This is a genomic window from Nonomuraea sp. NPDC050404, from assembly GCF_040655495.1.
Taxonomy (GTDB): Bacteria; Actinomycetota; Actinomycetes; order Streptosporangiales; family Streptosporangiaceae; genus Nonomuraea.
In genome coordinates this window covers 56,411-112,721 of the sequence record NZ_JBFAKB010000026.1, presented here as the reverse complement: position 1 = coordinate 112,721, position 56,311 = coordinate 56,411, and the positions used below count along the sequence as shown (strand labels likewise).

Here is a 56,311-nt window from a genome sequence, read left to right as displayed (position 1 = left end):
GCACCGTGATGATCGGGTACGGCACCGCGGCGCGGGCTATCTCGTTGGCGAAGATCTGCTGCTCCAGGGGGCCGTAGCCGCCTCCGCCGTACTCCTTCGGCCAGCCGAGCCCCAGCTTGCCGTCGCGTCCGAGGCGGCGGCAGTGCTCCATGTACGCCCCGCCGAACGGATCCTCGTTGATCTTCGCGCGATCCTCGGCGGTGAGGCAGCCCCGGAAGTACTCGCGCAGTTCGTCCCTGAGTGAGCGCTGCGCCGGGGTCAGGTCGATGAACATCAGAGACGCGCTCCGATCAGGTCGAGCTGGGCGTCGGCGCCGCCGAGCAGGTGGGACAGGTGCTTGGCCTGGGCGAAGTAGCGGTGCAGCGGGTAGGTCACGTCGAGCCCCAGCCCGCCGTGCAGGTGCTGGCAGGTGTGCAGGGCCTTGAGCGCCTCACCGACGTGGTACGCGGCCAGCGCCAGGTCCTCCTCGACCGGCAACCCCTCGCCCAGCCGCCAGACCGCCGACCACATGGCCACGTCCAGCGCCCGGCCGGCGATGTAGACGTCGGCGATCTGCATGGTCACCGCCTGGAACTCGGCCAGCGCCCGCCCGAACTGTTTGCGCTGCCTGATGTAGGCGGTGGTCAGCTCCAGCGCCCCGGCCAGTACCCCGCTGGCCTGGGCCGCGACGGCCGCGGTGAAGATCCGCCGCGCGTCGCCGGCCGCCTCGGGACCCGCCACCCGTTCCGCCGGGGTGTCGTCGAGCACGATCGTGCCGGCGGGCTCCCCCGTGGAGGTGTACTCGGCCGTCGCGGCCGGCGACGCCACCAGGAACAACCCTTCGTCGGCGGTGACCAGCACGTCGGCCCCGGGATACGGCACGGACACCTTGCGCCCGCTCAACCGCCACCCACCCTCCGGCACAACGGCACCCGGGCCGCCCGCCTCCTCCCCAGCCGCACCCGCGCGGTGAGTGGGCGGGTGAGCGGTGGTCGTGGGCGGGGCGGCGAGGGCGTGGCCCGGTTCGCGCAGGGCGAGGGTGACCGGGCCGGTGCAGCGCCGCTGCTGGTCGGGGGTGCCGTGGCGGGCCAGTACCAGCGTGCCCGCCAGCGTCGGCAACGCCCCGGCCGTGGCCGCCCGCGCGCCTGTCTCCCTCAGCACCACGGCCATCTCCACCGGCCCGAGCCCGGCGCCGCCCGCCTCCTCCGGCACGCACACGCTCATCAGCCCGGCCTGCCACAGCCGCTCCTCATCGCCCTGCCTGGTTAGTACCTCGGCGGCCAGCTTCTTCAGGTCCTGCTGGGTTTCGTCCAGGTTGAAATCCACTACTTCTCCAAGAGGTGGTGCCTGCCGTGCCGTACGAATTCCTCCTCGATCCCCTCGACCTCCGCCGCCGTCAGCGGCCCGAACGTCAGGTCACCGGCGCGCCGCCAGACGGCGTCGGTGGTGCGCCACGCCTCGCGGGCGAGGTGCCGCTTGATGACCTTGTGCGAAGGCGTCAGCGGCAACTCCCGACAGATGCGGATATATCGAGGTAATGACTTCACGCCCAGATCCCGCCGCGCGGCCAGGAACGCCGCGAAGGCGGCGGGGTCGAAGTCCCCTTCCAGTACGAGCGCCGCCATGACCCGATCGCCCGCCACCGGATCGGGCACCGGGTAGACCGCCGCCTCCACCACCCCGCCGAACTCCCGCAGCGCCATCTCGATCGGGGCCACGGCCAGGTTCTCGCCGTCCACGCGCAGCCGCTCGGTGCCCCGCCCGGCGAAGAAGACATAGCCGCCGGGATCCATGTACGCCAGGTCGCCGGACCAGAACGCGCCGTCCCTGATCCGTTCGGCGTCGGCCTCCGGGTCGTTGTAGTAGCCCTCGAACAACCCAAGCCCGGCCGTGTTGACCAGCTCGCCGACGGCCTCGTCCGGATTGAGCAGGCGGCCGTCCTCGATCAGGGCCGGCCGGCAGGGCTTGCCGGTGGCGGGGTCGAGGATGTCCACGCCCGCGGGCAGGCGGCCCAGGCAGCCGGGCGGGCCTGACGGGTCGGGCGTGAGCGAGATGGCGGTCTCGGTGGAGCCGAAGGCGTCGATGACCCCGCAGCCGAACCGCTCCCCGAACCTCTTCGTGGCCAGCGCGCCGCCCTCGTTCCCGAAGGCGACCCTGAGCGGGTTGTCGGCGTCGTCGGGGCGCTCGGGGGTGGCCAGGGCGTAGGAGAGCGCCTTGCCGACGTAGTGGAGGTACGTACAGCCGTATCGCCTGATGTCGGGCAGCAGCCCCGAGGCCGAGAACCGCCGCCGCAACACCAGCGCCGCCCCCGACGCCACGGCCGGGGCGTAGGCGGCCATCAGCGCGCCGGAGTGGAACAGCGGCATCGAGCAGTACACGACGTCCTCGGGGGTGAGCAGCGCCGCCAGGCTGACCCCGGGCACGGCCAGCTTCCGCTGCGTGATCCGCACGGCGCGCGGCCGTCCTGACGTGCCGGAGGTGAAGATCAACATCACCAAGCCCGCAGAATCGACCCCTGTACGCCCTGCGACCCCGGCCTCCTCGGGCACGGCGACCCCGGCCTCCTCGGGCCCTGCGACCCCGACCTCCTCGGGCACGGCGGCTCCGGCTTCCTCGGCTGTTGTGGCCTCCGCTTCTGTTGTGGCCTCCGCTTCTGTTTCGGCCTCCGGTTCCGCTGCAGCGCCCAGAGCCTCGGCCAGCGGGAGCATCGCGACGCCCAGGGCCTCGGCCACCTCCCGCGCGACCCCCAGGTAAGGGCCGTCCGCGAGGAGGAGGGACACGTCCGTCGCGCGGGCGTCGCGGACCAACTCGTCCACTGCCCGCGTCGGGTTCAGCGCGACCACCACATGCCCGGCCAGCGCCGCGCCACCGATGAGGAAGACCAGTTCGGGAACGTTCTCACTGAGCACCCCGACGTGCGTGCCCGCCCCGCGCACGGACAGCCACCGTCCGGCGGCCCGGCAGGCGGCGACGTGCTCGCGCCACGACCACACCCTGCCGTCGAACACCAGCCCCGGCCGGTCGTCCGCGGCCCGTGCGAGCAGCAGGGAGGTGAGCGTGTCGGCGGTCATCGCCCCAGTCCTCTCCAGACAAGCGCTTGGTGAGCCGATTCGCAAACTAGAACAGATTCTAATAGCTGTCCAGTATCCAGCCCGGACGATAAAGAGGTATATATCCCTGTAACGCCCCAGACATGGGCCTTTACGGCAGGTTTGTGACCCGCGAGTAACAAGCCGCGTTATCGAGAAATCAGATAACGTGTTCTTATGCGTACCACGCAGGCGTCAGTCGCCTCGCCCCCCAGCGAACCCGAGGGGACCATGGAGAGCCACGCCACGACGGGCGGGCACAGCGTCCGTACGCGCAGCCAGCACCAACGCCGCAAGCGCATCGTCCAGGCCGCCGCCGCACTGGCCTCCCGCGGCGGGGTCGAGGCCATGCAGATGCGTACGGTGGCCGAGCGCGCGGGCGTGGCGCTTGGCACGCTCTATCGATACTTCCCCTCCAAGATGGACCTCGTCGTCGCCGTGGTCGGCGAGGAGATCGACCTGCTGGAGAGCAGCATCGAACGCCGCCCGCCGGGAGCCGCCACCCCCTCCAGCCGGGCGGTGGACGTGCTCATGCGGGCCACCCGCGGGCTCATGCGCGAGCCCGAGCTGGCCGACGCGCTCATCAGGTCGCTGATCCTGGCCGAGGTGCAGACCCCGTTCGGCGACCGCATGACGGGGCTGCTGCTGCGCGTCTCCGCCGACGGGCTGACCCTGGAGGAGGCCAGCGAGGAGCAGGCCGACCTCGCCGGGTCGCTGTCCAGCGTGTGGGTGCAGGAGTTGCTGGAGATGTTGCGCGGGCGGCGTACGTACGACCAGATCCAGCGGCGCATCGAAACCGCGGCCGCGCGCCTCCTCGCCGACATCTGAAACCGGGCTGAAGCTGGGGATTCTTTCTTTCTGTCGGTGGCGGGGGCTATACAGGGGGCATGACCGACAAGCCGACGAACGAGGACTTCCTCCGGCTGGCTGACCCGATGCGGCGTGAGCTGCTGGCGCACTGCTACCGCATGATGGGCTCGGTGCACGACGCCGAGGACCAGGTGCAGGAGACCTATCTGCGCGCGTGGCGGGCCTACGACAACTTCGAGGGGCGTTCCTCGCTGCGCACCTGGCTCTACCGCATCGCCACGACCACGTGCCTGACCGCGCTGGAGAGCCGCGGCAAGCGCCCCCTGCCGACCGGCCTCGGCGCCCCGAGCCTGGAGGCGCAGGCTCCCCTGGTGACCGACACGGAGGTGCCGTGGCTGGAGCCGATGCCCGACGCCATGACGGGCGTGGGCGCCGACGACCCGGCCGCCATCGTCACCTCGCGCGAGAGCGTCAGGCTCGCGCTGATCGCCGCGCTGCAACACCTGCCACCCAGGCAGCGCGCGGTGCTGATCCTGCGTGACGTGCTCAGATGGAAGGCCGCCGAGGTGGCCGAGGCCGTCGGCACCTCCGTCGCGGCCGTCAACAGCGCGCTCCAGCGGGCCAGGGCGCAGCTGGAGGAGGTCTCGCCGAGCCTCGACGACCCGGTCGAGCCGCTGACGCAGGAGCAGCGCGACCAGCTCGACCGCTATGTCGCGGCGTTCGAGAGCTACGACATCGACGACCTCGTGGGGATGTTCACCCAGGACGCCGTCTGGGAGATGCCGCCGTTCGTCGGCTGGTACCAGGGGCCGGAGACGATCGTGCGGCTCGTCAAGGGGCAGTGTCCCGCCGAGGGTCCCGGCGATCTCAAGCTCGTGCCGGTCGCGGCCAACGGTCAGCCGGCCTTCGCCGTCTACCACCGCCAGGACGGCGTCTACGGGCAGTTCGCCATCATGGTGCTGACCTTCTCCGGCGATCAGCTCAGCCATGTCGGCATGTTCTTCGAGGAGTCGCTGTTCGAGAAGTTCGAGCTGCCGGCCAAGTGGGAGGCTTCCGAAACAAAGTAGAACGCGTTACAGTCGCGCCAGAGCATCGTTCTGGAGGCGGCCATGGGCACACCAGTGATAGTCGAGGCCGTACGCACCCCCATCGGCAAGCGAGACGGCTGGCTGTCCGGGCTCAAAGCGCAACAGGTTCTGGCCATCGCGCTGAACGGGCTGGTGGGGCGTTCCGGGCTCGATCCAGCGTTCGTCGAGCAGGTCTTCGCGGGCTGCGTCACCCAGGCCGGCGAGCAGGGCGGTCACGTCGGCCGCTACGCGTGGCTGTACGCCGGTCTGCCCCACCGGACCGGCGTCACCACCGTGGACGCCCAGTGCGGCTCCTCGCAGCAGGCGGTGCACCTGGCGGCGGCGATGATCGGCGCGGGCGCGATCGAGGTCGGCGTCGGTTGCGGGGTCGAGATCATGAGCCGGGCGCCGCTGGGCAGCAACGTGCGGCCCGCCAAGCCCAGGCCGGACGACTGGAGCATCGACCTGCCCAACCAGTTCACCGCCGCCGAACGGATCGCGCGGCGGCGCGGGCTCACGCGCGAGCGGCTCGACTGGTTCGGGGCACGCTCGCAGCGGCTGGCGGGCAAGGCGTGGGCGGACGGGCGGTTCGAGCGGGAGATCATCCCCGTCGGCGACGTACGCAGGGACCAGGGGTTACGCGAGACCACCCCCGAGGCCCTCGCCACACTGAAGCCGGTGGCCGAGGGCGGGCTGCACACGGCCGGCACCTCCTCGCAGATCTCCGACGGCGCGGCGGCCGTGCTGCTGACCAGCGAACGGGCGGCGCGGCGGCACGGGCTGCGGCCCAGGGCCAGGATCCTGGCGCAGGCGCTGGTCGGGGCGGAGCCGTACTACCACCTGGACGGGCCCGTGGAGGCCACGGCCCGCGTGCTGGCGGCGGCCGGCATGACGATCGGGGACCTGGACAGGTTCGAGGTCAACGAGGCGTTCGCGTCGGTGGTGCTGTCGTGGGCGGGCGCGCACGAGCCCGACCTCGACCGGGTCAACGTCAACGGCGGCGCGATCGCGCTCGGCCATCCGGTCGGCGCCACGGGCGCCCGGCTGATCACCACCGCGCTGCACGAACTGGAACGCTCGGACTCGACCACCGCGCTGATCACGATGTGCGCGGGCGGAGCACTGGCCACGGCAACGATTCTTGAACGGATCGGCTGAACACGTATCCGATCACCCTCCTCGGCGCTCTGCGACGATCGGACCCACAGCCGCGCGACCCACGCACATGCACATGCACATCGAATCGGGGGCAGATGAAGACCAGGCGCCGGCCGTACGCCGAGCAACGTCCGCAGGACCTCGGCGGCGGGGTGTGGAGCGTCCCGGTGCCGATACCCGGCAACCCGCTCGGCTACACGCTCGTCTACGCCATCGACTCCCCGAACGGCCCGGTACTGGTCGACGCGGGCTGGAACCACCCCGACGCCTGGGAGGCGCTCAGCGGCGGTCTCACGGCGCTGGGGCTGGACGTGAGCGCGGTGAGCGGGGTGGTCGTCACCCATTTTCATCCCGACCACGCCGGGCTGGCCGGGCGGGTCAGGGAGGTGTCCGGCGGCTGGATCGCCATGCACCAGGACGACGCGGCGCTGGTCAGGCTCATGACCGAGTACGCCGGCCGCGCCCACGACGACTTCCAGACCGACATGCTCAGGCGGGCCGGCGCCGACCCGCGCGAGACCGGGAAGATCATGGGCGACCGTCCCGCCCCGCCCGCGCTGCCCGACCGCGAGCTGCGCGACGGTGACCTGGTGGACCTGCCGGGCCGCAGGCTGCGCGCCGTGCACACCCCCGGCCACACGCCCGGACACATCTGCCTGCACCTGGAGGACGCCGACCGGCTGTTCACCGGCGACCACGTACTGCCCGACATCACGCCACACGTCGGCATCTATCCTTACGACCGCGACGACATCGACCCGCTGGGCGACTTCATGACGTCCCTGGACCGCGTGAGCGACCTCGGCCCCCTGGACGCCCTCCCCGCCCATGAGTGGATATTTCCCGATGTGGCCGCACGCGCCGTCCAGATCCGCCACCATCACGAGGAGAAGCTCGAACGGCTGCGCGCCCTCCTGGCCCAGCGGCCGCAACCGCTGACCATCTGGGAGGTCGCAGCCATGATGACGTGGAACAGGCCATGGGAGGAGCTGGCTCCCGTGCTGAAAGGCATGGCGGCCGGGGAGGCGGCGGCCCATCTGCGTACTTTGGAGGCCAGGCGGCAAATCCGACGCCTCGCAGGTGTCGATCCAGTCCGCTTCCAAGCCATAGACTCCTAGACATCCGATGTCTAGGGAGAGAAGTGTGGCGGTCACCGACGCGGCCATTGACAAGATCAAGCAGATGATTGTCTCCGGCGAACTGGCCCCGGGAGACCGGCTGCCCAAGGAGGCCGACCTGGCCGAACGGCTCGGGTTGTCACGCAACTCGCTGCGCGAGGCCGTACGCGCGCTGTCGCTGATCAACGTGCTGGACGTGCGGCAGGGCGACGGCACGTACGTCACCAGCCTGGAGCCGCGCCTGCTGCTGGACACCATGTCGTTCGTGCTCGACCTGCACCGCGACGACACGGTGATCCAGTTCTTCGAGGTGCGCAGGATCCTGGAGCCGGCCGCCACGGCGATGGCCGCCACGCAGATGACCGAGGCCGACATCGAGGATCTGCGGCACATCCTGGAGTCGCTGCCGGCCCGGCCCACGGTGGAGGAGTTGGTGGCCAACGACCTGCAGTTCCACCTCCGGATCGCGCAGGGTTCTGGCAACAGCGTGTTGTGCTCGTTCATCGAGAGCCTGTCGGGGCCGACCACCCGCGCGAGGATCTGGCGAGGGCTCACGCAGGAGGGCGCGATGGAGAAGACCAGGGAGCAGCACACCGCGATCTACGAGGCCATCGCCGCCCGCCAGGCCGACGTCGCCCGCTCCTGGGCGACGGTGCACGTGGCGGGCGTGGAGTCGTGGCTGCGCAGAGCGCTGGAGCTGGACTGATCCCAATTGGCGTCGTGGCTGCGCGGGGCCTTGGATCTGGACCGATTCCGATTTGGCGGGCGTGGAGCCGTGGCTACTCGGGCCCTGGAGCCGGGCTGATCCCGATCATCAGTATGGGTAGGTGCCGCCCCGCTCGCTGAGGAAGGCTCCGGTCGGGGCATCGGGGAGGGTGGCCTGGCGGGCGACGTGTGCCCCGCCCTCCGCCGCGGTCAGCACGCCGCGGTGGCCGTTCAGGTCGGTGGCGCAGAAGCCGGGCGAGACGGCGTTCACGGTGATGGGCGTGTCGCGCAGTTCGGCGGCGTACATGAGGGTGATGGCGTTGAGCGCGGCCTTGGAGGAGTTGTAGCCGAGCAGGGTGACGTAGGGGCGCATCTCGGGGTCCGGGTCGGGGCCGGTGAGGAAGGCGACCGTGCCGAGGCCGGAGGAGACGTTCGCGATGCGGCCGGCCGGCGACCTGCGCAGGAGCGGGAGCATGGCGTTGGTCACGGTGACGACGCCGAGCACGTTCGTCTCGTAGACCTCACGCAGTTCGGCCACCGGCATCTCGCTCGGCGGGTGGTCGTGGCCGCGGCTGATGGCGGCGTTGTTGATCAACAGGTCCAGGTGGCCGTGCGCGCGGCCGATCAAGGTCATCGGAACCCAGGATCTCCGAACCTGAACCATACATCGGAGGACTCAGCTGCCGATGATGCGGGCGCGCGGCAGCGGGTAGTACGGCTCTTGTGTCCGACAAACTCTCGAAATACCGGAGCAAACGCGACCCGAAACGTACCCCGGAGCCCGTCCCCGACGCCCACTCCCCCGCCCCCGGCGGAAACGCGTTCGTCATCCAGGAGCACCACGCGCGCTCCCTGCACTGGGACCTGCGCCTGGAGCGCGACGGCGTCCTGGTCTCCTGGGCCGTCCCCAAGGGCCTGCCCGCCGACCCCGGCACCAACCACCTGGCCGTCCACACCGAGGACCATCCCATGGAGTACCTCACCTTCCACGGCGAGATCCCCAAGGGTGAGTACGGCGGCGGCACCATGACCGTCTGGGACACCGGCACGTACGACACGGAAAAGTGGTCGGAACGCGAGGTCAAGTTCGTCCTGCACGGCGAGCGCGCCGCCGGCCGGTTCGTGCTCTTCCGGACGCGCGGCAAGAACTGGATGATCCACCGCATGGGCTCGGCCGTCCGCGACCCGTTCCCGCCGCTTTCTCCCATGCGGCCCACCGACCGCGTCAAGCCGCCGAAGGACGCCTCCGCCTACGCCTTCGAGTTCGCCTGGGGCGGACGCCGGCTCCTGGTCCCCATCGACGGAGGCCGTACGGACGCCGCCCGCGAGCATCCCTGGCTGCGCGACCTGGCGGAGTCGTTCGGCAGCCGCACGGCGGTGCTGGACGGCGAAGTGGCCACGCTCGGCGGCGCGGAGATCCTCCTCTTCTACGACCTCCTGTACGACGACGGCCACTCCCTGGTCGGCGAGCCGTACACGACGCGACGCGCGGCCCTGGAGGCCCTGGACCTGACCGGCGCCCACTGGCAGACGGCCCCGTCCTGGCCCGGCGAGCCGGGGCCGGTGCGGAAGGCGGCACGCGAGCAGGGGCTGCCCGGGGTGGTCGCCAAGCGACTGGACTCGCCGTACGAGCCGGGCCCGTCGAAGTCCTGGCTCTTCATCCCATCCTGACCCACGTGCCGGTCAGCGCTGAGCCACCCACGACGCTGACCGGCCGTTACCCCGCTATCCCTTCGCGGACACCAGGCCCTCCGAGGCCAGGTCCTCCCACAACGCGTCCGGCACCGGCCGCGACCACAACTCGGCGTTGCGCCTGACCTCCTCCGGGGCTCGCGCCCCCAGGACGATCGTGGCGATCGCCGGATGGCGCAGCGGGAAGGCCATGGCCGCGTGGGGCAGGGTGACGTCGTGGCGTTCGCAGACCTGGGCGATTCGCCGCGCCCGCGCCATCAGCTCATCCGGCGCCGGCGCGTAGTTGTAGGTGCCCGACGGCTCGTGGGTGGCCAGGATGCCGCTGTTGAACACCCCGGCCGCCAGCACCTTGACGCCCCGCCTGGCGCATTCGTCCAGGAACGACAACCCCGACTGGTCGAGCAGCGTGTAGCGGCCCGCGAGCATGACGACGTCGATGTCGGTCTCCCGGACGAAGCGCAGCGGCGCCTGCCACTGGTTCATCCCGACGCCGATCGCCCGTATCCGGCCTTCTGCCCGCAGTTCGGCCAGTGCCGGGTACGCCTCGCCGATCGCCTGGTCCACGTGGTCGTCGGGGTCGTGGATGAGGGCGATGTCCACGGCCGGCAGGCCGAGGCGGTCCAGGGAGTCGTCCAGGGAGGCGCGTACGCCGTCGCGGGAGAAGTCCCACACCCGTTCCAGGTCGCCGGACACCTCGAAGACGTCGTCGTCGCGGCCGTTGCCGGACGCCTTGGGCCGCAGCAGGCGGCCGACCTTCGTGGACAACACGTAGCCGGAGCGGCCCGCCAGCGCCGCGCCCATGCGGCGCTCGGACAGGCCAAGGCCGTAGTGGGGCGCGGTGTCGTACAGGCGCACCCCGCTCTCCCAGGCGGCGTCCACCGTGGCGCGGGCCTGCTCGTCGGCCACCTCGTCGTACAGGTTGCCGATCGGTGCGCCGCCGAAGCCGTGCCGGGGCAGGTCGATCGGTTCTCGCTGGTCCATCAGTCCTTCGCCTTCAATAGTCGGTCCATCAATCTTGTGCCTTTCCACCGGCGATCCGGCTGATCATCAGGGCGATGAGGATGATCGAGCCGTAGATGACCGGCTGCCAGAAGCCGGAGACGCCGATGAGGGTGAGGATGTTCTGCACCAGGCCGATCACCAGCACGCCGGTGAGCGCGCCGAGGATCGTGCCCTTGCCGCCGTCCATGCTGACGCCGCCGATGACGGCCGCCGCGAACACCATGAAGATCCAGCCGACGCCCTGGTTGTTGCCGATGGCGCCGAGTCGGCCGGTCTCCAGGATGCCGGCCAGCGCCGCCAGCGTTCCGCCGAGGATGAACACGCCGTACAACACCCGGTCCACCCGGATGCCGGCGGCGCGGGCGGCGTCGATGTTTCCGCCGATCGCGTACAACGAGCGGCCCAGGCGCAGGTAGCCGAGCCCGAAGATGCCCGCCGCGAACAACACTCCGGCGATCCAGATGGCCGCGGGCAGGCCGAGCCAGATGGCGCTGCCCAGGTAGAGGATCGACTCGGGCAGCTCGAACAACGTCTTGCCCTCGGTCGGCCCCTGCAGGAAGCCGTGCACGATGATCAGCATGGCGAGCGTGACGATGAACGCGGAGAGCTGGAACCTGATGATCAGGAAGCCGTTGAACGCGCCGATCGCCGCCCCGACGAGCAGCGCCAGCGGGATCACCAGCGTTCCCGGGAGCCCGATGCCGAACCCGCCCGCCGCCGCGGGGATCACCAGCATCACGGCGATGGCCGGCGCGGTGCCGACCGTGGACTCCAGCGACAGGTCGAACTTGCCGGCGATCAGGATCATCGCCTCGGCCAGCACGAGCAGCGAGATCGCCGCCTGCTGCTGCAACACGTTCGTCAGGTTGCCCGCGGTCAGGAAGGTCGGGTCCAGGATCGCACCCACGACGAGCAGGATCACGATCACCGGTACGAGGGTCAGGTCGCGGAACCTGGCCAGCCGCGCCCGGGGGGCCGGCGCAGTCAAAGTGGTCACTCTTCAATGCCTTCCATGACGGCCACGAGCTCGTGGTCGGTCCAGCCACGCGGCAGGTCCCTGACGACCCTGCCGTGGAACATCACCAGCACCCGGTCACAGATCCGCAGGTCGTCGAGCTCGTCGGAGACCACCACGGCCCCCGCGCCGCGCTCGACCGCGTCCTCGACGGCGCCGAGCAGCGCCTGCTTGGCCTTGACGTCCACGCCGGCGGTCGGGTTGATCACCACCAGCACGTTCGGGTCGTCCACCAGCGCGCGGGCGAACACGACCTTCTGCGCGTTTCCCCCGGACAGGTCGGCGACGGGCTGGTCGGGCCCTTCCGTCTTGATGTCCAGGGTTTCGATCATCTGCTCGGCCTTGGTACGGCGGCGGGCCGGGGAGACCATGCCGTACCGGCCCAGCTTGCGGGCGATGGGGAACGTGGCGTTCTCCCCCACTGACAGCAGCGGGACGAAACCCTCGTGGTGGCGGTCCTCTGGCACGAACCCGAGCCCGGCCCTCAGCGCGGCGGGCACGTCGCCCGGCCTGACCTTGGCTCCGTTGACCGTCACGGTGCCGGAGTCCTGTTTGCGCAGGCCGACCAGGGTCTCGGCCAGGCCGACCTTGCCGCTGCTCGCGGAGCCCGCCAGGCCGACGACCTCACCCTCACGTACCGAGATATCGATTTCTGAGAAGCGCCCGGCAAGTGTGAGGCCCGCGCCGGACAGCACCACCCGCTCGCCGGGCGTGTGCTCGCGCGCCTCGTACGCCGCCGTGGCCTCGCCCGTCATCGCCGCGACCAGCTCGTCGTGCGGCAGTTCGGCGACCGGCCTGGTCGTGATGTGCCGTGCGTCGCGGAAGACGGTGACGCTCTGGCAGATCTCGTAGACCTCGTCGAGGTGGTGGGAGATGTACATCATGGTGACGCCCTGCTCGCGCAGCGACCGCATGCGCGAGAACAGACGCTCGATGGCCGGGCCGTCGAGCCGGGCGGTCGGCTCGTCGAGGATGATGAACCTGGCCCCGAACGACAACGCGCGGGCGATCTCCACGAGCTGGCGCTGCTCGACGCTCAGGTCCCCGGCCAGGGCCTGCGCGTCGACCTCCACCTCGTACGTGTCCAGCAGCTCACGCGCCCTGACCCGCAGCGCCCGCCAGTTGATCTTCTGCCCCTTGTCCGACTGGCGGTTCAGGAACAGGTTCTCGGCCACGGTGAGCGCCGGGATGATCGTGGACTTCTGGTAGACGCAGGCCACCCGCTGACGCCAGGCGTCGCGGTCGGCCAGGGCGGGCGCGGCCCGCCCGGAGAAGCGCACCTCGCCCTCGTCCGGCCGCTGGAGCCCGGTGAGTATCGACACCAGGGTGGACTTGCCCGCGCCGTTCCTGCCGACGAGCGCATGCGTCTCGCCCTCCGCGATGGCGATCTCCGCCCCGTTCAGCGCGGTGGTCGGGCCGTAACGCTTGACGACGTTGCTGGCTTCGACGTGAATGCTCATCTACTTGACCTGGTTGCCCCAGAGGGCCTTGTCATCCACGTTCTCCTTGGTCACCAGCGGCGCGGGGAGCTGGTCCTCCAGGCCGTTCGGGAGCTGGATGATCTCGCTGTCGTGGTCGGTCGGGCCCGGCTTGAACGTCTTGCCCTCGGCCGCGGCCTTGGCGTAGAAGAGGGCGTACTTGGCGTACAGGTCGGCCGGCTGCGACACGGTCGCGTCGATGTCGCCCTTCCTGATCGCCTCGAACTCCTGCGGGATCCCGTCGTTGGAGATCACGAAGATGTGCTTGGGGTCGTCCGGTGGGCTCAGCAGGCCCTTCTGCTTGAGCACCTGCAGCGTCGGCGCCAGGTGCACGCCGCCCGCGTGCATGTAGATCCCCTTGATGTCCGGGTTCTGCTCCAGCCGGGTCTGCAACATGGACGCCGCCTTGCTGCCCTCCCACTCGGTCGGCTCGCTGAACACCGTGATGCCGGGGAACTTGCTCTTCATGCACTCCAGGAACGCCTCCGACCTGTCACGGCCGTTGATCGAGCTGAGCGCGCCCTGGAGCTGCACGACCTTGCCCTTGCCGCCGAGCTTCTCGCCGAGGAACTCGCACGCCTTGGTGCCGTACGCGCGGTTGTCGGCGCGTACGACCATGTAGACCTTGCCCTTGTCCGGACGGGTGTCCACGGTCACGACCGGGATCTTCTTGTTCTCCAGTTGCGTGAGCGTGTTGGCGATGGCGCCGGTGTCCTGCGGGGCCATGACGATGACCTTGGCGCCCTGGCCGGTCAGCGCCTGTACGTTGTTGACCAGCTTGGCCACGTCGTTCTGCGAGTTCGTGGCGGGCATGAGGTCCACCTTGAGCTCGCCGGCCATCTGCGGGACGTACTTGATGTAGGAGTTCCAGAAGTCGGAGTCGGCCCGCGGATGGTCGATGCCGACCTTCCCCCCGCCGCCTCCTCCCGCTGTCGTGGTGCCTGAGCCACACGCGGTGACAACCGCCAAGAGGGCCGCCGCCGCGACCACCCGTCCGAGCTTCATTTTTGGGGGGTACCTTCCTTGAGAAGAAAGATGTCGGCCCTTTTGGGGAAGGCGGGCCAGGTCCTCACTTGGTCGCCGGGGCCGAAGCCGCAGCCCCGGCACGTTACTGATTGGTTGGCCGGAGCCGCAGCCCCGACACTTTTGCTAGTTGGCGGGCCGGAGCCGCAACTCCGGCACGTTTGCTGGTTTGGCGGGCCGGAGCCGCAGCCCCGACACCTTTGCTAGTTGGCTGGCCGGAGTCGTAGTCCCTGCATGCCGCCGTCCACCGCGAGCGCGGTGCCGGTGGTCGAGCCGGCCTCCGGGCCGGCGAGGTAGGCGATCGCCGCGGCCACTTCCTCCGCGCTGACCAGGCGGCCCATGGGCTGCCTGGCGTTGAGCGCCGCCCGCTCCGCCGCCGGATCGTCGGCCGCGTCGAGCAGCCTGCCGACCCACGGCGTGTCAGCGGTGCCCGGATTGACGCAGTTGACCCGGATGCCCTCGCGGACGTGATCCGCCGCCATGGCCAGCGTCAGCGACAACACCGCGCCCTTGGTCGCGCTGTACAGGGCCCGCTGCGGCAGCCCGGCGGTGGCCGCGATCGAGCAGGTGTTCACGATCGCGGCATGCTCGGACCTCCTCAGGTACGGCAACGCCGCCCGCGCCACCCGGACCATGCCGAGCACGTTGACGTCGAACACCTTCTGCCACTCGCTGTCCGGATTGTCCTCGATGGTGCCCTGGGCACCGATGCCCGCGTTGTTGACGAGCACGTCGATCCCGCCCAGCCGTTCGGCCGCCTCGGCCACCGCCGCCCGTACCTGCGCGTCGTCGGTGACGTCGGCCTTGACCCCGATGAACGGCTCGCCGGGCGGGTTGAGGTCGAGGCAGGCGACCCGCATACCGCGCTCGGCGAGCGCGGTGGCCGCCGCCAGCCCGATCCCGGACCCGCCACCGGTCACGACCGCTCTGAGTCCAGCGACCACTGTCATCTCCACACCTCACCGTCGGGGAAGGTATGGGCGGCGACGGACTCCGCGTGCATCTCGGCGCTGAAGCCCGGCACGGTCGGGGCCACGTACCGCCCATCACGGATGACCACCGGGTCCACGAAGTGCTCGTGGAGGTGGTCGACGTACTCGATCACGCGGCCGTCCATGGTGCCGGTGACCGCGACGTAATCGAACATCGACAGGTGCTGCACCAGCTCGCACAGCCCGACGCCGCCCGCGTGCGGGCACACCGGCACGCCGAACTTGGCCGCCAGCAGCAGGATCGCCAGGTTCTCGTTGACGCCGCCGACGCGGGCGGAGTCGATCTGCACGTACGAGATGGCCTCGGCTTGCAGGAGTTGCTTGAACACGATCCGGTTCTGCACGTGCTCTCCGGTGGCCACCGGAACGGGGGCGATGCCCCGGGCGATGGCGGCGTGCCCCAGCACGTCATCCGGGCTGGTCGGCTCCTCGACCCAATGCGGCTTGAACTCGCGCAGCGCGTTGACCCACTCGATGCCCGAGCCGACGTCCCAGCGCTGGTTGGCGTCGATCGCGATCGGGAAATCGGGCCCGCACACCTCGCGGGCCACCCTGAAGCGCCGCCTGTCGTCCTCAAGATCCGCGCCGACCTTGAGCTTGATCTGCCCGAACCCCTGGTCGAGCGCCTCCTTGCAGAGGCGCCGCAACTTCTCGTCGTCGTAGCCGAGCCAGCCCGGCGAGGTCGTGTACGCCGGGTACCCGGTCTCGACCAGCCGCCGGATCCGCTCGCCCTTGCCCTCCTCCTGGCTCTTCAGGATCTGCAGGGCCTCGTCCCTGGTCAGCGCGTCGCTGAGATACCGGAAGTCGATCAGATCGACGATCTCCTCCGGCGACATCTCCGACAACAACCGCCACAACGGCCGGCCCGCCCGCTTGGCCTTCAGGTCCCACAGGGCGTTGACCACGGCGGAGATCGCCATGTGCATGACGCCCTTCTCCGGCCCCAACCAGCGCAACTGCGAGTCGTTGACCATCTCCCGGTAGAGAGCTCCGAGGTCTTCGACGTCCTTGCCGATCACGTACGACTCAAGCGCGCCGATGGCCGTGGTCTGGACGTCGTTCCCGCGCCCGATCGTGAACGCGAACCCATGGCCCTCGTAACCGTCGTCGGTCTTGAGCACCACGTACGCGGCCGAGTAGTCGGGGTCCGGATTCATCGCATCGGAGCCGTCAAGCTCCCGCGAGGTCGGAAAACGCACATCATGCGTCTCCATCCCCACAATCCGGTACGTCCCCGCACCCGTCCCTGCCACGGTCATGCCTGGCCCACCGTCTGCCGCTGGCGCCCGAGCCCCTCGATCTCCAGCTCCATCACGTCGCCGGCCCGCAGGTACGGCTGGCCGGGAATGCCCATGGCGACGCCGGCCGGCGTACCCGTGTTGATCACATCGCCCGGCTCCAGCACCATGAACTGGCTCAGGTACCGCACGACCTCCGCCACATCGAAGATCATGTTCTTGGAGTCGCCGTCCTGCCGCAGCTCACCGTTCACCCACAGGCGCATGGGCAGATTCTGCGGGTCACCGACCTCGTCGGCCGTGACCAGCCACGGGCCGAACGGGTTGAACGTCTCGCACGACTTGCCCTTGTCCCACTGGCCGCCGCGTTCGAGCTGGAACTCGCGCTCGGAGACGTCGTTGGAGATCGCGTACCCGGCGATCACCCCGAGCGCCTCCTCCCGGCTGCCGAGGTAGCGGGCCTCCTGCCCGATGACGATGGCCAGCTCCACCTCCCAGTCCGTCTTCACGCTGTCCCTGGGCACGAGCACCTCGTCGTACGGGCCGACCATGGTGTTGCTCGCCTTCATGAACACGACGGGCTCGGCCGGCACGGCAGCGCCGGACTCGGCGGCGTGGTCGCTGAAATTCAGGCCAATACAAACAATCTTCCCCGGCCGCGCGATCGGGGCGCCGATCCGCTGCCCCTCCGCCTCGATGACGGGCAGATCGCCGCGCTCCAGCGCATCGCGGACGCGCGCCACTCCCCCAGACGCGAGGAAAGCCCCATCGATCTCGGCCTCCCCGATGTCACGCAGGTTACCGGCGTCATCCATGACCACCGGCCGCTCCTGGCCGACAGGTCCTACTCGCAGCAGCTTCACACCGCATCCTTCATCTATACATCGGATGTCTCGTTTCCTGATGCTCGTGCGGGTGGGTGGAATGTGTCAAGGGTGAGGTATCGCATACCTCCAAACCACCCCTCAACCCTCCCGGTTGACAACAAGCCCGCCACCTGTGAACCGATTTAACCCGCCCCACCAACCCCACTCACACAAGCGACATCTCGTTCCCCCAATACATCCGACGACAAACCCACCACCTGCCTGCCGCTGCAACCGCAAAACAAAGCAGCAGAACCGCCAACACTCCGAACAACCACACAACAGGCAACACGGGGACCGGGAGCAGCGCGGCCCGTTGCCCCCTTCAGGATCAGGACGGAAGGAAGGGGGCGGGAGAGGGTGATGGAGGGTTGGGAGGGGTGCGCTGAGCAGGAACGATCCAGGTTCGTTCTTGACGGGCGTACAGACACGTAATAGAACACGTTTCAGTAGTGTGGTTGAACCAAGCGCTTGACCAAGGGGTGACCCACGTGCATATCGACCTTGTCGACAGAGACCTGTACGCGACCGCCGGCCCACCCCACGACCAACTCGCCTGGCTGCGCACGAACTCCCCCGTCCACTGGCATGAGGGCGAGCCCGGGTTCTGGGCCGTGACCCGCTACGAGGACGTCGTGCACGTGTCCCGGCACTCCGACCTCTTCTCCTCCCACCGTAAGCTCGCCCTCTTCGACGACCTGGCGGAGGACCAGATCGCGCTGCAACGACTCATGATGCTCAACCAGGACCCCCCGGAGCACACGAGAAGGCGCTCCCTGGTCAACCGGGGCTTCACCCCGCGCACGATCGGAGCTCTCGAACAGCACATTCGCGACATCTGCGATGACCTCCTCGACAAACTGAGCGGCGAGATCGACTTCGTCACCGAGGTCGCCGCGCCCTTGCCCCTGTACGTGATCTGCGAGCTTCTCGGCGCCCCCGTAGCCGACCGCGACAAGCTGTTCAACTGGTCGAACCGCATGATCGGCGCCCAGGACTCCGACTACGCCGCCAGCCCCGAGGAGGGCTCGGCCGCCGCGATGGAGGTCTACACCTACGCCAACCAGCTCGCGGCCCAGCGCAGGGCCAACCCCAGGAACGACATCGTCACCAAGCTCCTCCAGCCGGACGAGCACGGCGAAACCCTCGCCGAGGACGAGTTCGACCTCTTCGTGCTGCTCCTCGTGGTGGCCGGCAACGAGACGACCCGCAACGCGGCCTCCGGCGGCATGCTCGCCCTCTTCGAGCACCCCGACCAGTGGGACCGACTGGTCGCCGACCCGACCCTGGCGAAGACGGCCTCCGACGAGATCGTCCGCTGGGTCTCCCCCGTGAACCTCTTCCGCCGCACCTCGACGACCGACCAACTGCTGGGCGGACAGGAGATCAAGGCGGACGACAAGGTCGTGGTCTTCTACGCCTCCGCCAACCGCGACACCTCCGTCTTCCCCGACGCCGCCACCTTCGACATCGGCCGCGACCCGAACCCTCACATCGGCTTCGGCGGCGGCGGAGCCCACTTCTGCCTGGGCAACCACCTTGCCAAGCTGGAACTACGCATCCTGTTCGAACAACTGGCCCGCAGACACCCACGCCTACGCCAGACAGGCGAGGCCCGACGACTACGCTCCAACTTCATCAACGGCATCAAAGAACTACCCGCGACCATCGGCTGACGACATCGGCAGCAACAACAACAGCGACAACGCCAGTGCGCCCATACATCAGCGCGCCACGTCCTGCCACGTCCCACGTCTGCTGCGTCTGCTGCGTCTGCTGCGATTGACGCCGGTCGCCCCACTGATGTGCACTCAATGACGCCGGGCGCTCCCAAGAGATGCGCTCCCATGCGCGCCGGTCACCCCCCAAGTGACGCGTGCTCATGGATGCCGGACGCCCCCAAGAGACGTGCTCTCAATGACGCCCGACCGGCCCAAGAGGCCGCTCCCATGCACGCCGGCCACCGCCCCAAGGCTCGCCCTCAGAGAGGAGTGTCAGCGAGTTTCTTCGCCATCTTCCTTGCCTCGCGCTCCCCGTACGCCGAATAGCCTCGGCGCGCCGACACCGGGGGGTATCACTCCTGAAGTGACAACCTCGCCGGAGTAGCCGACCTTGCGTTACTTGGACTGCCGAATCAGATCGCTCTGTGAGTTGAAGGTGCTGGTCGGGGGCGGGATCTGCGGCGGGCTGCGCGGATGCGGCCGAGGATGCGGTTGGTGCGGTGTGGGCCCGGTTGCCAGCCGCGTTCGATCAAGGTATTGGCCACGTGGTGGAGGAGGTCGGCGATTTGGGCGGGGATGACGTCTCGGCGGACGGCGATCACGCGCCAGCCGCGCCGCCGTAGCTCCTCTCGGCGGTCGGTGTCGTGCTGCTGAGCGGCGGCCGAGGTGTGGTACTCCTGCCCGTCGTACTCCACCGCGACCTTGAACTCCTCCCAGCCGAGGTCCAGGTAGGCGAAACAGTCCTCGTCCAGTGCCACCTTGATCTGGGTGGTCGGTCTGGGGAGGCCGCCTTCCACCAGGATTACCCTGAGCCAGCTTTCTCTGGGAGAGGCGGCTCCCCGGTCGGCGAGGCTGATGGTTTCGCGTAGGTGCCAGGTGTTGAGCGGGCGGTGCCACAGGGCTTCCAGGTCCAGCCCTCTACGCGCGAACTGGTCGAGGATGGCCACGGCCTCCATGCGCGGCAGCCAGCGGGCGCAGTCGAGGGCAGTGCGTTCGATGGTGGTGATCCGCACGGCCATGTGCTCGGTGACGTCCTCGTCGGGGATGAGGGCGGGGGACACGTTGGCGACGCAGCCGGGGATGGCGAGGTGAGCGGGGGCCAACAGCTCCACCGGCCAATCCGCCTCCTGAGTGGGGAGGGCTTCCAGGCCCCAGATGTGGGCTGCTGTCTGGCGGCAGGCGACGGTATGAGGAATTGCCCGGGTTATGCGGCGAGCGCGCTCGATCAAGGACGGCACAGCGGTCCTTGGCACCGGGATCGATGCCCATGGCAGTGCTGATGCCGGCGTTGGTCCCGGTGCTGGCGTTGATCCCGCTGCCAGCGCTGGTGGCGGTAGCGGCGGTGGCGGTGCTGGTGCCGGTCTTGGTGCAGGCACCGGTACTCGTAGCGGTCTCGTTCCAGGCGCCGGTGCTGATGTCGGCCCAGATGTCGGCCCGGGTGTCGGCCCGGGTGTCGGCCCGGGTGTCGGCCCGGGTGTCGGGCCAGGTGTCGGCCCAGGTGTCGGCCCAGGTGTCGGCCCAGGTGTCGGGCCAGGTGTTCGTGTTGGAGGCATCCGCGCCGGCGTCCGGGGCGGCGCAGTGGCCGATGCTGGCGGGGGTGGTGTCGGTGACGAGGGTTCGCCGGGGGTGGGGGGCTGGGGCGGCGGTTGGTGGGACGTGGGGGGAAGCTGGTGGGTCATGGCTGCAAGGATGCTGCGGCGGGGCCAGGCCGGGATGGGCCGAACGGGGTTCTGTGGACAAAGGCGGTTGTCCACAACCCGGGTGCCTCGAAGCGAGCAGCATCCATGCAACTCATCAGGCCGGTCGATGCCGGACATTCAAGCCATGATGACCGGCTTCCAGTCAGATACCTCCAGGTAGCGCCGCAGCTCGGCCACCCCCGACAGGAACCCGCCCCACGCCGCCACCGGCGGCTGTGCCTCGTCCCAGCCGCTCTGCACCAGCGTCAGCCGCGTCTTCCCGCCCGACCCGGCCAGCTCCCAGGTCCCGATCCCTCCATCGCCCCAGTCCACGGCGAACCTGCGGTCGGCCTCGAATTCCACCACTTTGGAAGGGTCGGGGTTGTTGTCCAGGCCGCCCATGGCCAGCCGCCCGCCCACGAACGGCTCGATCTCGACCGGGTAGCCGAACCACTTCGTCACCGCCTCCGAGTCGGTGATCGCGGCGAACACCGCAGCGGGCGAGGCGCCGATCTCGACCTCAACCCGCATCTCCGACGAGGTGAAGTCCTGCATCGGCGTCAGCGGGCGCCCCTCGAAGTGCTCGGCCAGGTTCGTCAGCACCTGGCACCAGTACGTCTGCAGCACCCCCCGGATGCTCTTGCCCGTGATCACGTCATCGAAGTCGAAGTGCGTCTGCGACAGGTTCACGATCGTGCGATCACCCGAGTCCCCGTCCTCCTCCACCGTCAGCTCGGTGGTCATCTCCTCGCCGTCGAGCAGCCAGGCGAAGCGCACCGTACGCTCGTCCGCGTGCAGCAGCCGCTGGTGCGGCGCATCGCCCTCCGGCGTCGTACGCCCCCAGAAAGCGAACCGCCCTTCGGCCAGGTCCACCTCGACATGCTCGGCCAGCCAGACACGCATGGTGTCCGGATCGGTCAGCGCGTGGCGCACATCCTTGACCGGCGCCCCGACACGGGCACGCAAGATCATGGGTTCAGTCATCGTCTACGTCTCCTCTGGGCTCGGCTTGGGGGTAGCAGGCGACGGCCAGCTTGAAGGCGTCACCCTCCGCCCCGCCATAGCGGGTGAAAAGGTCCTGCAACATGCCCTGCAGGTCGTGCAGGAACTCCTGTCGACGCTCCGGACGCACCCGGATCTCCCCGGACAAACCGATCGACGGCAGCTCGGGCGCGGCCCTGTCGAGCGCCGCGATGTCGGCCTGTACCTCCTCCATGAGATCGAGCAGGTGGCCGAGACTCAGCTCGTCACGGACCTTGCGCAGCCCGATCCGCCCGACCAGCCGGGGCGACAGCCAGTAAGAGCGAGCCCCCGCCTGGTAGATCCCCTCGTGGATCCCGCGCACCTTCCGCTCGGCCACCAGGTCCACCAGCCCCGCCTCGACCAACCGCTTGACGTGGTAGTAGACCCGCTGCGGCGTCTGACCGAGCCGCTCGGCGACCTCCGAGCACGTACGCGGCTCGGCGAGCTGCCGCAACACCTCGACCCGCTGCGGCTTGAGCAGCGCCTCGGCCTGCTCGATCTCTTCCAGGTACAGGACATCTCTCATCGCAAAAAGAATCCTTTACGTAAAACACAATTTTGTCAATGGCTCAAGCCAAGGCCACGGACAGGGGCGACGTTGCGCGCCGTAACGGCGGTGCGCCACTGAAGGGTTCAGAGGCCGTTTCCTGGAGGGCCCTCAGCCGAAGTGCGGCGGGTGGTCGGCCACGGCACCGCGTAAAAGAAAGAAAAGAATGGATCTAAGGCCAGCTGTCCTCGTCGGGATCCGGGCCGTTGGCGAGGAGGCGGAGGTCGGAGTCGACCATCATGGCCACCAGTTCGTCGAACGACACCCCCGGCTCCCACCCCAGCTGCATCCGGGCCTTCTTGGGATCCGCGCACAGCAGGTCCACCTCGGCCGGCCGGTGCAGCGTCTGGTCGGTCACCACGTACTGCTCCCAGTCCAGCCCCGCCGCGCTGAAAGCCGCCTCCACCAGTTCCCTGACCGACTTCATCCGCCCCGTGCCGATCACGTAGTCCTCGGGGTTGCCGGACTGCAGCATCAGGTGCATGGCCTTGACGTAGTCGCCCGCGAACCCCCAGTCGCGTCGCGCCTCCAGGTTGCCCAGCCGCAGCTCAGTGGCCAGTCCCAGCTTGATCCTGGCCACCCCGAGCGAGACCTTCCTGGTCACGAACTCGGCGCCGCGCCGTGGCGACTCGTGGTTGAACAGGATCCCCGAGACCGCGTACATCCCGTACGACTCGCGGTAGTTCTGCGTGAGGAAGTGCCCGTACGCCTTGGCCACCCCGTACGGCGAACGCGGATGGAAGGAGGTGCTCTCGGTCTGCGGCGTCTCGCTGACCTGCCCGAACATCTCGGAGGACGAAGCCTGATAAAAGCGGATCTGTCCGGACGAAACAGCGCCACCGCCCCGCGACACGCCCGAGCACACGCGGATCGCCTCAAGCATCCGCAACACGCCCATCCCGGTCACCTCGGCCGTGAGCTCGGCCTGCTCCCACGACATGGGCACGAACGAGATCGCCCCCAGGTTGTACACCTCATCCGGCTGAACCCGTTCCACTGCCGAGATCAGCGACCCCTGATCCAGCAGATCGCCCCGCACCACCCGCACGTCCGCGAGCAGCCTGCGCATCCGCGACACGCGCGGGTTAGCCTGCCCCCGCGCCAGCCCCCACACCTCATACCCCTGCTCCAGCAGGTGCTCCGCCAAGTAGGAACCATCCTGGCCGGTGATGCCGGTGATCAGAGCGCGCCTGGCCAAGGGGTCCTCCAACGATCGCCTACCCCATCCCTTTGAGACGGGAATGTACAGCCAAGTGCCTGAATAACACATCCAGCCCGCATAGAACACGTTCCACCGAACAACGCTCGGTTACGGCAACGTCGCAGTTCGCACGCCCTGCGGCAGCCGTTGTGAACAATTCCAGCCGACCTACCGAATGGTAGCCTTCTCGGACTAAGGTCATCTTTCACGGTACATGCCCGATATCAGGGCCTACCGGCGAAGAAAGGGGTGCCCGTGCGGGAGCGAAGGCTGCGGATCGCGCTACTGTCCTACCGCAGCAAGCCGACCTGTGGGGGCCAGGGTGTCTACCTCCGCCATCTGAGCCGGGAACTGGTTGCACTTGGGCACCACGTCGAGGTGTTCTCCGGCCAGCCCTACCCCGAGCTGGACGAGGGCGTGATCCTGCGGAAGGTGTCCAGCCTCGACCTCTACCGGGACGAGGACCCGTTCAGAACCCCCAAGCTGCGCGAGTACCGCGACTGGATCGACCTGCTCGAAGTCGGCACCATGTGGACCGCCGGATTCCCCGAGCCGCTGACGTTCACGCTGCGCGCCCACCGCGAGCTCAAGAAGCGGGTCGGCGACTTCGACGTCGTGCAGGACAACCAGACCCTCGGCTACGGCCTGCTCGGCATCCAGAAGCTCTTCCCCGTGGTCGGCACCATCCACCACCCGATCAGCGTGGACCGGCGCATCGAGCTGGAGGCCGCCAAGGGCGCCAAGAAGCTGACCATGCGCCGCTGGTACGGCTTCGTGAAGATGCAGTCCCGCGTCGCGCCCCAGCTCAGCCCGATCCTGACGGTCAGCGAGTCCTCGCTGGCCGACATCCACCGCGACTTCAACGTCCCCCAGGCCAACATGCGCCTGATCCCGCTGGGCGTGGACACCCGCTACTTCCACCCCAGACCCGACAAGCCCAGACGCAGGGGCTCGATCGTGGCCGTGGCCAGCGCGGACTCCCCCATGAAGGGCGTGGCGACGCTGCTGCGGGCGGTGGCCAAGCTGGCCACCGAGCGCGACGTGCACCTGACCGTCGTCAGCAGGCCCACCCCCGGCGGCCCGACCGAGCAGCTCGTCCAGGAGCTGTCGCTGCAGGACCGGGTGCGTTTCGTGCACGGCATCTCCGACGACGAGCTGGGCGAGCTGATCGCCACCTCGGAGATCTCCGTCGTGCCCTCCCTGTACGAGGGCTTCTCGCTGCCCGCCGTCGAGCACATGGCCTGCGGCACGCCCCTGGTCGCCAGCCGTACGGGCGCCCTGCCCGAGGTCGTCGGCGACGCGGCCGTCCAGGTGCCGCCGGGCGACTCCGAAGAGCTGGCCGCGGTGCTGCGCCGCCTGCACGACTCGCCGGAGGAACGCGAGCGGGTGGGCCAGGCGGGATACGACCGCGTCATGGAGCGCTACACCTGGCACGTCGTGGCCAAACGAACCGTCGAGGCGTACCACGAGGCCATCGAGAACCACAAAAGGAGAGGCTGACCAGTGCTGACCGTGGACTTCGCCCGGCTTCCCGTGGGCCCCGGCGTACGCGTGCTCGACCTGGGCTGCGGCGGCGGCAGGCACGCGTTCGAGGTGCTGCGCCGGGGGGCGGACGTGATCGCGTTCGACATGGACCAGTCGGAGCTGGACAGCGTCGCGGCCATGTTCACGGCGATGGACAAGGCGGGCGAGGTGCCCACCGGCGCCACCGGGGAGACCGTTCAGGGCACGGCGCTGGACATGCCGTTCGAGGACGGCGCCTTCGACCGGATCATCGCGGCGGAGGTGCTGGAGCACATCCCCGACGACATGGCGGCCATGCGCGAGATCTTCCGCGTGCTCAAGCCGGGCGGCACCGCCGCCGTGACCGTGCCGAGCTTCCTGCCCGAACGGATCTGCTGGGCGCTGGACGAGGACTACCACACGGCCCCGGGCGGCCACGTACGCATCTACACCCTCGCCGAGCTGTCGGCCAAGCTGAAGTCCATCGGCTTCGAGATCGGCCCGCACCATCACGCCCACGGCCTGCACGCGCCCTACTGGTGGATCAAGTGCGCGGTCGGCGTCAACAACGACGGGCACCCGCTCGCCAAGGCCTACCACGAGCTGCTGGTGTGGGACATCATGAAGCGCCCCGCCGCGACCAGGCTCGCCGAGGCCGTGCTCAACCCGCTCATCGGCAAGAGCGTGGTCCTCTACGTCAAGAAGCCATGATCTCCCGCGAGGAGGTCGTGCGTACGGCCGGCAGCATCGCGGCGATCCAGCAGGACGACGGCGGCGTGCCCTGGCCCGAGGGCCACGTGGACGCGTGGAACCACATCGAGTGCCTGATGGCGATGTCCGTGGCGGGTCTGGCCGATCCGGTACGCCGCGGCTACGCCTACCTGGCCCGCCACCAGCGCGCCGACGGCTCCTGGCCGATGAAGCTGGTCGACGGCGTGCCCACCGAGCTGGGCGGCGAGACCAACCACGCCGCCTACGTCGCCGTCGGCGTCTGGCACCACCACCTCGTCACCGGCGACCGGCGCTTCACCGAGCGCAACTGGCCGATGGTCAAGGCCGCGCTCGACTACGTGGCGGGGCTGCAGACCGAGCGGGGCGAGATCGTCTGGGAGCGCGACGCGCGTGGCAGGCCGTCGGCGTACGCGCTGCTCACCGGCTGCTCCTCCATCCACCAGGGGCTGCGCTGCGGCGTGCGGCTCGCCGAGCACCTGAAAGATCCGCAGCCACACTGGGAGCTGGCCGCCGACCGGCTGGCCCATGTGCTGTCGGCGCACCCCGAGGCGTTCGCGGACAAGAGCCGCTTCTCGATGGACTGGTACTACCCGGTGCTCGGCGGCGCGGTACGCGGGCAGCAGGCGTTCGAGCTGCTGGAACGCGAATGGTCCACGTTCGTGGTGCCGGGGCTCGGCATCCGCTGCGTCTCCGACCAGCCATGGGTGACCGGGGCCGAGACGTGCGAGCTGGTGCTGGCCCTCGACGCGCTGGGCGACCGGGAGCGGGCGCTGCGGCTGTTCGCCGACATGCAGCACCTGCGGCACGAGGACGGCTCGTACTGGACCGGCTGGCAGTTCGCCAACCGCAAACACTTCCCGCACGAGCGCTCCGGCTACACCGCCGCCGCGACCGTCCTGGCGGCGGACGCGCTGCTCGGCCTCTCGCCGGCGTCCGGGCTGTTCCGCGACATCGACGGGACCGCCGTGTCCGACCCCGAGGTGTGCGGGTGCGCCGCCGTCCGCGTCCGCGAGGAGTTCTGAGGGCGGGCACAAGGGCTTTTACGGGTTCTTTGCCGGAGCAATCCGGTGCGCCGCCGCCGAACGCCGCAATGCGCTTACTAGCTTTCTGACTGACTCGTACGAGGCGTCTTCGGGGGAAGCGTGGGCGACACGGGCACACCATCGTTCTTGGACCAGGTAAGGACCGAGCCGACACTCTCGCGGCCCAGACGGCTGCGGCGGTTGCTGGCGAGGGATCCCCGGGAGTCCGATCTGGGCCGGCGCAGATTCCGGCACAGAGGTGGCGCCGTCCGTGCGGCCTTCACCGGCTCGGAGAGATCGTACGTCTTCGGTTACAACGCGGTCATGTCGCGAGAAACCGAGAAGGTCGAGGATTTGCCGGACGCGCAGCGCCCCTTCGCCTACGAAGGGGCCGCCGCCGCCAGCACGGTGCTCGACCTGCTCACCCTGTCTCGGGGCCGGCGCCTTCACGAGCTACTAGCCGGCCCCGCCCAGCATCACCGCCACGCCGCCTACCTCGGCGCGGGCCGCGGTTACGCGCTGCTGCGGATGCGCCCGGTGTGGGGCGCGCGGCGGGCCCATCCGCTGCTGCGGTGGCTGGCCGTGGACGGTTTCGGCTTCCAGTGGAGCCTGTCCAGGGCCGACCGCATGGTGGGCGAGCGCACCATGCCCGACCTGCTGACCAGGGCGCACTGCGCGGTGTTCGACCAGGGGCTGGGGCGCCTGCTGTGGTACCACGACTGCGCCGCGCCCGACGACGTCGCCGCCAGGATCGGCGGTTATCCGGCTCCGCGGCGGGCCGACCTGTGGAGCGGGGTCGGGTTCGCCGCGGCGTACACGGGCGGGGCCGAGGCCGAGGAGTTGTGGTGGCTGACCGAGCACGCGGCCGCCGACGGGTTCCGCGCGTACCTGGCGCAGGGGTGCGCCTTCGCGGTGGCCGCGCGGCTGCGCTCGGGGGAACTGCCCGGCCACGTACGGCAGGCCGTGCCGATCCTGGCGAACGCCGACCCCGACGAGGCGGCCTCGTGGACCGACCGGGCGCTGATCGCGCTCGGGCACGAGGCGCACACGCACGAGGACTTCCAGTGCTGGCAGTCCCAGATCCGCCGCTCCTGGACCCGCCGCCACCGCCACTGAAAGCCGGACGGAGCTGGACGGGGCCGGACGGAGTCGGACGCAGCCGGACGGGACTCGGACGGAGCTAGATGCCGGCCCCCACGCGCTCCAGCACCCGCAGCGAGCCCGTCACCGCCACCTCGCTGAACGCGCCCGACTCCACCGCCCGCCGATAGACCCGGTACGGCGCCTGCCCCCCATGGGCGGGATCCGGGTAGATGTCGTGGAAGACCAGCGCCCCGCCCCTCATCACGTGCGGCGCCCAGCCCTCGTAGTCGCGGGTCACCGGCTCCTCGGAGTGGCCGCCGTCGATGAACAACATGCCGAGCGGCGTGTTCCAGAGCGCGGCGACCTGCTCCGACCTCCCGACGATCGCGATCACCTCCTCCTCCAGCCCGGCGGAGGCGATCGTGGAGCGGAACGTCGGCAACGAGTCCATCTTCCCGAACCGGGGATCGACCAGGGTCGGGTCGTGGTGCGCCCAGCCCGGCTGGATCTCCTCGGAGCCCCGGTGGTGGTCCACCGTGACGACCACGGACCCGCTCTGGCGGGCGGCCGCGCCGAGGTAGATGGCCGACTTGCCGCAATAGGTGCCGATCTCGCAGATGGGGCCGAGCTTGCCGTACCGGCAGGCGGTCTCGAACAGGGCCAGGCCCTCCTCCGGCGGCATGAACCCCTTGGCATGTTTCGCCGCGTAAAGCAGCTCTGACGGCATCGTCATAGGCATGCACCCTAGCCGAACCGAATAACATTCCGGCCGACCCTTGCAGGGCCGTTCTGCAACCTGTTCTACTTGCAAGCGTGAATCAGCGTGCTCGCATCGCGATGTCGGACGACGAGGTCACCGCCTTCCTGGAGGGCTCCCGCAAGCTGCAACTGGCGACCATCAACCCCGACGGCACGCCGCACCTGGTGACCATGTTCTACGGACTCGACGAGGGCCGGATCGCCTTCTGGACCTACGGCAAGGCGCAGAAGGCCCGCAACCTGGCCCGCGACCCCCGCGTGAGCTGTCTGGTCGAGGCCGGCGAGGACTACAACGAGTTGCGCGGCATCCTGCTGTACGGCAAGGCCCGGCAGGTGGACGACCGCGGCCACGTCCTGACCATCGGCCTGGAGATCGCCCGCAGGATGACTCCGGGCGTACCGGACGAACTGCTGCTCCCGTATGTGGAGAAAACAGGGCTCAAGCGGGTTGCGTACGTCGTCGAGCGCACGAAAGTGGTCTCATGGGACCACAGGAGGCTCACATGAAGGTCAAGGTGGACGAGCTCGTCTGCGAGGCCAACGCCGTGTGCATGGGGCTCGCGCCCGAGGTGTTCGAGGTGGACGACGACGACCAGCTCCACATCCTGCTGCCAGAACCACCCCCCGAGATGCGGGACCGCGTCCGCCACGCGGTCAGGTCCTGCCCGAAAGCCGCTCTGTCCCTCGAGGAATAGCCCCAGGCACGAGGAGAGGAACCCCGAAATGCGCGCCGCGATCCTGCACGCCGTAGGCAACGACAAGCTCGACATCCGCGACGACGTCACCCTGACCCCCGTCGGGCCGGCGGAGGTGCGGGTGCGCATCAAGGCCACGGGCGTCTGCCATTCGGACCTGTCGGCCATGTCCGGCGTGCTGCCGCAGCCCGTGCCGCTCATCCTCGGCCACGAGGGCGCGGGCGAGGTGGTCGAAGTGGGCGAGCACGTCACGTCGGTCAAACCCGGCGACCACGTCGTCATCAGCTGGCGCCCGGCCTGCCAGGAGTGCGACCTGTGCGTGGGCGGCCAGCCGTACCTGTGCATGAAGTACGTCATCGAGTCCTTCACCAAGGGCAACTTCCGCTTCGGCGGCGACGGGGCGACGGCGTTCGGGATGGCCGGGTGCGGCACCTGGGCCGAGGAGATCGTCGTGCCGTGGCAGGGCGCGATCAGGATCGACGACGACGTGCCGTGGGAGGCGGCGGCCCTGATCGGCTGCGGCATCACCACCGGCGTCGGCGCCGCGATCAACACCGCCAAGGTACGTCCGGGCTCCACGGTCGCGGTGATCGGCTGCGGCGGCGTCGGCCTGTCCGTCATCCAGGGCGCCCGCGTCTCCGGCGCCAGGACGATCCTCGCGGTGGACCCGCTGGAGTCCAAGCACGAGCTGGCCAGGAAGGTCGGCGCCACGCACGCGGTCACGCCCGAGCAGGTCCCCGAGACGCTGGCGGCGCTCACCGGCGGCAGCGGCTTCGACTACGGCTTCGAGGTGGTCGGCAAGGCGGCCACCATCCAGAGCGCCTGGCAGCTCACCCGGGCCGGCGGCGAGGTGATCGTGGTCGGGGCGGGCTCCACGGACGACATGGTCTCACTGTCGGCCTTCAACCTGCTGTTCGAGGGCAAGACCCTGAAGCCCAGCCTGTACGGCGAGTCGGACGTGCGGCACGACTTCCCCTACTTCGCCAAGCTGCACAAGACCGGCCTGCTGGACCTGGAGTCCATGATCAGCGCCCGAATCCGCCTGGGCGACCTGAACGACGCGGTCGAAGCGTTGCGCGGCGGCGAGGTGCTGCGCCAGATCGTCCTCATGGACTGACCGGACTCCACCCGGGACGACGATCAGTCTCGCGGGGATTCATGTCTGCGGCCGGGCGGGAACCGCTCGCCCGGGCGGCGACTCACGCGTGTCCCAGCGGGTGCTCGCAAGTCGGCGCTCAGTCAGGGTGAGCAGATCGAAGATCTCGCGAGCGAGATACCCTCTGGTGTTCCGCTCGACCTGTTTCGGATGCAGGATGCCCGCCCCCGCAAGCTCCTCCAGCGCCTGCCGGGCCGCCGGATGGGTGACCGAAAGCAGACACTGCACGGTGCGGGCAGTCACCAGCGGTGCCGCGGGTAGAAGATCCAGCAGACGAGCGACCGCCGAATCGGCTCGCGGCACCGGACGCAGTCCCTGGGATTCACGGTAGTGCCGATGCCGTTCCAACCACTCTTCGTGAAGCTGGTCGAGCTCGTCGGCGAACTTCTCGGCCTGCGACACAGCGGTGGTCGTCGCCGCGAGGAACACACGCAGCCACCTGTTCGTCCCTTGCCGCGCCGCGTCCGATCCGGGGTCTTCCCCATGCCTGAACGCCGTGAGGCCGTCAATGTACGCATCCGACCGCGTGAGCAGCACGAGACTGATCGGAAGGATCGCATGAGGGGTGAGACCGCGCCTGGTGAGGATCGTGTGCACCAGAGCCCGGCCCACTCTGCCGTTGCCATCCGTGAACGGATGGATCGTTTCGAACTGGGCGTGTGCAAGTGCCGCCTGGATGAGGGGCGCGTGTTGCGCGGCGTTGACGTAGGAGATGAGATCGTCCATCAGCGGCTGAACCAGCTCCGCCGGCGGGGGAACGAACTCGGCATCCAGCGGATGCCAGTTCCCGCCTCCCACCCAGTTCTGTACGTCGCGCAGACCGTGGTGCTTCTCCTCCGGCAGCAGGACGGCCTGCAAGGCGACGACATCCGCCGTGGAGACCGACTCGGTGGCGACGAGTTCGGTGACCGCCTGCCGGAGCGCCGTCACGTTGTTGGCCACTAGAGCCGCCGTTGCCGTGAACCCCTTGGACACACCGGTTTCGTGAGCGGCCAGTTCGGCCAGGGCAACCTGCTGGGGGGAGGTCTGAAGTCCTTCTATCCGGGACGAGGCGATCGCCTCTGATCGGAGAAGAAAGCGGGCCAGAGCGTCCACACCGTGGCTGGCGGCGTGTGCCGTGAGCCGCCGCACCAGCGCCTCCGACTTGGCGGCCTCTTCTGCGACGTCGGGCAGCACGACGACATCCGCGCCCATCAGTCGGTCGGGCACGTAGGGCCGGTAAACACCCCCTCGCTTGTCCCGCCTGCTCGGAGCGTCCCATGACGCGGACCATGACGCCTCACGATATTCCGCCACGGCGTTATCCTTTCACGCCAAGCCACAGCGTGAAAGGATAACTTGTATCCTTTCATCGCCATGCCCGGCGTGAAAGGATACACAGGAACGGCTCCTACGTGGTCGAGAAGGCGGCGTCGAAGGCCGTCGTGGGCGGGGTGATGGAGTTGAGCGTGCGGATGTAGCCCAGCGCCTCCTTGGCCCCGTCCAGCCGGTCCATCCCGGCGTCCTCCCACTCGATCGAGATCGGGCCCTCATAGCCGATCGAGTTCAGGGCGCGGAAGCAGTCCTCCCACGGCACGTCGCCGCGCCCGGTCGAGACGAAGTCCCAGCCCCTGCGCATGTCGGCCCACGGCAGGTGCGAGGACAGGCGGCCCTTGCGGCCGTCGCCGACGCGGACGCGGGTGTCCTTGCAGTCCACGTGGTAGATGCGGTCCTTGAAGTCCAGGATGAACCCCACCGGGTCGATGTCCTGCCAGACCATGTGGGAGGGGTCCCAGTTCAGGCCGAACGCCGGGCGGTGGCCGATGGCCTCGAGGGTGCGCACCGTGGTGTGGTAGTCGTAGGCGATCTCGCTCGGGTGCACCTCGTGGGCGAAGCGCACGCCGACCTCGTCGAAGACGTCCAGGATCGGGTTCCAGCGGTCGGCGAAGTCCTGGTATCCGGCCTCGACCATGGAGGCGGGCACCGGCGGGAACATGGCGACCGTGTGCCAGATCGACGAGCCCGTGAAGCCCACCACCGTGTCCACGCCCAGCGCGGCGGCGGCGCGGGCGGTGTTCTTCAGGTCCTCGGCCGCCGCCTGACGCACGGACTCGGGGTCGCCGTTGCCCCAGATGCGGGACGGCAGGATGGCCTTGTGCCGCTCGTCGATGGGGTGGTCGCACACGGCCTGGCCCACGAGGTGGTTGGAGATCGTCCAGACCTTCAGGCCGTGCTTGTCGAGCTGAGCGCGCTTCTGCTCCACGTACGAGGGGTCCGCCACGGCCTGTGCCACGTCGAAGTGGTCACCCGAGCAGGCGATCTCCAGGCCGTCGTAGCCCCACTCGGAGGCCAGCCTGCACACCTCCTCGAACGGCAGGTCGGCCCACTGGCCGGTGAAGAGCGTGACTGGTCGCATCAATCCTCCACGTTCGTGTAGCGGCTGCCGTCGGCAGCGCTGCGCTCGACCGCCTCCAGCACGCGCTGCACCCGCAGCCCGTCGGCGAACGAGGGTGTCGGGTCGGCGCCGGTGCCGACGGCCTCCAGGAAGTCCTTGATCTCGTGGGTGAAGGTGTGCTCGTAGCCAAGGCCGTGGCCGGGCGGCCACCAGGCGCCGACGTACGGGTGGTCCGGCTCGGTGACCAGGATCCGCTCGAAGCCGCCGCCGCCCGTGCTGAGCCACAACTCGTTCATGGCCTCGAAGTCGAAGGCCAGGCTGCCGGCCGAGCCGTTGATCTCGATGCGCATCGCGTTCTTGCGCCCGTTCGCGAACCGGGTCGCCTCGAACGAGGCCAGCGCCCCGCCCGACATCCGGCCGATGAACAGGGCGGCGTCGTCCACGGTGACCTCGCCCCTGGCGGCGGAGCCGGTGGCGCCGAGTCCGGCCGACTCGGTCGCCAGCGGGCGTTCCTTGACGAAGGTCTCGGTCAGCGCCGAGACGCCCGTCACGTTCTGCCCGGTGATGAAGTGGGCGGCGTCCACGATGTGCGCGCCGATGTCGCCGAGCGCGCCGGATCCCGCCTTGTCCTTCTGCAGCCGCCAGACCAGCGGGAACTCCGGATCGACGATCCAGTCCTGCAGGTACTGTGCCCGCACGTGCCTGATCTCGCCGATCCGCCCCTCTTCGACGTACCGGCGGGCGAGCGCGATCGCGGGCACCCGCCGGTAGTTGAAGGCCACCATGCTCTTACCCGGCGCGGCGGCGGCCGCCGCCACCATGGCCTCGGCCTCGGCGACGGTGTTGGCCAGCGGTTTCTCGCAGATCACGTGTTTGCCGGCCTGCAGCGCGGCGATGGCGATCTCCGCGTGGGAGTCGCCCGGCGTGCAGATGTCGACGATCTGCACGTCGTCGCGCTTGACCAGCTCTCTCCAGTCCGTCTCGATGTCGGCCCAGCCGAGCTGCGCGGCGGCCGCCTCGGTGCGTTCCTTGGACCTGCCCGCGAGCACCGCCATGCGCGGCGCCAGCGGCAGGTCGAAGAACGCTCCGACACTCCGCCAGGCTTGGGAGTGGACACGGCCCATGAACGCGTAGCCGATCATGCCCACGCCGATGGTGGTTCTGTCTGACATGCAACCCCCGATCAGGATCAGGATTCGAAGCCGAGCGCCAGGTACTTCTCGACGTTCTCCTTGGTGATGGTCTCTGATGCGAGCGTGATTGACTGGGGAACCTGGTTTTCCACCAGATCGCTCATGCCCTTCCCCTGTGCTATCAGACGCGCGAGTTTGATAGCAGAGGAGGCCATGGTCGGCGAGTAGGTGACGGTGGCCTGCAGCACGGACGAGCCCGACTGGATCTCCCGCATCGCGTTCAGCGAGCCGGCCCCGCCGACCATGATGAACTCGTTGCGGCTGGCCTCCTTGATCGCGGCCAGCACGCCGACGCCCTGGTCGTCGTCGTGGTTCCAGAGCGCGTCGATCTTCTTGTGCGCCTGCAGCAGGGAGGTGGCCACCTCGTTGCCGGTCTCGACCGTGAACTGGGCGTCCTGCTTGGCCGTGACGGTGAAGTTGTAGGTCTTCAGCGCGTCGGCGAAGCCCTTGGTGCGGTCCTGCGTCAGCGGCAGCGTGGCGATGCCCTGGATCTCGACGATCACGGGGTTGGCCACGCCCTTGTCCTTGAGCTGCTTGCCGATGAAGTGCCCGGCGGCCACGCCCATGCCGTAGTTGTCGCCGCCGATCCACGACCGATATGCCAATTTATCGGGGAAAATCCGGTCGAGGTTGATGACCGGGATGCCCGCCTCGGTGGCCTGCAACGCGACCTGGTTGAGCTGCTGGCCGTCGTTGGGCAGGATCACCAGCGCGTTCACCTTGGCCGCGATCAGCGACTCGACCGCGGAGATCTGCTGGTTGATGTCATTGGTCGGCTCGACCGGCTTGAACTCGATGTCGGTGTACTGCTTCGCGGTGGCCTCGGCGTTCTTGGCGATGGCCGCGATCCACCCGTGGTCAGCCGCGGGCGCCGAGAAGCCGATCACCACCTTGGTCCCGGGCTGGTCGTTGCCGCTGGCCGCCGGGGCGGGCGCGGGAGCCGCGCTCGTCGGCGCCGCCGCGGGCTCGTTGCTGGTGCAGCCGGTCGCTAAGAGGGCGGCCCCGCCGAGCCCACCGAGGAGGAATCCCCTGCGCCTGACGATGTCACTCATGGTGCTCTCTCCTTCAGATTCCGCCGCTGGAGAAGGACGGCGACGACGATGATCAGGCCCTTGGCGATCAGCTGGTCGCTGGTGTTGAGCCCGTTGAGAATGAAGAGGTTGGTGATGATGGTGAAGATCAGCAGGCCCAGGATCGAGCCGATGATCGTGCCCCGGCCTCCGGTGAGCAGCGTGCCGCCGATGATCACGGCGGCGATCGCGTCCAGTTCGTACAGGTCGCCATGGGTGGACGAGCCCGTCGTCGTGCGTGCCATGATCAGGATGGCCGCGATGCCGCAGCACAGGCCGGACAGCGCGTACAGCAGCATGGTGTGCCTGCGCACGTCGATGCCGGCCAGGCGGGCCGCCTCGGGGTTGCCGCCGACGGCGTAGGTGCGCCGCCCGAACGTGGTGCGGTTGAGCAGGATCCAGCCCAGCACCACGACCAGCGCGAAGATGTAGACCAGCACCGGGATGCCCAGCCAGCGGGTGGTGGACAGTCCGACGATGGCCGAGTAGTTGTCCTGCGCGACGAGTTGTGTCTTGCGGTCGGACATGCGCTGGGCCAGCCCCCGGGCGGCCACCAGCATGGCCAGCGTGGCGATGAACGGCACCAGCCGCCCGTAGGCGATCAGTAACCCGTTGACCAGCCCCGCCCCCGTGCCGACGAGGATGGCGCAGATCGCCATCACCACCGGCCCGTACGACTGCGTGGCCAGCGTCGTGGCCCACACACTGGCCAGCGCCATCACCGCGCCCACCGACAGGTCGATGCCGCCACCGATGATCACGAACGTGGCGCCGACCGTGATCACGCCGATCGTGGCCGCCAGCGACAGGATGCTGACCAGGTTGGACGCGGTGGCGAAGTTCTCCGGCCTGGTGACCAGTCCGACGACGATCAGCAGCGCCAGCGCGCCGAGCAGGCCGAGATGTCGCATCTCACCGACCCCGCGGATCGACGGCAGCACCGGCGCGGCCGTCTTGCCCTTCGTGGCAGGCTCGCCCATCAGGCCGCCCTCCCATTCATGATCATGTCCAGTACGCGGTGCTCGTCCAGCTCCGCCGCATCGCCCTCGTGGATGACGCTCCCTTCACGCAGCACCAGCACCCGGTCGGCCAGGCCCAGCACCTCCGGCACCTCGCTGGAGACCAGCAGCACGCCGATGCCCTTCTCGGCCAGGTCGTGGATCACCGCGTACAACTCGGCCCTGGCTCCCACGTCCACGCCCCGGGTGGGCTCGTCGAGCAGGAGCAGCTTGCGCCCGCCGAGCAGCCAGCGGGCCAGCACGGCCTTCTGCTGGTTGCCGCCCGAGAGGGTCCTGATCGGGCGTTCCGGGTCGGGCGGCCTGATGTCCAGCATTTCCGACAGGCGTCTGGCCTCCTCGCGCTCGCGTTTGCGGTCGATCCAGCCGAACCTGGCGAACCCCGGCAGGGTGCCCAGCGTGATGTTGGCCGTGACGCTCTGGTCCAGGAGCAGGGCCTGGGCCTTGCGTTCCTCGGGGGCCAGGCCCATGCCGTTCCTGACCGTGCCGACCACGCCGCGGCGCACCGGGCGCCCGTCGAGCAGGACGCGGCCGGAGGAGGGGCGGGCGCCGTAGACGGCTTCGAGGATCTCCGAACGGCCCGAGCCGACGAGCCCGGCCAGGCCCACGATCTCGCCCGCCCGTACCGCGAAGGAGACGTCCTCGAAGACGCCCGGCGAGCTGAGGCCCTCGACTTGGAGCACCTCCTCGCCCAGCTCGCGGCCGCCTCTGGGTGGGAAGACGTACTCGACGTTCCTGCCGGTCATGAGGGAGACGATCTGCGCGGTCGGGGTGTCGCGGGCGGGCAGGCCGACGGCGACCGTGCGGCCGTCCTTCAGCACCGTGACCCGGTCGCCGATCTCGCGGATCTCCTCCAGCCGGTGGGAGATGTAGACCACGGCCACGCCCTGCTCGGTGACCTCGCGGATGATGCGGAAGAGGTTGGCCACCTCGTCGTGGGCGAGCGCGGCCGAAGGCTCGTCCATGATGATCAGGCGGGCGTCGTGGGAGAGCGCGCGGGCCATCGAGACGACCTGCTTGGCCGCCGGCGAGAGCCGCCCGACCTCCGCCGACGGGCGGATCTCCGGATGGCCCAGGCGTTCCAGCACCTCGCGTGCGGCGCGGTTGCCCGCGGCCCTGTTCACGAAGCCCAGGCGGGCGTGCTCGTGGCCGAGGAAGATGTTCTCGGCCACGCTGAGCCCGTCCACCAGGTCGAGTTCCTGGTAGATGGTGGCGAAGCCGAGCTTGATGGCGTCGATGGGGCTGCCGGGGCGCACTTCTGCCTCGTTGAACGAGATCGTGCCCTCGTCCGGCTGGTGCACTCCGGCCAGCACCTTGATCAGGGTGGACTTGCCGGCGCCGTTCTGGCCGAGCAGGCAGTGCACTTCGCCCGCCCGTACGTCGAGATCGACCCCGTCCAGCGCGCGCACGCCGGGGAACTGCTTGACGATGCCCTTCATGACCAGCATCGGGACGTCCCTTTCAGGCGTTCTATCAGGCGTTGACGATGCGGTTGATGTTGTCCGGTGACAGATAGTGCTCGATGGCGAGGATTCCGGCGCCGAGTGCGGCGGCGTTGATGCCCGTACGGCTCGGCGTGATCGACAGGTGGTGCGTGGCCAGCGGCAGCGAGCGGCGGTAGACCGTCTCCCTGATCCCGGCCAGCAGGTGCTCGTGGACCCGCGACAACGCGCCGCCGATGACGATGACCTCGGGGTTGAAGAAGTTGACCAGGCTGGCCAGCACCTCGCCGATGAGCCGGCCCGCCTCCCTGACCAGGCGCAGCGCCTGGGTGTTGCCCGACTGTACGAGCGCCACCACGTCGGCGCCCGTCTCGGCCGCCAGGCCCAGCTCGGTCAGCCGCCGCGCGATGGCGGCCCCGCCGGCCACGGCCTCCAGGCAGGCGCTGTTGCCGCACCGGCAGCCGGCGTCGTCGTGACCGCTGACCCGGATGTGCCCGATGTCGCCCGCCGAGCCCTGGGCGCCCCTGTGCAGCTTGCCCTCGGCCATGATGCCGCAGCCGATGCCGGTGCCGACCTTGACGAACAGCAGGTGTCTGGTGTCGGCGAAGGCGCCGCGGTGCTCGCCCAGCGCCATCACGTTGACGTCGTTGTCCACCAGGACCTCGACGCCGTCGAAGTACTCGGGGACGGGGTAGTCGTTCCAGCCGGGCATGATCGGCGGGTTGTTCGGCCGGCCCGTGGCGAACTCCACGGGGCCCGGCACGCCGATCCCGAGGGCACGCAGCGCCGTACGGGGCCGTCCCACCTGGCCCAGCAGCCGGTCGAGCCGCTCGTCCACGTGGGCGAGCACCTTCTCCGGCCCGTCGCCGATCAGCAGCGAGTCCTCGCACTCGCCCAGCACGTTGCCCGAGATGTCCATGAGCGCGACGCGGCAGTGCGTGGCGCCCAGGTCCACGCCCGCGAAGGCGTGCTCCTCGGTGTGCAGGCGGAGCTGGCGCGGCGGCCGGCCGCCGGTGGACTCGCCGCTCTCGGTCTCCTCGACCAGGCCACGTTCGATCAACGCGTCCACGCGCTGGGAGATCGTGGACCTGGCCAGGCCGGTGAGCCTGGCCAGATCGGAGCGGGTCGTCGCGGAGCCCGCACTGATCAGCGTCAGCACGTCACCGGCGGAGCCCGGCTGGGGGGTCATGCCGCGACAATAAGATCACCGATGCGGCAAATCAAGAGTGAGTATCGACCAAACTCCGCCAACTTCCGCCGAAGATCGAACAAAGGCCCCACTTTCCCGACATTTCGGTACTTGGCCGTACAAACGAGAGCGCCGGCCTCCACTCATCGGAGACCGGCGCGCACGGCGGAATCCGGCTAGAGCATCGCCTTCATCGAGTCGGCGGCGGTCAGCACGTAGGGCTGCTCGGCCATCACCGACTCCCAGTTGTCCGCGATCGCCTCTGGCGTGAGGTCGTCGGTGCGCCAGCCGGGACCCTCGGCCACGAACACGCGCGCCACCCGGCCGCCCCCGACGGAGAAGACCTCCCCGGTGGTCTCGCACGACTCGTGCACGAGGTAGGCGACCAGCGCGCTGACCCGCTCGGAGGTGAACTTGGCCTCGAACTCGGCGGGCAGCAGCGCCTCGGTCATCCGCGTCCAGGCGATGGGCGCGATCGCGTTGGCCCTGATCCCGTTGCGCGCGCCCTCGATCCCGATCGTCTTGGTCAGGCCGACCAGGCCCATCTTGGCGGTGGAGTAGTTGGCCTGGCCGAAGTTGCCGAACAGGCCGGCCGGGCTGGAGGTGTTGACGACGCGCCCGTAGCCGGCCGCCTTCATCAGCGGGTACGCGGCGCGGCTGACCAGGTACGAGCCGCGTACGTGCACGGCCAGCACCTGGTCGAACTCCTCCGGCGTCATCTTCCCGAACGACTTGTCCCGCAGGATGCCCGCGTTGTTGACGACGATGTCGACCTGGCCGAACGCGTCCACGGCCGCCTGCACGATGGCCTCGGCGCCCTCGGGCGTGGCGACGTTGTCGGCGCTGGCCACGGCCTGGCCGCCGTTCTGCCGGATGAGTTCGGCCACCTCGGCGGCGGGCCCCGCCGAGGCCCCCGTGCCGTCGAGCGCGCCCCCGAGGTCGTTGACGACGACCTTGGCGCCCCGCTCGGCCAGCAGGAGCGCGTGCGACCTGCCGAGGCCGTGCCCAGCCCCTGTGATGATCGCGACCCTGTCATCGAACCGAAGCATCGAACCTCCCGCGCAGGAGAACAAGATTCTAGTGAGGCTACGATAACCGCCTCAGGGCACCCGCCACAGGTCCGGCTCGCCCGCTTCCCTGACCACCCGCCCCTTGGCGGCCAGCCAGACCAGGTGGGCCAGCGTCTCGTTGTTGGCCGAGCGCCGCATGAACGGCGGAATCGTCTCCCAGGGCCGCGACCACGTCAGCCGGGTGGCCACCTCCCAGCACGCGGCCCCGCCCAGCTCGCCCACGACCCGCTCGATCTCGGCCAGCCGGTCGTCGTGGTGCGCCAGCACGGCGTCCACCCGCTCGGTCAGCTCCAGGAACCGGAACTCGTGCGCCGGCAGCACCTCATCGACCTCCAGCTTGCGCACGGCGGCCAGCGAGTCGAGGTAGTCGGCCAGCGGGTTCGGCCCCGACTGCGGATGCACGGCCACGATGGGCGTGATCTTCGCCAGCACGTGGTCACCCGAGAAGAGCACCTTGCGCCCCGGAGAGACGAAGCACAGGTGACCCGGCGAGTGGCCGGGCGTCCAGATGGCCCGCAGGTCCCAGCCCGGCAGGTCGAGGTCGTCGCCGTCCTCGATCAGCCGGTCCGGCTTGGCCATCGAGACCATGTGCCTGATCATCATGGAGGCGCCGGCCAGCTCGTCCAGCGTCAGCGCCGGGACGCCGCAGCGGACCAGCAGCGCGCGCTCCCGTTCGGCCAGGGAGTCGATGGCCTCCTCGTCGTAACGCTCGCGCACCAGGCGGGCGTCGGCCGGGTGCAGCGCGATCCAGGCGCCCGAGTTCTCCCTGACCCGCCCGGCCAGGCCGTAGTGGTCGGGGTGGATGTGGGTGACGAGCACCCCCTTGACGTCGGTGATCGCGTAGCCGGCCACGCCCAGGCCCGCGACCAGCGCGTCGTACGCCTCGTCGGTGTTCCAACCGGCGTCGATGATCACCACGCCGTCGGACTTCAGCTCCAGGGCGTAGACCAGCACATATCTGAGCGGATTTATCGGGATCGGCACCGGGATGGACCACACTCCCGGGCGTACCCGCTCGACTTCGGGGAACGTCCCGCCGACCCACGCCTCTCGTTGTGCCACGTTCGAGGGGGTCACTGCAAATTTCGCCACATGCCCGAATATAGTTCTGTGTCCGAATCGTGTTCTACTGGGGTCATGAAGCCGCGCCGCGAGCTCACCGAAGATGGCCGCTTCGTCCGGCAGCAGAACCGCTTCACCGACCGGCTCGGCCCGCCGGAACCCGGCCGGTACCGGGTCTACGCCTCCTACGCCTGCCCGTGGGCGCAGCGCGTGCTGATCGTCCGCAAGCTCCTCGGCCTGGAGGACCTGCTGGACGTCACGATCGTCGATCCCATCCGCGACGAGAAGGGCTGGCGGATGCCCGGCGGCGACCCGGAGTACCTGTCGGAGCTCTACCACGCCACCGACCCCGACTACGTCGGCCGTTACACCGTCCCGTGCGTCTGGGACACCAGGGACGAGCGGATCGTCACCAACGACTTCCCCCAGATCACCCTCGACCTGGAGATGTCGTGGGGCACCTCACCCAACCTCTATCCGCAGCGCCTGCGCCCGGACATCGACATCATGAACGACCGCCTCTACCACGGCCTCAACAACGCGGTCTACGAGGCCGGCTTCTCCCGTGACCAGCAGGTCTACGAGGAGGCGGTGGCGCGCGTGTTCACCACCCTCGACCTCCTGGAGGTGCGCCTGGCCGAGTCGGAGTTCCTCTTCGACACGCTCACCGACAGCGACGTGCGCCTCTACACGACCCTGGCCAGGTTCGACTCGGTGTACTACGCGCACTTCAAGTGCTCGGTGCGGCGGCTGGCCGACTATCCGGCGCTGTGGGCGTACGCGCGCAGGTTGTACGCCATCCCAGCGTTCGTCGAGACCACCGATTTCGACCAGATCAAGCGTCACTACTACATCACCCAGACCCACATCAACCCGAGCCGGATCGTGCCGGTAGGGCCCGAGCTGGACTGGAGCCTGTAGGCGCCGGCATCCGGACGAACAGCAGCGCCGAGGCGAGCATCACCACGGCGGCGGCGCCCCAGGCCATGCCGAGGCCCGCCTGGGCGGCCAGGGAGCCGAGCGTGAGATTGGCCACGATGCCGCCGGACTGCAACGACAACGAACTCGTCGAGGTGACCGTGGTGCGTTCGGCGGCGGTGACCGCCTTGTGGGTCAGCTCCAGGCACAACACGCCCGTCACCGCCAGGCCGACGAAGAGCGTGACGTAGGCGAGCCCGGCGCTCAGCAGCCCCGGCGGGCCGTCCAGCCCCGCCGTCGCGGCCAGCGCCCCGACGGAGAGCGCGGTCAGCGCCGTACCCGCGATCGCTCCCCTGGCCGACCCGCCCGCCAGGCGCGCGGCGCGGGGCGCGAGCGTGCTGCCCGTCGCGCTGCCCGCGAACCCGAGCGCGGCCACCACGGCGTAGGCGAGGCTGCCCTCCTCCGCCGTCCCCGCGAGCTCGGCCAGGCGGCCCGGCGTGAGCAACTCGATGGAGATCAGCACCATGCCCGACGCGGCGGCGGCGAGCATGAGCCTGCGCAGCACGGCCCCGCCGAGAGCCAGCCGCACGCCGCCCATCACGGTGGCGGGCACCTCACGCAGCACGCCTGCGAGCGAGCGGCGTTCGTGGGCCGGCTCCGGCAGCGCGAACACCACCACGACCAGCAGGACCACCGCCGCCATCGCGCCCGCCAGGGACGGCGCGGCCAGCGGGAAGATCAGCGAAGCGGGCGCCAGCAGCGGCAGCGCGCCGCCCGCCAGCACTCCGACGCACAGGGCCACCGACTCCATCGCGCCGCCCCTGGCCAGGCCCGGCTTGAGGTCGGCGTCGGGACCCTCGATGCCGTGCAGCGTGTCGACGTACCAGGAGGTGGCGGGGCCGCTGGACAGCGCTCTGGCGACGCCCTTGAACACGCCGCTCAGCAGGAACATCCAGAACGTGGTGGACACGCTCATCAGCGCCAGCCCCGCCACCGTGAACGCGGCCGAGGCGGCCAGCACCACGCGCCGCCCCACGACGTCTGCCAGCCCGCCGGTGGGCAGTTCCAGGCTGACGGTCACGACCGAGAACACGGTCACCACCAGCCCGACCTGGGCCAGGCCGAGGCCCCGCTCGGTCATCAGCAGGACCATGGTCGCCATCATGGTCCCCGGCGGCAGCCAGGTCAGGAAGTTGACGAGCATGTAGCGCCGTAAGGCCGAACGCGCGGTCACGGCTCCTCCTTCGGTGCGCGGGGGAAGGCCCCCAGCCAGACTCGGACCTGCTCGGCGTCGGGGGCGCCCGCATGGCGCTCGACCAGCTCACGCAGCAGTTCCTCGCTACGCGCCGCGAACTCCTTCAGCCCGGCGGGCGGCAGCACGGCTATGTGGTCGCTCATGCCGGCCGCCTCCACCCACTCGGGCGACCACTCTGCCTCGTCGAACTCCTGCACGAACCGCCCGAGAACCTCCGCCTGCCACAGCCGCATGACCTTGACGGCCTCGCGCCCCTCGGGCGTCCCGGACAACTCCCGGCTGTTCCACGAGGTGTAGCGGTGCCGGGCCCGCCAGCGGCGCTCGCGGCCGTCGCGCCGGTCGGGGTCCTCCTCGATGAAGCCGTACTTGAACAGCTCCCGCAGGTGGTAGCTGGTCGAGCCGGAGCTCTCGCCCAGCCTGCGGCCCAGCTCGCTCGCGGTGGCCGGGCCGTCCGCGCGCAGCAGGCCGAGCATGCGGGCCCGGAGCGGATGGGTGACCGCCTTGAGCACCTGCGGGTCACTGATCTTGTACTGCTCCTCCATACGACCGACGATAGACCGCAAAGACAATTTTGCAAAGGGAATTTTGCGGTCTGCCGATCCCTAAACTGTGGGGATGCTTGACGACATCTGGGTGGACGACTCCGTCCTCGCGCTGCGACCCGACTTCGCGGTGCTCATCATGACCGCGCACGGCCTGACCAACGGGCCCACCGACGACCGGTCCAGGGCCTGGCTGGAGGCCGCCTCGGCGACGGAGGTGCAGACCGGCAAGATCGACGCCTGGAAGGAGGCCTACCGCGCGTTCGGGGCCAAGCCGCAGCGCACCAGGCCCTCGGTCGACGCCCTCACCCGGCGGATGCCGCTGCCGGAGATCAACCGGGTCGTGGACGCGTACAACTCGATCAGCGTCAAGCACATGCTGCCCATCGGCGGCGAGGACCTCGACCACTACTCGGGGCCGGCCCGGCTGGTACGGGCGGGCGGGGACGAGGCGTCGGAGGAGGCGCTCGGGCAGCCGGAGTCCGGCGAGGTGATCTGGCGCGACGACATCGGCGTCACCTGCAGGCGATGGAACTGGCGCCAGGTGGTGCGCACCCGCCTCACCGAGGAGACCACCAACGCGATCTTCCTCCTGGAGCGCCTGGAGCCCATGTCGCTGGAGGAGCTCAAGCAGGCGGGCGAGGAACTGGCGGACCTTCTGTCCGAGTTGTCCCCTCAGGTGCGGATCGCGAGCAGGTTGATCTCCGGAGGGAAATAAACCTCATGTCGAGGTGTTGATACCAAAGAGTAATAATTGCTGCACCACCCGGATTGACTAGGCGGGCGTGACCTCTTTGCGCGGTCCTGAGAGGATCGTTCGAGGCGGCACGGGCTCTGCGGCGCGCGCTGCCAGTCCGGGCGAGTAGCCTTGGACAGGTTCTCTAACATCAACGCCGATCTGCGGAAGAGGGCGATTTCCGCCGTGTCGTCTGAGTCGTCGCGGACAAACCCGCTGGCAAGCTTTGGTCAGAACGAGTGGCTTGTCGACGAGCTGTACCAGAAGTACCTCCAGGATCCTGAGTCTGTTGACAAGGCCTGGTGGAACTTCTTCGCTGACTACAACCCTGATTACGGACCGGGTCGAACCCCGGTCAGGGAGGCGGCGAACGGCACAGTGACTGCCCCCGCTCCTCCCCAGGCACCCAAGGCGGCGCCACCCAAGGCGCCGCCTGCCGCCGAGAAGCCGAAGCAGCCTGCCGCTCCGGTGCCCAAGGGCGCCGAAGAGATCAAGCTGCGCGGCGCGGCCGCACGTACTGCCGCCAACATGGACCTGTCGCTGACGGTCCCGACGGCGACCAGTGTGCGTGCCATCCCGGCCAAGCTGCTCATCGACAACCGCATTGTGATCAACAATCACCTCAAGCGGGGTCGCGGCGGCAAGATCTCCTTCACGCACCTGATCGGTTTCGCGATCGTCAAGGCGCTGCGGGCCATGCCGGAGATGAACTACTCCTACACCGAGGTCGACGGCAAGCCGACCCTGGTCAAGCCCGAGCACGTGGGCTTCGGCCTGGCGATCGACGTGCAGAAGAGCAACGGCGAGCGCCAGCTCCTCGTGCCCTCGATCAAGGGCGCGGAGGAGATGGACTTCCGGCAGTTCTGGATCGCCTACGAGGAGGTCGTGCGCAAGGCCCGCGCGGGCAAGCTCGGCGTCGACGACTTCTCCGGCACCACCATCTCGCTGACCAACCCCGGCACCATCGGGACCGTGCACTCCGTGCCGCGCCTGATGCCCGGCCAGGGCACGATCATCGGCGTCGGCGCGATGGAATACCCGGCCGAATACCAGGGCGCCTCCCCCGACACTCTGTCGCGGCTGGCCGTCTCCAAGGTCATGACGCTGACCAGCACCTACGACCACCGGATCATCCAGGGTGCCCAGTCGGGCGACTTCCTGCGCCAGATCCACCGGTTGCTGCTCGGTGAGGACGGCTTCTACGACGAGATCTTCGAGGCGCTGCGGATTCCGTACGAGCCGGTCCGCTGGGTCCAGGACATCTCGGCCTCCCACGACGACGACGTGGCCAAGTCGGCTCGGGTGATCGAGCTGATCCACGCCTACCGCGTGCGCGGCCACCTGATGGCCGAGACCGACCCGCTCGAGTACAAGCAGCGCAAGCACCCCGACCTCGACATCCAGTCGCACGGCCTGACGCTGTGGGACCTGGAGCGCGAGTTCGCGACCGGTGGGTTCGGCGGTCGCGCGCTGATGAAGCTGCGCGACATCCTGGGCGTGCTGCGCGACTCCTACTGCCGCACCGTCGGCATCGAGTACATGCACATCCAGAACCCCGAGGAGCGGGCCTGGATCCAAGCGCGGGTGGAGAAGCCGCACAAGTCGCCCGAGCGCGACGAGCAGCTCAACACCCTGTCGCGGCTCAACACCGCCGAGGCGTTCGAGACGTTCCTGCAGACCAAGTTCGTCGGGCAGAAGCGCTTCTCGCTGGAGGGCGGCGAGTCCCTGATCCCGCTGCTCGACTCGGTGATCAGCGACGCCGCCGACGAGGACCTCGACGAGGTCGTCATCGGCATGGCCCACCGCGGCCGGCTCAACGTGCTGGCCAACATCGTGGGCAAGTCCTACGCGCAGATCTTCGGCGAGTTCGAGGGCAACATCGACCCGCGCACGGCGCACGGCTCGGGCGACGTGAAGTACCACCTCGGCGCCAGCGGCGTGTTCACCGCGCCGAGCGGCAAGACCATCACCGCCTCCGTGGTCGCCAACCCCTCCCACCTGGAGGCGGTCGACCCGGTCCTGGAGGGCGTCGTACGCGCCAAGCAGGACCTCCTGGAGCGCGGCGAGGAGGGCTTCACGGTCCTGCCCGTCCTCATCCACGGCGACGCGGCCTTCGCCGGCCAGGGCGTCGTGGCCGAGACGCTCAACCTGTCGCAGCTGCGCGGCTACCGTACCGGTGGCACCGTGCACGTGGTGGTCAACAACCAGGTCGGCTTCACGACCTCGCCCGCCTCCTCCCGCTCCTCGGTCTACGCGACCGACGTGGCGCGGATGATCCAGGCGCCGATCTTCCACGTCAACGGCGACGACCCCGAGGCCGTGGTACGCGTGGGCGAACTGGCCTACGAGTACCGCCAGGCGTTCCGCAAGGACGTCGTCATCGACCTCATCTGCTACCGCCGCCGCGGCCACAACGAGGGCGACAACCCCGCCTTCACCCAGCCGCTGATGTACGACCTGATCGACGCCAAGCGCTCCACCCGCAAGCTCTACACCGAGGCGCTGATCGGCCGGGGCGACATCACGGTGGAGGAGGCCGAGCAGGCGCTGCGCGACTACCAGGCCAAGCTGGAGCAGGCGTTCACCGAGACCAGGGAGGCGGCCAAGAAGCCGCAGGAGGCGGCCGCCATGCGGGTGCCCCCGACCGAGGTCGTCAAGTGGTCGCACGAGGACACGCCGACCGCGATCAGCGACGAGACGCTCAAGCGCATCGTCGACACCCAGCTCAACCTGCCCGAGGGCTTCACGCCGCACCCACGCCTGGCGCCGGTGCTGCAGCGCCGCGGTCAGTCGGTCGAGCAGGACGCGATCGACTGGGCGATGGGTGAGACGCTGGCGTTCGGCTCGCTGCTCATGGACGGCCACCCGGTGCGGCTGGTCGGCCAGGACTCGCGGCGCGGCACGTTCACCCAGCGCCACGCCGTCCTGGTGGACCGGATGACCGGCGCCGACCACACGCCGCTCAAGACCTTCAACCAGGGCACCACGAAGTTCTACGTCTACGACTCGCTGCTCAGCGAGTTCGCGGCGCTCGGCTTCGAGTACGGCTACAGCGTCGTCAGGCCCGACGCCCTGGTCTGCTGGGAGGCGCAGTTCGGCGACTTCGTCAACGGCGCCCAGACGATCATCGACGAGTTCCTCTCGTCGGGCGAGCAGAAGTGGGGCCAGAAGTCCTCCGTCGTGCTGCTGCTGCCGCACGGCTACGAGGGCCAGGGCCCCGACCACTCCTCGGCCCGCATCGAGCGGTTCCTGCAGGTCTGCGCGCTGGACAACATGACGGTCGCGCAGCCCACCACTCCGGCCAACTACTTCCACCTGCTGCGCTGGCAGGTGGAGTCGGAGCGGCACAGGCCGCTGGTGGTCTTCACGCCCAAGTCGCTGCTGCGCCACAAGGCGGCCACCTCGAAGGCTTCCGACTTCACCTCGGGCGCCTTCCAGCCGGTGATCGGCGACACGGGCGCCGACGCGGCCAAGGTCACCAAGGCGGTGCTCACCTCCGGCAGGCTCTACTACGACCTGGCGGCGTACCGCGACAAGAACGGCCGCGACGACGTCGCAATCGTCCGGCTCGAGCGGCTCTACCCGTTCCCGTCCGAGGAACTGGCCACCGAGCTGGGGCGTTTCGGCGACAAGATCGAGCTGATCTGGGCGCAGGACGAGCCGGCCAACATGGGGCCGTGGCCGTACCTGACGCTCAAGCTGGCCGAGGACCCGCAGACGCTGGGGGGCCGGGCGCTGCGGCGGGTGTCGCGCACGCCGAACAGCTCGCCGGCGACCGGGTCGCACAACTCGCATGACACGGAGCTCGAGGAGATCCTTCACCAGATCTTCGGCTGAGCCGTCCGTTAGGTGAGCCCCCGGCCCTCGCTTGGCCGGGGGCTCACTGCTGTCCGAGCAGGCTAAAGTCGGGGCGGGCGAGGCGCGCCTCAGTTGATGAATGGAGAACGATGTACTTCACCGATCGGGGGATCGAAGAGCTGGTCGAACGTCGCGGCCAGGAGGAGGTCAGCCTGCTGTGGCTGGGCGAGCGACTGCGCGAGTTCGTCGACCTCAACCCCGAGTTCGAGACGCCCGTGGAACGACTGGCGACGTGGCTGGCCCGCCTGGACGACGACGAGGACGACTAACACCCCCACCACACAGGTGCCTCACCTCCGCCCCGGACCTACACACCCCGGACCAACGGGTCCCGCCCCCCGGACCTCCACACCGCGAATCAGCGGGTCCCGCCCCCGGGGCCGCCGCGCCCCGGACCAGGGGGGTTCGCCCTCGTGCCGCCGCACCGCGAACCAGGGGGTCCCTCCCCCGGGCCGCCGCCCCTCGGACACCCACACTCCTCACCCCGCGCCACCCACACCGCCGCGCCCCGGCCCAACGGGTCCCGCCTCCGGTCCTCCGCACCGCGAACCAACGGGTCCCACTCCGGGCCTCCGCACCCCGGACACCCGCGCCCCCACGCGGCCGTGCTACGGGCTGCCGCAGCCCTGCGCGCGGCTCTTCGGAAAGGCCGTATTCTCGAATAACGCGATACATCTTGAGTTCTGGCCGAACGCGACATATCGTGATTCATGGAGGCAACGTGTCGCCAGAAAGGGCGGGGCAACATGCAGCAGTGGACGATCGATGAGCCCGAGCAACTGACGTTCGGCGAAGTGGACGCGCTCGACGTACGCATCGTGGCCGGCCGCCTGGACGTGCTGGCCAGCGACGGCCCGCCCACCCTGGAGGTCGCCGAGATCGACTCGGCCTCACCACTCCTGGTGACCTACGACGAGGCGACCAGGGAACTCACCGTCGCCTACCGCGACCTCACCTGGGACGGCCTGCTCGGCTGGCTGCGCCGCGACCGGCGCAGGACCGTGCTCTCCCTCACCGTGCCCAAGACCTGCAAGGTCAAGGCAGGAGTGGTGTCCGCCCCCGCCGTGGTGGCCGGGTTCGAGCGGACGACGGACGTCAAGAGCGTCTCCGCCGACATCGTCCTGGACGGCGTCAGCGGCGACGTGTCCGCCAACACCGTCTCCGGAGCCGTCGAGAGCCGGGCGATGGACGGCGACCTGTCGTTCGTCAGCGTGTCGGGCGACCTGACCGTGGCCGACGGCACACCACGCCGCCTGAAAGCCAAAACCGTCTCGGGCCGCATCACGGCGGATCTCACCCTGCGACCCACCGGCCATGTGACGCTCAACAGCGTTTCCGGTGACATCCTGGTCAGACTGCCGGAGAACGTGGAGACGGACGTCAGCGTCAGATCCACCTCTGGCAGGCTGGTCAGCGCATTCGAGGAACTGTCCAACACAAGCAACCCCGGCGCCAAGGCGATGTCGGGGCGGCTGGGTGGCGGCATGGCGTCCCTGGCGGCCATCACGGTCTCCGGTGAGGTCACGCTGCTCAAGGGGGAGAAGCAATGAGCCCTGTCTTCGGTCACGGCCGGCTCCGGCTGTACCTGCTCAAGCTGCTGGAAGAGAGCCCGCGTCATGGCTATGAGGTCATCCGGCTGCTTCAGGATCGTTTCCTCGGCGTCTACTCGCCCTCTCCCGGCACCATCTATCCGCGCCTGGCCCGCCTGGAGGAGGAGGGTCTGGTCACGCACGAGGTGATCGACGGCAAAAAGGTGTTCTCCATCACCGACAAGGGCCGCGAGGAGCTGAACGACCGGCTCGACGAACTCGACGACCTGGAGCAGGAGATCTCCGCCTCGGTACGCGACATCGCCCGCGAGGTCAAGGAGGACGTGCGCGACACGGTCAAGTCGCTGCGCGACGAGCTGACGCGGATGGCCAAGGACGTACGCACGGGGGCGGCCGAGGACACCCGACGCATTCGGGACGATCAGAAGGAAGACCTCAAGCGGCTGCGGGACCAGCAGAAGCGGCAGTGGATGGAGCACGCCCACCACTGGCAGGACGAGGGTGAGCGGCTCGGTAACGAGTGGCGCCGGATCTGGTCGGAGATGTGGAGCACGCTCGGTGGCGCACCGCCCAAGCGAGCCGACCTCGACGCCGAACTGGGCGAACTCCTCGCCGACTTCGTCGGAAAGGCCCGCGAGGAGGCATCGGAGGCCAGGCTGACCCCCGAGAAGGTGGCCGACCTGCGTACGGCGCTCGCCGAGACCAGCACCCGCATCCGCGACATCCTCGAACGCTGACCCCGACCACCCGAAGGAACTTTACAACGGAGCCCCCTCGCCCAACTCACCCGAACGGGCGGCGGGCACCCTCGCCCCACCTACGCGACGCGAACAGCCGGACAGGCACCCCCCACCTACGCAACGAAAAAGAGCAGACAGGCGGACAGCCACCCCCACCTGGGCAACGCGAAAGGCGGACAGGCGCCACCGTCTACGCGAGTGGCCGGAAACAGCCTCATCTCGCCTTCACCCCCCAACGGGTGGAAAGCAGCCTCATCCCGCCCGTGCGGCGCGGGCGGGCTGCCGATCCATCCGGTGCGAGCCACGTGCGGCCTTACGGGCGTGATAGGCGATGGGCATGTACCGCAGGCGTTCGGGCAGGCGCGGCGTCAGCACCGCCACCGCGTGCCCAAGGTGCCGCAACCGCCGCTCCTCCCGGGCCGTCCAGCGCAGGCCCAGCTTCCTGCGTACGGCGGAGGGCAGGGTGCCGACGGTGACGAAGTAGTTGAACTCCCCCGCCCCGATACCCACCGGCGTCCACAACCGGCGCAGCGGGACGGGCAGCCGGGGCGGCGCGGGGGTGCCGCGCATGGCCGCCAGCACGTCGAGCGCGGTCGGATGCACCTCCAGCCGGTCGGCCACCATCCCGTCGAAGTACTTCCAGAAGCCGTCCAGGTCCTGGGGCATCTCCCGCTCGGGCACCCGCAGGATCGCGCCGAGCCGCCGCGACTCACCGTAGAGCCGCCGCTCCTGTTCGGGAGTGAACGGCGTGCCGAACCAACGGTTGAGCGCGATGAACCGCTCGAACAACGACAGGTGCACCCACGCCCACGCCTCCCCGCTCAGCGCGTGGTAGTGCCTGCCCTGCTCGTCCACCCCGCTGATCGGCTTGTGCAACTCCCTGAGCCGCCGCCCTTCCTCGGGGCCGTCCGCGCCGCCGTACACCCACTTCTGCACGGAGACGAGCGTGCGCTCCAGCCTCCCCCAAGGATCTTCCTTGTACGTGGAGTGCTCGGCGACCGCGGCACCGACGGCCGGGTGCATCGTCTGGAGAACCAGCGCGCTGCCCGCCACGAGCAGATTGCGGTATTCGCCGGCGGTGTCCCAGTGCATCGAACCTGGGCCGAAGGGCTCAATGTCCATCATGACGCCTCCTGGGTGATACAACCCAATTCCCCTTGTATCACCCAGGAGGCTCAGAAGTAACCCTTCACTTATCAGACCGTGAAGACGACCTTCCCGAAGATCTCCCCTGCGGCCATGGCGGCGAACCCGTCCCTCGCCTCGGTCAGCGGCAGCACCCGGTCGATCTCGGGCCGCAGCCCGGTCTGCTCAAGAAACACCGCCAGCCTGGCGAGCTGCTCCCGCGTCCCCATCGTCGAGCCGACCACGGAAAGCTGCAGGAAGAAGACCCTGTTCAGATCGGCAGGCGGAACCGCGCCGCTGGTGGCGCCCGAGACGACGACGCGCCCGCCGGGTTTGAGCGACTTGAGCGAGTGCCCCCAGGTCGCCTGGCCAACGGTCTCCATGACCGCGTCCACCCGCTCCGGCAGCCGCGCACCGGACTCGAAAACCTGGTCGGCGCCGAGCCGAAGGGCCCGCTCCCGCTTCTCCTCGGACCGGCTGGTGGCCCACATCCGGTACCCGGCCGCCCGGCCGAGCGCGATCAGCGCGGTGGCGACGCCACCGCCGGCCCCCTGCACCAGAACGGTCGAACCGGGCTGCACCCCGGCCTTGTCGAACAACATCCGGTACGCGGTCAGCCAGGCCGTCGGCAGGCAGGCGGCGTGCTGGAAGTCGAGCGCGGCGGGCTTGGGCACCAGGTTGCGGCGCGGCACGACCACGCGTTCGGCGAACGTGCCGTCGTGCACTTCGGACAGCAGTGTGCGCTTGGGATCGAGCGTCTCATCGACGCCGGTGCCGATCACGGCATGCACGATGACCTCGTTGCCATCCTCGTCCACTCCGGCGGCATCGCACCCGAGCACGATCGGCAGCCGGTCCGGCTTGAGGCCAACGCCCTTGAGCGACCACACGTCGTGGTGGTTGAGCGCGGCCGCCCGTACAGAGACAGTCGCCCACCCATCCGGCGCCTTCGGTTCGGGGTGCTCGCCGAGCGTCAGTCCGGCGAGCGGGTTGTCAGGATCGAGCTGTGTGGCGGTTACGGCGAACATGGCCGCACCCTACTTCAGGGCACCCCAGTTCCCCGAGATCACCGCCCTCCACTTCAACCCACCCCGCACACCCGAGAAGATCGCCCCCTCATCTCAAGCTGTCCCGCACACCCGAGACCACCGCCCCCTCGCCTCAGCCCGCCCGCACACCCCAGACCAGCACCCCCTCGCCTCAGCCCGCCCGCACACCCCAGACCAGCACCCCCTCGCCTCAGCCTGCCCGCACGCCCCAGACCAGAGCGCCCTCTACCTTCAACGCGACCCAACACCCAAGGCCGCCGTCCCTACTTCAACTTGACCCGGATACCCGAGACCGCCGTCTCTCGGAACTCCGGCGAGCCGGTGGCGGCCACCAGCACTCCGTCCCGGCACGCCGTCTCGACCGGCCGCCCGCGCCCCCCGATCGCCCCGGGTGGCCGCTGCTTGTTCGCGCAGTCCGGTGTGGGTACGAGCGCCACGATGTCCCTACCCCCACCCCCGAACCACAACTGCGGCCCGACCGGTTCGCCCTGCTCGGCCTCCCCCGGCTCGGCGAGACGCACCCCCGCCTCGGCCGTCAGCACCAGGTAGCCCTCCTTGGTCACCCGCCCCTTCAGGTTCTGCGCGAGAGCCACCCGCTGGTCGAAGGTCAGCCCTTCTCCCCGGTCGAACATCGCCAGCCGCCACGGCCCGAACGCGAACAGCAGCACCTGCCCGTACAACCCGCTGCCGGCCTGACGCGGCCACAGGCTCACGTTGGGCGCGTAGTTCCTGATCGGCTGGCCACCCCGGGTGACCTCGACCTCACCGCCGTAGGGCGCGACGAACTGCCGGAAATTCCCGGCGACCCAGCCCCCTCGATACGGCCGCGACCCCATCTCGTCGAGACCGAGCGCGGCCGGATAGCGCACCTCGGCCCGCACGCCATGCGGGAACACCACCTGCATGATCTCGTCGCCGCCCTTCTCCCTGACCGGCGCGTTGAGGATGTTGGGCGGGTTGTCGATCGTGGTCAGGGACCGGATGGGTGAGGGGTCCGATCCGGCGGAAGGCGGCCTGGGTTCGGGATCCCGGCTGAGGATCAGGCTGACAACAGGGACCAGCAGGAGCGCCAGGACCACCACCAGCCAGATCCACCGGCGACGGCCGCGCTCGCCTGCCTCGATGACGTCGAACTGGTCAGCCACGACGTTCCTAGCCGAGTCGTTTCGGCTTGCGCCCTTAGGCTTTCAGTTCAGTTGAGGGGCGACCGCCAGCGCAAGCCCTGGAATCTGGCGAAATCCTGATCGCAGGTCACGAATTCACAACCGTGCTCGATGGCCAGGGCGGCGAGGTAGGCGTCGGGGATGAGCTTTCTTCGCGCGTTCGTCTCCCTGCACAACCTGGTGAAGATTTCCCAGTGACGCTCGCCGGGATCGACGATGATGGCGTGCGGCTGGTTTCTGACCTGGCCGGCGAAGGTGAGGATCCGGTCCAGCGAGGGCGGATTCACGTGTAGGGCCTCGACGCTCAGCACCCTGACGAGGCCGTTGATGACGTAGTCGGAGACCGCGTAGGCGGCATCGCCGTTGACCATCTCATCGACCAACTTGAAGCAGGGGATGTGGTGGGGAGCCTCGGTGCGAAAGGCGTTGACGAGGATGTTGATGTCATTGAGCAGCATCGGCCTGCACCCTCAAGAGGGTCTCGATGTCTTCCTGCTCGAACAGGTTGTGGATGAATTCCGGCGTGAGTTCGATCCCCGGCTTGAGCTGGCTGTCGCTGGTGATCAGCTCCACGCGGGGCCGCTCGGCCACCTCCGTGGAGCGGTTGAGAAGTTGTCGCAAAGCGTCCTCCATGACCGAGTTGAAAGTACGTCCGTTCTTGGCTGCGTACGCCTTCGCCTCGTTGAGGAGAGCCTCGTCGATGCGCACTGTCGTCCTCCGCATGACTCCAGCGTCCGCCGCAGACATCTAAATGTCAACACCGGATAGTAGTCGGACGGTCACAGTCTTTGCATGATTATGGCCTTACCACGAGGTCACATTGACCTTTCCGTCAGAAACGACCCGCACCGACCGCCCCACCATCTCCGCCGACTCCGCCTCGGCCAGCAACGACTCGTCCTCCACCACCGCATAGGCCCGTCCCCCGGGCACGTCCACCACGGCGAACCCCTTCTCGAACTCGCCCTCCCGCCCATGCGCCACCGTGTACCCGGCCACCACCCCTTCCCCCTCGAAGGCCCCCACGACCGGCACCTCACGGGCCACGTGCACCGGCCCCGCATCCCCCAGCCGCCCGCCGGGCTCGCTCGACCACACCGCGTAGGTGTGCTTGGTCAGATGCATCCCCACCCCGGTGACCAGCCCGTGCCCCGACTGCGCCCGCAGCAGCCCCGCCATCGTGGCCGTCGAGTGCAGGACGTAGTCGCTGGCCGGCCCGCCCGCGTACGGCAGCCCGCCGGTGACCGTGAGCCCGCGCGGGTCCAGCGGGTCGAGCCCGATCGCGTCGCACGCCTGCCGCAGCGCGATCGCGAAGCAGCTGTACAGGTCCAGCGCGTGCATGTCGCCCAGCCCCAGCCCCGCCCGTTCGAAGGCGGCCCGCGCGGCGGCGGCGATGGCCGGGGACGAGCCGAGCGAGGGCCGCGCCGCCACCTCCCAGGTGTCCTCCGCGTACGCCCATCCGCGCAGGTACACCCGCCGCTCCCGGGGCACCCCCAGCCGGTCGGCCAGCTCCGAGCAGGCCAGGATGACGGCCGCCGCCTGGTCCACCTCCAGCACCGCCACCGTGCCCGAGGTGTAGGGCCAGCCGACGAAGCGGTCGCCGTCGGCGAGTTCGGCGGGGGTGCGCGCGGTCCTGCGCCAGGCGTACGGGTTCGCCGCCGCCACCTCCGTCATCGGCGCCATGATCAGGGCCCGCTCGCGCATCTCCCCCTCGATCGTGACCCCGGCCGCCGCCCGCCGCGCCGTCTCCATGATCGGATAGGTGTGCACCGGCAGGAACAACCCGTGCGCGAGCGCGGCCGGATGCGGCGGGCGCTCCCAGCCGTACGGGGGCTTGGGGTCGGCGGCGTGACTCCACGGCACGTGCTCGCCCGCCTTCCTGTACGCCCTGCGCGTGGCCAGCGCCTCGGCCCCGACGACCAGCGCCGAGTCCAGTTCCCCCGCCGCGATGGCGGCCGCCGCCGCGCCGATGAGCAGTTGCGGAGCCGTACCGCCGACCTTGGAGTAGACCCGGTGGCGGGGGGCGGCGCCGAGGCGTTCCGCGAGGCGGCCGACCGGCGAGTCGTACTGCCAGGAGTCGGTGTAGACGACCTGGATCGAGTCGAGCCGCCCGGCGGGCAGGCGGGCGTCGGCGGCGGCCTCGCGGGCGACGGACTCCCACAGGTCGAGCGGTTCCGGACCGGGCTGCTCACGAACGGTGCGCTGCGCGATGCCAATGAGGCAGGGGGTGCGTGGATCCATGAACACAGCCAACCAGAACATCGCTCGGTTGTTAAGGAGTGGCGTTTGATAATTGGCGTTACCGCTGTGGCCAGAGAAAATTCAACCCGGCCACCACCTGCGCAGATGCCGACCAGGAATACATGCGAATTCGCTATTTCTATAACGGAATGGAACCGGCTCATGCCTTTTAACGTCGTTTCCTGGTCGCCGGATCGCGCTCTTCATTAACGTTCCGAACGTTTTCCTGGCCCATCCGGGGCGCAGTACCCCGCTCTGGGCCGCCGAAAGCTGAGAGGAGCACCATGTATTCCCGAGCAAGGCGCATCGCGATCCCCCTCGCCGGCCTGGTGGCCATCGGTCTGGCGACAGGAATGATCAGCGTT

At 69.2% G+C, this 56,311-nt stretch carries 54 protein-coding genes (2 of these 54 cut by a window edge); 21 read left to right on the top strand and 33 right to left on the bottom strand.

Annotated features, from left to right (window positions below; all coding sequences use genetic code 11):
- The 3 genes in view from AB0I81_RS48550 to AB0I81_RS48540 are tightly spaced (each overlapping or abutting the next) and all read right to left on the bottom strand, a layout consistent with a single transcriptional unit that may run on beyond the window.
- Window positions 1-274: the 5' end (the start) of an acyl-CoA dehydrogenase family protein gene (locus AB0I81_RS48550; protein ID WP_360673253.1), read on the bottom strand. The gene continues 881 nt to the left of window position 1, outside the view; the window shows 274 of its 1,155 coding nt (coding positions 1-274); it begins with the start codon at window positions 272-274; its stop codon lies beyond the left edge, outside the window.
- A complete protein-coding gene (locus AB0I81_RS48545) occupies window positions 274-1,305 on the bottom strand; it encodes an acyl-CoA dehydrogenase family protein (protein WP_360673250.1) in 1,032 nt (343 codons plus the stop codon). The genes AB0I81_RS48550 and AB0I81_RS48545 overlap by 1 nt, the downstream gene beginning before the upstream one ends.
- Window positions 1,305-3,050 carry an AMP-binding protein gene (locus AB0I81_RS48540; RefSeq protein ID WP_360673247.1) on the bottom strand — a complete coding sequence of 582 codons (1,746 nt, stop codon included), beginning with the start codon at window positions 3,048-3,050 and terminating at the stop codon, window positions 1,305-1,307. The genes AB0I81_RS48545 and AB0I81_RS48540 overlap by 1 nt, the downstream gene beginning before the upstream one ends.
- A gap of 195 nt (window positions 3,051-3,245) precedes the next feature.
- Here AB0I81_RS48540 and AB0I81_RS48535 point away from each other — a divergent pair, with 195 nt between their 5' ends.
- From AB0I81_RS48535 to AB0I81_RS48515, 5 genes are all read left to right on the top strand, one after another.
- Window positions 3,246-3,896 (top strand): TetR family transcriptional regulator, encoded by a 651-nt coding sequence (locus tag AB0I81_RS48535; protein ID WP_360673244.1) that lies wholly within the window; start codon window positions 3,246-3,248, stop codon window positions 3,894-3,896.
- Between the two features lie 59 nt (window positions 3,897-3,955).
- Window positions 3,956-4,945, top strand: coding sequence for a sigma-70 family RNA polymerase sigma factor (locus tag AB0I81_RS48530; RefSeq protein ID WP_360673241.1), 990 nt, complete (start codon window positions 3,956-3,958; stop codon window positions 4,943-4,945).
- Between the two features lie 42 nt (window positions 4,946-4,987).
- Entirely contained in the window at window positions 4,988-6,103 is a 1,116-nt protein-coding gene (locus tag AB0I81_RS48525; RefSeq protein WP_360673238.1) for a steroid 3-ketoacyl-CoA thiolase, read from the top strand.
- Window positions 6,104-6,198: 95 nt separating this feature from the next.
- Entirely contained in the window at window positions 6,199-7,221 is a 1,023-nt protein-coding gene (locus tag AB0I81_RS48520; RefSeq protein ID WP_360673235.1) for an MBL fold metallo-hydrolase, read from the top strand.
- A 25-nt stretch (window positions 7,222-7,246) separates the two neighbouring features.
- Window positions 7,247-7,927, top strand: coding sequence for a FadR/GntR family transcriptional regulator (locus AB0I81_RS48515; RefSeq protein WP_360673232.1), 681 nt, complete (start codon window positions 7,247-7,249; stop codon window positions 7,925-7,927).
- 108 nt (window positions 7,928-8,035) lie between these two features.
- Here AB0I81_RS48515 and AB0I81_RS48510 read toward each other — a convergent pair whose 3' ends face one another.
- On the bottom strand, window positions 8,036-8,560 hold the full coding sequence (locus tag AB0I81_RS48510; protein ID WP_360673229.1) for an SDR family NAD(P)-dependent oxidoreductase: 525 nt from the start codon (window positions 8,558-8,560) through the stop codon (window positions 8,036-8,038).
- An 89-nt stretch (window positions 8,561-8,649) separates the two neighbouring features.
- Between AB0I81_RS48510 and AB0I81_RS48505 the strand changes: the two genes are divergently transcribed.
- Entirely contained in the window at window positions 8,650-9,597 is a 948-nt protein-coding gene (locus tag AB0I81_RS48505; protein ID WP_360673226.1) for a DNA polymerase ligase N-terminal domain-containing protein, read from the top strand.
- 54 nt (window positions 9,598-9,651) lie between these two features.
- Here the strand turns inward: AB0I81_RS48505 and AB0I81_RS48500 are convergent, their stop codons facing one another.
- The 7 genes from AB0I81_RS48500 to AB0I81_RS48470 form a co-directional block, all read right to left on the bottom strand.
- Complete coding sequence (locus AB0I81_RS48500) at window positions 9,652-10,599, bottom strand: aldo/keto reductase (protein WP_360673223.1); 948 nt, start codon at window positions 10,597-10,599, stop codon at window positions 9,652-9,654.
- Window positions 10,600-10,627: 28 nt separating this feature from the next.
- Complete coding sequence (locus tag AB0I81_RS48495) at window positions 10,628-11,617, bottom strand: ABC transporter permease (RefSeq protein WP_360673220.1); 990 nt, start codon at window positions 11,615-11,617, stop codon at window positions 10,628-10,630.
- Entirely contained in the window at window positions 11,614-13,095 is a 1,482-nt protein-coding gene (locus AB0I81_RS48490; protein WP_360673217.1) for a sugar ABC transporter ATP-binding protein, read from the bottom strand. The genes AB0I81_RS48495 and AB0I81_RS48490 overlap by 4 nt, the downstream gene beginning before the upstream one ends.
- Window positions 13,096-14,118 (bottom strand): sugar ABC transporter substrate-binding protein, encoded by a 1,023-nt coding sequence (locus AB0I81_RS48485; protein ID WP_360673214.1) that lies wholly within the window; start codon window positions 14,116-14,118, stop codon window positions 13,096-13,098. It lies immediately after the preceding gene.
- Window positions 14,119-14,339: 221 nt separating this feature from the next.
- Window positions 14,340-15,086 carry an SDR family oxidoreductase gene (locus AB0I81_RS48480; RefSeq protein WP_360673211.1) on the bottom strand — a complete coding sequence of 249 codons (747 nt, stop codon included), beginning with the start codon at window positions 15,084-15,086 and terminating at the stop codon, window positions 14,340-14,342.
- Window positions 15,083-16,327: an L-fuconate dehydratase gene (locus AB0I81_RS48475; RefSeq protein WP_360673209.1), complete on the bottom strand. Its 1,245-nt coding sequence runs from the start codon at window positions 16,325-16,327 to the stop codon at window positions 15,083-15,085. Before AB0I81_RS48475 ends, AB0I81_RS48480 begins: the two co-directional genes overlap by 4 nt.
- 56 nt (window positions 16,328-16,383) lie before the next feature.
- A complete protein-coding gene (locus AB0I81_RS48470; RefSeq protein WP_360673206.1) occupies window positions 16,384-17,229 on the bottom strand; it encodes a fumarylacetoacetate hydrolase family protein in 846 nt (281 codons plus the stop codon).
- 494 nt (window positions 17,230-17,723) lie between these two features.
- Here AB0I81_RS48470 and AB0I81_RS48465 point away from each other — a divergent pair, with 494 nt between their 5' ends.
- Window positions 17,724-18,908 carry a cytochrome P450 gene (locus AB0I81_RS48465; protein ID WP_360673203.1) on the top strand — a complete coding sequence of 395 codons (1,185 nt, stop codon included), beginning with the start codon at window positions 17,724-17,726 and terminating at the stop codon, window positions 18,906-18,908.
- Window positions 18,909-19,366: 458 nt separating this feature from the next.
- Here the strand turns inward: AB0I81_RS48465 and AB0I81_RS48460 are convergent, their stop codons facing one another.
- The 4 genes from AB0I81_RS48460 to AB0I81_RS48445 all read right to left on the bottom strand — a co-directional run bounded on the left by AB0I81_RS48460 (window position 19,367) and on the right by AB0I81_RS48445 (window position 23,400).
- Entirely contained in the window at window positions 19,367-20,065 is a 699-nt protein-coding gene (locus AB0I81_RS48460; protein WP_360673200.1) for a DUF559 domain-containing protein, read from the bottom strand.
- Between the two features lie 705 nt (window positions 20,066-20,770).
- Window positions 20,771-21,616 carry an SRPBCC family protein gene (locus tag AB0I81_RS48455; protein ID WP_360673197.1) on the bottom strand — a complete coding sequence of 282 codons (846 nt, stop codon included), beginning with the start codon at window positions 21,614-21,616 and terminating at the stop codon, window positions 20,771-20,773.
- Window positions 21,609-22,181, bottom strand: a complete 573-nt coding sequence (locus tag AB0I81_RS48450) for a helix-turn-helix domain-containing protein (RefSeq protein ID WP_360673195.1) — start codon at window positions 22,179-22,181, stop codon at window positions 21,609-21,611. The genes AB0I81_RS48455 and AB0I81_RS48450 overlap by 8 nt, the downstream gene beginning before the upstream one ends.
- A gap of 193 nt (window positions 22,182-22,374) precedes the next feature.
- Window positions 22,375-23,400 carry a GDP-mannose 4,6-dehydratase gene (locus AB0I81_RS48445; protein ID WP_360673192.1) on the bottom strand — a complete coding sequence of 342 codons (1,026 nt, stop codon included), beginning with the start codon at window positions 23,398-23,400 and terminating at the stop codon, window positions 22,375-22,377.
- A gap of 252 nt (window positions 23,401-23,652) precedes the next feature.
- Here AB0I81_RS48445 and AB0I81_RS48440 point away from each other — a divergent pair, with 252 nt between their 5' ends.
- The 4 genes from AB0I81_RS48440 to AB0I81_RS48425 all read left to right on the top strand — a co-directional run bounded on the left by AB0I81_RS48440 (window position 23,653) and on the right by AB0I81_RS48425 (window position 27,776).
- Window positions 23,653-24,903, top strand: coding sequence for a glycosyltransferase family 4 protein (locus AB0I81_RS48440; RefSeq protein ID WP_360673189.1), 1,251 nt, complete (start codon window positions 23,653-23,655; stop codon window positions 24,901-24,903).
- A 3-nt stretch (window positions 24,904-24,906) separates the two neighbouring features.
- A complete protein-coding gene (locus AB0I81_RS48435; RefSeq protein ID WP_360673187.1) occupies window positions 24,907-25,617 on the top strand; it encodes a methyltransferase domain-containing protein in 711 nt (236 codons plus the stop codon).
- Window positions 25,614-26,660: a prenyltransferase gene (locus AB0I81_RS48430; protein WP_360673184.1), complete on the top strand. Its 1,047-nt coding sequence runs from the start codon at window positions 25,614-25,616 to the stop codon at window positions 26,658-26,660. Before AB0I81_RS48435 ends, AB0I81_RS48430 begins: the two co-directional genes overlap by 4 nt.
- 120 nt (window positions 26,661-26,780) lie before the next feature.
- On the top strand, window positions 26,781-27,776 hold the full coding sequence (locus AB0I81_RS48425; protein WP_360673181.1) for a DUF1702 family protein: 996 nt from the start codon (window positions 26,781-26,783) through the stop codon (window positions 27,774-27,776).
- A gap of 64 nt (window positions 27,777-27,840) precedes the next feature.
- On the opposite strand, the gene AB0I81_RS48420 is transcribed toward AB0I81_RS48425, so the two are convergent.
- The gene (locus tag AB0I81_RS48420; RefSeq protein WP_360673179.1) at window positions 27,841-28,482 is read right to left on the bottom strand and encodes a class I SAM-dependent methyltransferase; all 642 of its coding nucleotides are present in this window, start codon (window positions 28,480-28,482) and stop codon (window positions 27,841-27,843) included.
- Between the two features lie 74 nt (window positions 28,483-28,556).
- Between AB0I81_RS48420 and AB0I81_RS48415 the strand changes: the two genes are divergently transcribed.
- From AB0I81_RS48415 to AB0I81_RS48405, 3 genes are read left to right on the top strand one after another with little or no spacing between them, the layout of a single operon-like run.
- Window positions 28,557-29,009, top strand: a complete 453-nt coding sequence (locus tag AB0I81_RS48415) for a pyridoxamine 5'-phosphate oxidase family protein (protein ID WP_360673176.1) — start codon at window positions 28,557-28,559, stop codon at window positions 29,007-29,009.
- Complete coding sequence (locus AB0I81_RS48410; RefSeq protein ID WP_253757579.1) at window positions 29,006-29,197, top strand: ferredoxin; 192 nt, start codon at window positions 29,006-29,008, stop codon at window positions 29,195-29,197. The genes AB0I81_RS48415 and AB0I81_RS48410 overlap by 4 nt, the downstream gene beginning before the upstream one ends.
- 28 nt (window positions 29,198-29,225) lie before the next feature.
- Window positions 29,226-30,314 (top strand): Zn-dependent alcohol dehydrogenase, encoded by a 1,089-nt coding sequence (locus tag AB0I81_RS48405; RefSeq protein WP_360673172.1) that lies wholly within the window; start codon window positions 29,226-29,228, stop codon window positions 30,312-30,314.
- A 39-nt stretch (window positions 30,315-30,353) separates the two neighbouring features.
- On the opposite strand, the gene AB0I81_RS48400 is transcribed toward AB0I81_RS48405, so the two are convergent.
- The 9 genes from AB0I81_RS48400 to AB0I81_RS48360 all read right to left on the bottom strand — a co-directional run bounded on the left by AB0I81_RS48400 (window position 30,354) and on the right by AB0I81_RS48360 (window position 40,799).
- Entirely contained in the window at window positions 30,354-31,562 is a 1,209-nt protein-coding gene (locus AB0I81_RS48400) for a Fic family protein (protein WP_360673169.1), read from the bottom strand.
- Between the two features lie 181 nt (window positions 31,563-31,743).
- The gene (locus AB0I81_RS48395) at window positions 31,744-32,751 is read right to left on the bottom strand and encodes a sugar phosphate isomerase/epimerase family protein (protein WP_360673166.1); all 1,008 of its coding nucleotides are present in this window, start codon (window positions 32,749-32,751) and stop codon (window positions 31,744-31,746) included.
- Window positions 32,748-33,899: a Gfo/Idh/MocA family oxidoreductase gene (locus AB0I81_RS48390; RefSeq protein WP_360673163.1), complete on the bottom strand. Its 1,152-nt coding sequence runs from the start codon at window positions 33,897-33,899 to the stop codon at window positions 32,748-32,750. The genes AB0I81_RS48395 and AB0I81_RS48390 overlap by 4 nt, the downstream gene beginning before the upstream one ends.
- A gap of 17 nt (window positions 33,900-33,916) precedes the next feature.
- Entirely contained in the window at window positions 33,917-34,972 is a 1,056-nt protein-coding gene (locus tag AB0I81_RS48385; protein WP_360673160.1) for a substrate-binding domain-containing protein, read from the bottom strand.
- The gene (locus AB0I81_RS48380) at window positions 34,969-35,970 is read right to left on the bottom strand and encodes an ABC transporter permease (RefSeq protein ID WP_360673157.1); all 1,002 of its coding nucleotides are present in this window, start codon (window positions 35,968-35,970) and stop codon (window positions 34,969-34,971) included. Before AB0I81_RS48380 ends, AB0I81_RS48385 begins: the two co-directional genes overlap by 4 nt.
- Window positions 35,970-37,454: a sugar ABC transporter ATP-binding protein gene (locus AB0I81_RS48375; RefSeq protein WP_360673154.1), complete on the bottom strand. Its 1,485-nt coding sequence runs from the start codon at window positions 37,452-37,454 to the stop codon at window positions 35,970-35,972. The genes AB0I81_RS48380 and AB0I81_RS48375 overlap by 1 nt, the downstream gene beginning before the upstream one ends.
- 25 nt (window positions 37,455-37,479) lie before the next feature.
- On the bottom strand, window positions 37,480-38,637 hold the full coding sequence (locus AB0I81_RS48370) for an ROK family transcriptional regulator (protein ID WP_360673152.1): 1,158 nt from the start codon (window positions 38,635-38,637) through the stop codon (window positions 37,480-37,482).
- Between the two features lie 176 nt (window positions 38,638-38,813).
- Window positions 38,814-39,686: an SDR family oxidoreductase gene (locus tag AB0I81_RS48365; protein ID WP_360673149.1), complete on the bottom strand. Its 873-nt coding sequence runs from the start codon at window positions 39,684-39,686 to the stop codon at window positions 38,814-38,816.
- A gap of 51 nt (window positions 39,687-39,737) precedes the next feature.
- On the bottom strand, window positions 39,738-40,799 hold the full coding sequence (locus AB0I81_RS48360) for an MBL fold metallo-hydrolase (RefSeq protein ID WP_360673146.1): 1,062 nt from the start codon (window positions 40,797-40,799) through the stop codon (window positions 39,738-39,740).
- A 45-nt stretch (window positions 40,800-40,844) separates the two neighbouring features.
- Here AB0I81_RS48360 and AB0I81_RS48355 point away from each other — a divergent pair, with 45 nt between their 5' ends.
- Window positions 40,845-41,690, top strand: a complete 846-nt coding sequence (locus AB0I81_RS48355) for a glutathione S-transferase C-terminal domain-containing protein (RefSeq protein ID WP_360673143.1) — start codon at window positions 40,845-40,847, stop codon at window positions 41,688-41,690.
- Here AB0I81_RS48355 and AB0I81_RS48350 read toward each other — a convergent pair.
- Window positions 41,638-42,921: an MFS transporter gene (locus AB0I81_RS48350; protein ID WP_360673140.1), complete on the bottom strand. Its 1,284-nt coding sequence runs from the start codon at window positions 42,919-42,921 to the stop codon at window positions 41,638-41,640. The genes AB0I81_RS48355 and AB0I81_RS48350 overlap by 53 nt on opposite strands.
- Window positions 42,918-43,484, bottom strand: a complete 567-nt coding sequence (locus AB0I81_RS48345) for a helix-turn-helix domain-containing protein (RefSeq protein ID WP_360673138.1) — start codon at window positions 43,482-43,484, stop codon at window positions 42,918-42,920. Before AB0I81_RS48345 ends, AB0I81_RS48350 begins: the two co-directional genes overlap by 4 nt.
- Before the next feature lie 73 nt (window positions 43,485-43,557).
- On the opposite strand from AB0I81_RS48345, the gene AB0I81_RS48340 reads away from it, so the two are divergent.
- From AB0I81_RS48340 to AB0I81_RS48320, 5 genes are all read left to right on the top strand, one after another.
- Window positions 43,558-44,202 (top strand): phenylalanine--tRNA ligase beta subunit-related protein, encoded by a 645-nt coding sequence (locus AB0I81_RS48340; RefSeq protein WP_360673136.1) that lies wholly within the window; start codon window positions 43,558-43,560, stop codon window positions 44,200-44,202.
- Between the two features lie 204 nt (window positions 44,203-44,406).
- On the top strand, window positions 44,407-48,057 hold the full coding sequence (locus AB0I81_RS48335) for a multifunctional oxoglutarate decarboxylase/oxoglutarate dehydrogenase thiamine pyrophosphate-binding subunit/dihydrolipoyllysine-residue succinyltransferase subunit (RefSeq protein ID WP_360673133.1): 3,651 nt from the start codon (window positions 44,407-44,409) through the stop codon (window positions 48,055-48,057).
- 110 nt (window positions 48,058-48,167) lie between these two features.
- A complete protein-coding gene (locus AB0I81_RS48330) occupies window positions 48,168-48,347 on the top strand; it encodes a DUF6104 family protein (protein ID WP_360673130.1) in 180 nt (59 codons plus the stop codon).
- Between the two features lie 477 nt (window positions 48,348-48,824).
- Window positions 48,825-49,628 carry a DUF4097 family beta strand repeat-containing protein gene (locus AB0I81_RS48325; protein ID WP_360673127.1) on the top strand — a complete coding sequence of 268 codons (804 nt, stop codon included), beginning with the start codon at window positions 48,825-48,827 and terminating at the stop codon, window positions 49,626-49,628.
- Window positions 49,625-50,365: a PadR family transcriptional regulator gene (locus AB0I81_RS48320; RefSeq protein ID WP_360673125.1), complete on the top strand. Its 741-nt coding sequence runs from the start codon at window positions 49,625-49,627 to the stop codon at window positions 50,363-50,365. Before AB0I81_RS48325 ends, AB0I81_RS48320 begins: the two co-directional genes overlap by 4 nt.
- Window positions 50,366-50,620: 255 nt before the next feature.
- Here the strand turns inward: AB0I81_RS48320 and AB0I81_RS48315 are convergent, their stop codons facing one another.
- The 6 genes from AB0I81_RS48315 to AB0I81_RS48290 all read right to left on the bottom strand — a co-directional run bounded on the left by AB0I81_RS48315 (window position 50,621) and on the right by AB0I81_RS48290 (window position 55,967).
- Complete coding sequence (locus AB0I81_RS48315; RefSeq protein WP_360673122.1) at window positions 50,621-51,493, bottom strand: oxygenase MpaB family protein; 873 nt, start codon at window positions 51,491-51,493, stop codon at window positions 50,621-50,623.
- Between the two features lie 71 nt (window positions 51,494-51,564).
- Complete coding sequence (locus AB0I81_RS48310) at window positions 51,565-52,521, bottom strand: zinc-binding dehydrogenase (protein WP_360673119.1); 957 nt, start codon at window positions 52,519-52,521, stop codon at window positions 51,565-51,567.
- 284 nt (window positions 52,522-52,805) lie between these two features.
- Entirely contained in the window at window positions 52,806-53,687 is an 882-nt protein-coding gene (locus tag AB0I81_RS48305; protein WP_360673117.1) for a hypothetical protein, read from the bottom strand.
- 47 nt (window positions 53,688-53,734) lie between these two features.
- Window positions 53,735-54,163 carry a type II toxin-antitoxin system VapC family toxin gene (locus tag AB0I81_RS48300; RefSeq protein ID WP_360673114.1) on the bottom strand — a complete coding sequence of 143 codons (429 nt, stop codon included), beginning with the start codon at window positions 54,161-54,163 and terminating at the stop codon, window positions 53,735-53,737.
- Window positions 54,150-54,413, bottom strand: a complete 264-nt coding sequence (locus tag AB0I81_RS48295; protein ID WP_360673111.1) for a hypothetical protein — start codon at window positions 54,411-54,413, stop codon at window positions 54,150-54,152. The genes AB0I81_RS48300 and AB0I81_RS48295 overlap by 14 nt, the downstream gene beginning before the upstream one ends.
- Window positions 54,414-54,509: 96 nt before the next feature.
- Window positions 54,510-55,967, bottom strand: a complete 1,458-nt coding sequence (locus AB0I81_RS48290; RefSeq protein ID WP_360673108.1) for an acetyl-CoA synthetase — start codon at window positions 55,965-55,967, stop codon at window positions 54,510-54,512.
- Window positions 55,968-56,230: 263 nt separating this feature from the next.
- Here AB0I81_RS48290 and AB0I81_RS48285 point away from each other — a divergent pair, with 263 nt between their 5' ends.
- Window positions 56,231-56,311: the beginning of a serine protease gene (locus AB0I81_RS48285; protein ID WP_360673105.1), read on the top strand. It continues 1,044 nt past the right edge of the window; only the first 81 of its 1,125 coding nucleotides appear in the window; it begins with the start codon at window positions 56,231-56,233; its stop codon lies off the right edge, out of view.

Excerpts from the sequence above, each read along its gene's own strand:
- AB0I81_RS48540 (WP_360673247.1), bottom strand. The coding sequence starts at position 3,050 with ATGACCGCCGACACGCTCACCTCCCTGCTGCTCGCACGGGCCGCGGAC.
- AB0I81_RS48315 (WP_360673122.1), bottom strand. The coding sequence starts at position 51,493 with ATGATGGACATTGAGCCCTTCGGCCCAGGTTCGATGCACTGGGACACC.
- AB0I81_RS48455 (WP_360673197.1), bottom strand. The coding sequence starts at position 21,616 with ATGACTGAACCCATGATCTTGCGTGCCCGTGTCGGGGCGCCGGTCAAG.
- AB0I81_RS48325 (WP_360673127.1), top strand. The coding sequence starts at position 48,825 with ATGCAGCAGTGGACGATCGATGAGCCCGAGCAACTGACGTTCGGCGAA.
- AB0I81_RS48410 (WP_253757579.1), top strand. The coding sequence starts at position 29,006 with ATGAAGGTCAAGGTGGACGAGCTCGTCTGCGAGGCCAACGCCGTGTGC.
- AB0I81_RS48330 (WP_360673130.1), top strand. The coding sequence starts at position 48,168 with ATGTACTTCACCGATCGGGGGATCGAAGAGCTGGTCGAACGTCGCGGC.
- AB0I81_RS48490 (WP_360673217.1), bottom strand. The coding sequence starts at position 13,095 with ATGAGCATTCACGTCGAAGCCAGCAACGTCGTCAAGCGTTACGGCCCG.
- AB0I81_RS48405 (WP_360673172.1), top strand. The coding sequence starts at position 29,226 with ATGCGCGCCGCGATCCTGCACGCCGTAGGCAACGACAAGCTCGACATC.
- AB0I81_RS48310 (WP_360673119.1), bottom strand. The coding sequence starts at position 52,521 with ATGTTCGCCGTAACCGCCACACAGCTCGATCCTGACAACCCGCTCGCC.
- AB0I81_RS48290 (WP_360673108.1), bottom strand. The coding sequence starts at position 55,967 with ATGTTCTGGTTGGCTGTGTTCATGGATCCACGCACCCCCTGCCTCATT.
- AB0I81_RS48510 (WP_360673229.1), bottom strand. The coding sequence starts at position 8,560 with ATGACCTTGATCGGCCGCGCGCACGGCCACCTGGACCTGTTGATCAAC.
- AB0I81_RS48375 (WP_360673154.1), bottom strand. The coding sequence starts at position 37,454 with ATGCTGGTCATGAAGGGCATCGTCAAGCAGTTCCCCGGCGTGCGCGCG.
- AB0I81_RS48450 (WP_360673195.1), bottom strand. The coding sequence starts at position 22,181 with ATGAGAGATGTCCTGTACCTGGAAGAGATCGAGCAGGCCGAGGCGCTG.
- AB0I81_RS48365 (WP_360673149.1), bottom strand. The coding sequence starts at position 39,686 with ATGCTTCGGTTCGATGACAGGGTCGCGATCATCACAGGGGCTGGGCAC.
- AB0I81_RS48535 (WP_360673244.1), top strand. The coding sequence starts at position 3,246 with ATGCGTACCACGCAGGCGTCAGTCGCCTCGCCCCCCAGCGAACCCGAG.
- AB0I81_RS48390 (WP_360673163.1), bottom strand. The coding sequence starts at position 33,899 with ATGTCAGACAGAACCACCATCGGCGTGGGCATGATCGGCTACGCGTTC.
- AB0I81_RS48530 (WP_360673241.1), top strand. The coding sequence starts at position 3,956 with ATGACCGACAAGCCGACGAACGAGGACTTCCTCCGGCTGGCTGACCCG.
- AB0I81_RS48320 (WP_360673125.1), top strand. The coding sequence starts at position 49,625 with ATGAGCCCTGTCTTCGGTCACGGCCGGCTCCGGCTGTACCTGCTCAAG.
- AB0I81_RS48500 (WP_360673223.1), bottom strand. The coding sequence starts at position 10,599 with ATGGACCAGCGAGAACCGATCGACCTGCCCCGGCACGGCTTCGGCGGC.
- AB0I81_RS48385 (WP_360673160.1), bottom strand. The coding sequence starts at position 34,972 with ATGAGTGACATCGTCAGGCGCAGGGGATTCCTCCTCGGTGGGCTCGGC.
- AB0I81_RS48525 (WP_360673238.1), top strand. The coding sequence starts at position 4,988 with ATGGGCACACCAGTGATAGTCGAGGCCGTACGCACCCCCATCGGCAAG.
- AB0I81_RS48380 (WP_360673157.1), bottom strand. The coding sequence starts at position 35,970 with ATGGGCGAGCCTGCCACGAAGGGCAAGACGGCCGCGCCGGTGCTGCCG.
- AB0I81_RS48300 (WP_360673114.1), bottom strand. The coding sequence starts at position 54,163 with ATGCTGCTCAATGACATCAACATCCTCGTCAACGCCTTTCGCACCGAG.
- AB0I81_RS48355 (WP_360673143.1), top strand. The coding sequence starts at position 40,845 with ATGAAGCCGCGCCGCGAGCTCACCGAAGATGGCCGCTTCGTCCGGCAG.
- AB0I81_RS48370 (WP_360673152.1), bottom strand. The coding sequence starts at position 38,637 with ATGACCCCCCAGCCGGGCTCCGCCGGTGACGTGCTGACGCTGATCAGT.
- AB0I81_RS48485 (WP_360673214.1), bottom strand. The coding sequence starts at position 14,118 with ATGAAGCTCGGACGGGTGGTCGCGGCGGCGGCCCTCTTGGCGGTTGTC.
- AB0I81_RS48345 (WP_360673138.1), bottom strand. The coding sequence starts at position 43,484 with ATGGAGGAGCAGTACAAGATCAGTGACCCGCAGGTGCTCAAGGCGGTC.
- AB0I81_RS48480 (WP_360673211.1), bottom strand. The coding sequence starts at position 15,086 with ATGACAGTGGTCGCTGGACTCAGAGCGGTCGTGACCGGTGGCGGGTCC.
- AB0I81_RS48340 (WP_360673136.1), top strand. The coding sequence starts at position 43,558 with ATGCTTGACGACATCTGGGTGGACGACTCCGTCCTCGCGCTGCGACCC.
- AB0I81_RS48430 (WP_360673184.1), top strand. The coding sequence starts at position 25,614 with ATGATCTCCCGCGAGGAGGTCGTGCGTACGGCCGGCAGCATCGCGGCG.
- AB0I81_RS48420 (WP_360673179.1), bottom strand. The coding sequence starts at position 28,482 with ATGCCTATGACGATGCCGTCAGAGCTGCTTTACGCGGCGAAACATGCC.
- AB0I81_RS48520 (WP_360673235.1), top strand. The coding sequence starts at position 6,199 with ATGAAGACCAGGCGCCGGCCGTACGCCGAGCAACGTCCGCAGGACCTC.